Origin of the sequence: Streptomyces sp. NPDC050164 (assembly GCF_044459945.1) — a bacterium.
In the GTDB taxonomy this organism is placed as follows: domain Bacteria; phylum Actinomycetota; class Actinomycetes; order Streptomycetales; family Streptomycetaceae; genus Streptomyces; species Streptomyces coeruleorubidus_A.
Map to the genome: position 1 here is coordinate 1 of NZ_JBITJK010000008.1, position 56,672 is coordinate 56,672.

Sequence of the window (56,672 nt, forward strand, 5' to 3'; positions counted from 1 at the left end):
TCCTCCGCCTTGCAGAGGCACGCACCAGACCCCGCTCGCCGGCACCGAGCAGAACAGTCGCTTCCCTGCGACCTGATCCAAACGACAGACCCTAGACCCGCCGCAGCCGCAGGGCGAAGAAGGCGAGTCCGAGGCCGAGGCCGATCAGGACCAGGCCGCTGCCCAGCGGCAGGATGCGCAGGACCGGCCCGACGGGGCGTTCGGCGCGCGCGGCGGCGGCCTCCCGCTCGGGCTGCTCCGTCGGCGCGGAGGGCTCGGGGGCGGCTTCCCGGGGTTCCTCGGGTACGGCGGTGACCTCACCGGCGCCCCGCTCCCGCTCGGCGTCCTCGGGCCGCCCCGGCCGCTCACGACCCTCCCCGGCCCGGCTCCCGGCCCGCGAGGGCTTGCCCGGGGCGGAGGGGGCGGAGGGCGCGGCGAGGGCACGGCCCCCGGGGCCGTCGTCGTATGCCAGGACGTCGTACGCGAGGACGGAGCCGTACGACTGCACGGAGCCGTACGACCGGACGGACTGGACAGCTCCGTACGAGACGCCGGCCCCGTACGGTGAGACGACCGCACCCGCCCCCAGGGCGACCACCAGTCCCGTCGCCCGCAGTGCGCGTTGCCATGGAGTCACGTTGGTGACCCCCTCCCGCCGTGCCCGGTGGGGCAATTCCGGCAAGTTCGGTCAGATAGAGGCAATCAGCCTCACACCGCCCTACTCGTCCGGCACTCCGGGTTCGGCCGACAGGCGGAATCGCTGCCATGAGCCGGATTCACCCTTTGGTGAGCAACCCGAGGCCTGACCCGCACGTCTCCTCCAACACGGTGGATCAGTCTCCCGTGGGGGCACCACAGAGGGGAGGTGCAGGCGTGCGAGAGAATGGCGACATGGAGATGCCGAGGAACGAAAGGTCGCCGGAGAACCCGCAGATCCTGGTCGTGGGCCAGGACGGCATGGCGCTCAGCGGCGGCGGCGGAGACGAGGACTCCCGCGAGACTCCGATCACGGAACAGGTGGAGCAGCCCGCGAAGGTCATGCGCATCGGCAGCATGATCAAGCAGCTTCTGGAAGAAGTGCGCGTGGCTCCCCTGGACGAGGCCAGCCGGGTCCGGCTCAAGGAGATCCACGCCAGCTCGGTGAAGGAGCTGGAGGACGGTCTGGCGCCCGAGCTGGTCGAGGAGCTGGAGCGGCTCTCCCTGCCCTTCACGGACGAGGCGACCCCGAGCGACGCGGAGCTGCGCATCGCGCAGGCCCAGCTGGTCGGCTGGCTGGAGGGCCTCTTCCACGGGATCCAGACCACGCTGTTCGCCCAGCAGATGGCGGCCCGCGCCCAGCTGGAGCAGATGCGCCGCGCCCTCCCGCCGGGCGTCGGCCATGACGGCCTCGACGAGCAGCACCCGGGCGGCCGTTCGGGCGGGCCGTATCTATAACGCGTCCGCACCTGTCACGCGTCCGCGTACCGGCCATGTGAAGGGCCCGGCAGCCGAAGCTGCCGGGCCCTTCCGCGTGGGCGGGTCAGGCCGGCGGGTTGCCGGTGGAGACGTTGAGCTCGATCTCGGGCATGTCCGTCGGGTCCACGTCGGTACCGGCGGACGGGAACTGGTTCATGACCGCGCCGTCGCCGTAGGTGTTCTCGTCAATGAAGTCGATCGACTTTTCCCAGCCGGCCGACTGGAGGCAGGCCTTGACCGAGTCGATGTTCTTGAACTTGAAGTTGGGCATCCGGATCTTCTCGGGGTCGTTGTACGACTCCTGCGGCTCCGTGCACTCCTCGGTGTCGATCGTCTTCGACGTGTCCGGCCCGCGGTAGCCCGGCCTCTTGGACGCCGAGGCCGACGCACTCGCGCTGCTGCCCCCGCCGCCCTGGTCGTCCTGGCTGCCGCCGTTCATCAGCAGGGCCGCGACCAGGCCGCCGACCGCGACGACGGACACCACGATCGAGCCGATGATCACCGGCTTGTTGCTCCTGCCGCCGCCCGAGGAGCCCGGCGCGGTCTGCGGCGTGAGGTTGTACGGCGGCGGGGTCGACGGACCCGGCTGCGGGGAGTACGCGGCGGTGGCCGGCGTCTGGTAGCCGCCCTGCTGCGGGTAGCCGTACGCCGGTGACGGCGCCGCCGGGGCGGGCGTGCCGTACGGGTTCGGGGGCGGGGCCGGCTGGTACGGCGTCTGGACCTGGCCCGAGGGCGCCGGAGCCGCCTGGTCGACCGGCGGGAACACGGCCGAGCCGACGCCCGCGCCGCTCGGGGTGTGCGCGCCCGGGACGATGCTCGGCGGGGCGGGCTGGAAGGACGCCGCCACGCGCAGGCACTCGTCGCGCATGGCCTCGGAGCTCGGGAAGCGCTCGTTCGGGTTCTTCTTCAACGCGCGGGCGATCAGCGCGTCCACGGCCGGGGGCAGCGCCCGGTTGACCGAGGACGGAACCGGCGGCTCCTCCTGCACGTGCGCGTACGCGATGGCCAGCGGCGAGTCCGCGTCGAACGGAAGCCGCCCGGTGACCAGTTGGAACAGCATGATGCCGACCGAGTACAGGTCGGAGCGGGCGTCCACACCGCGGCCGAGGGCCTGTTCCGGCGAGAGGTACTGCGGGGTGCCGACGACCATGCCGGTCTGTGTCATCGACGTCACACCGGACTGCATGGCGCGGGCGATGCCGAAGTCCATGACCTTGACCACGCCGCGCTTGGTCATCATCACGTTGCCCGGCTTGATGTCGCGGTGGACCAGCCCCATCTCGTGGCTGATCTCCAGCGCGGCGAGCACGTCCGCGGTGATCTTCAGGGCCTTGTCGGCGGGCATCGCGCCCTGCTGCCGCACGTCCTCGTCGAGCACGGAGCCGAGCGGGCGGCCCTCGACGTACTCCATGACGATGTACGGCGTCGTCATGCCGTCGAGGGTGTCCTCGCCGGTGTCGAAGACCGAGACGATGTTGGTGTGCGTGAGCTTGGCCACGGCCTGGGCCTCGCGGCGGAACCGCTCGCGGAAGGCCTGTTCCCGACCGAGATCGGTGTGAAGTGTCTTGATCGCGACCTGTCGGTCGAGCACGCTGTCGTACGCGAGGTGCACCGAGGCCATGCCGCCCTGGCCGAGCAGATCACGCAGCTGATAGCGGCCATTGGCGAGCGCCTGCCCGGTGTACTGGCCGTGTGCGCCGTCCTGGCTCATGTTCCGTTTCCCCCGTAGCCCTTGAGGCGCCGCCGACTGCCGCTGATCCGTCACTGATCCGCGGTGCTCCGCGTTGATCCAAACCGTCATTCCCGGCCAAGTCTGCCCCAGGGCACCGACACGTCAAGCTCGGTGCCCGTTCCGTGACCGTACGCGAAGGAAGCGTCGCGGAAGCGTTACAGGGGCCGTACGACCGGTGCACAGAATTTGCACGACAGTACGGAGTGAAGGTTTCATGGCGCGTCCGTCCCGTGCCGGTCCTGGCACCCGTCTCGGACCGGCGGCTTGCGCGGAGGCTGTAGCGTGGCCGACGGAGACCGTAACAACACCGCGCGCACCGCGGGCAGAAACGACGGCGAGGACTGATGGCACAGCAGCAGCGCGCTCAGGGCCCGTCCGACCCCGAGGCGACTGGCGGCGGCATGTCGGACGCGCCGGAGTCCTGGGGTAACGGCGGGCTGGTCGGGGACGGCCGGTACCGGCTGACCCACAGACTCGGCCGGGGCGGCATGGCCGAGGTGTTCGCTGCCGAGGACGTCCGCCTCGGGCGCACCGTAGCCGTCAAGCTGCTCCGCTCCGACCTCGCCGAGGACCCGGTGTCCAAGGCGCGCTTCACGCGCGAGGCCCAGTCGGTCGCCGGCCTCAACCACCACGCGATCGTCGCCGTGTACGACTCCGGCGAGGACGTCGTCGGCGGTCACTCCGTGCCCTACATCGTCATGGAGCTGGTCGAGGGCCGCACGATCCGCGACCTGCTGCTGAACGCCGAGGCGCCGGGCCCCGAGCAGGCCCTGATCATCGTCTCGGGCGTCCTGGAGGCGCTCGCCTATTCGCACCAGCACGGCATCGTGCACCGCGACATCAAGCCGGCCAACGTCATCATCACGCACAACGGCGCCGTGAAGGTGATGGACTTCGGCATCGCCCGAGCCCTGCACGGCGCGCAGTCCACGATGACGCAGACCGGCATGGTCATGGGCACCCCCCAGTACCTGTCGCCCGAGCAGGCGCTCGGCAAGGCCGTCGACCACCGCTCCGACCTGTACGCCACGGGCTGCCTGCTCTACGAACTCCTCTCGCTGCGCCCGCCGTTCACCGGCGAGACCCCGCTGTCGGTGGTCTACCAGCACGTCCAGGACATCCCGACGCCTCCCTCCGAGGCCTCCGACGCCTGCCCGCCCGAGCTCGACGGCCTGGTCATGCGCTCCCTCGCCAAGGAGCCGGACGACCGTTTCCAGACAGCCGAGGAGATGCGCGGGCTGGTCCAGTACGCGCTCCAGATGCTCTACGACCAGGGCGGCCACACCGGCACCTGGAACACCGGCCCGGTCGACATGCACGAGGGCCGGCACACCCCGTCGGGCGGCTTCGCCCACACGGCCGTGATGGGCCACCCCGGGGACGCCTCCGGCACCGCGCAGATCCCGTCGCCGATCCTGCCCGCGGGCTACGGCGGCGGGGACGACGGCGGCTTCGAGGGCCACGGCAACAAGGGCGGCGGCCGCGGCAAGCTGTGGATCCTCGCCGTGCTCGCGGTGATCGCCGTCGCGGCGGGTGTCGCCCTGGCGCTGCAGAGCGGCGGCGACGGCACGAAGGCGCCCGGCACCACGCAGTCGCCGACCACCTCGCAGACGGCCGAGAAGAAGACGCCCAGCGAGACGCCGAGCGACGAGGTGACCGACGAGCCGACCGACACGTCCACGGACGACGGCAGCGGCACGAGCTCCGGCGGCGGCGGGTACACACCGTCGTACACGCCGTCCTACACGCCGTCGCAGAGCGCTCCCGAGACGCCCACCGGCCAGCCGACGGGCCAGCCGACCACCCAGGAGCCGACCGACGAGCCCACGGACCCGGAGCCCTCGGACCCGCAGACGCCGCCGGACAACACGGGCGGTACCGACACGGGCGGCGCGACCGGTGTCGTCGGAGGCGCGGGCGGCGAGGGCGGCTGACCCGAGGCCGGCCCCCTGACCGCACGGCCGGAACAAAACGGATGATCCACGCGCGCGTGGGGCCCGAAACGGGCCCCACGCGCGCGTGCCGTTTCGCCGCGCCGGAAAGTGGACTCTTCCCGTGACCTGGGTCACCGGGTTAACGTGCGGTTGCTCCGGCCTCCTGCAAGGCTGTGACCAGGGCTCCTTCCACACCTTTCCGATTTACTTGGATATCCAAGCAAAATCGCAGGTCAGAGAGGGTTTCACAGAAATGTGATGCACTGGGTAACGTGCCTTTTGCAGGGCGCTCGCCGGGGCACCTGTCACGCCTGATCCCGGTCGAGTGGCACCCACCCCGTGCCCGGTGGTCGGAACAGGTGAGCCGCACTGGCCTACCGGCAACCCCGGGGGCCGGACCGACGGAGGAGCACACGTGACCGTGGAGAGCACTGCCGCGCGCACACCGCGACGCAGCGCCGGAAGCAAGGCCGGCACCACCGGCACCAAGCGCACCACCCGCACGACCGCCAAGAAGGACGCCGGCGCGAAGGGCACCGAGCCCCAGCTCGTGCAGCTGCTGACGCCCGAAGGCAAGCGCGTGAAGAACGCCGAGTACGACAAGTACGTCGCCGGTGTCACCCCGGAAGAGCTCCGCGGCCTGTACCGCGACATGGTGCTCACCCGCCGCTTCGACGCCGAGGCGACCTCCCTGCAGCGCCAGGGCGAGCTGGGCCTGTGGGCCTCGCTGCTCGGCCAGGAGGCCGCCCAGATCGGCTCCGGCCGGGCCCTGCGCGACGACGACTACGTCTTCCCCACCTACCGCGAGCACGGTGTCGCCTGGTGCCGCGGCGTGAATCCGACCAACCTGCTCGGCATGTTCCGCGGTGTGAACAACGGCGGCTGGGACCCGAGCGGCAACAACTTCCAGCTCTACACGATCGTCATCGGCTCCCAGACGCTGCACGCCACCGGCTACGCCATGGGCATCGCCAAGGACGGCGCGGACAGCGCGGTGATCGCCTACTTCGGGGACGGCGCCTCCAGCCAGGGCGACGTGGCCGAATCGTTCACCTTCTCCGCGGTCTACAACGCCCCCGTCGTGTTCTTCTGCCAGAACAACCAGTGGGCCATCTCCGAGCCGACCGAGAAGCAGTCCCGCGTCCCGATCTACCAGCGCGCGCAGGGCTTCGGCTTCCCGGGCGTCCGGGTGGACGGCAACGACGTGCTCGGCTGCCTCGCGGTCACCCGGTGGGCCCTGGAGCGGGCCCGCTCCGGCGAGGGCCCGACCCTCGTCGAGGCGTTCACCTACCGCATGGGCGCCCACACCACCTCCGACGACCCGACCCGCTACCGGGGCGACGAGGAGCGCCAGGCCTGGGAGGCCAAGGACCCGATCCTGCGCCTTCGCCGCTATCTGGAGGCATCGAACCACGCGGACGAGGGATTCTTCGCGGAACTGGAGGCCGAGTCCGAGGCGTTGGGCAAACGAGTGCGCGAGGCGGTCCGTGCCATGCCGGACCCGGACCACTTCGCCATCTTCGAGAACGTCTACGCGGACGGACACGCGCTCGTCGACGAGGAGCGCGCCCAGTTCGCCGCGTACCAGGCGTCGTTCGCCGACGAGGGGGGCAACTGACATGGCCGACAAGATGGCTCTGGCCAAGGCGATCAACGAGTCGCTGCGCCGCGCCCTGGACTCCGACCCCAAGGTCCTGATCATGGGCGAGGACGTCGGCAAGCTCGGCGGTGTCTTCCGCGTGACGGACGGCCTTCAGAAGGACTTCGGCGAGAACCGCGTCATCGACACCCCGCTGGCCGAGTCGGGCATCGTGGGCACGGCGATCGGCCTGGCCCTGCGCGGCTACCGCCCGGTCGTGGAGATCCAGTTCGACGGCTTCGTCTTCCCGGCCTACGACCAGATCGTCACGCAGCTCGCCAAGATGCACGCCCGCTCGCTGGGCAAGGTCAAGCTCCCGGTCGTCGTGCGCATCCCCTACGGCGGCGGCATCGGCGCGGTGGAGCACCACTCGGAGTCCCCCGAGTCGCTGTTCGCGCACGTGGCGGGCCTGAAGGTCGTCAGCCCCTCGAACGCGTCGGACGCGTACTGGATGATGCAGCAGGCCATCCAGAGCGACGACCCGGTGATCTTCTTCGAGCCCAAGCGCCGCTACTGGGACAAGGGCGAGGTCAACACGGAGGCGATCCCGGGCCCGCTGCACAAGGCCCAGGTGGTCCGCGAGGGCACCGACCTGACCCTCGCCGCCTACGGCCCGATGGTGAAGCTCTGCCAGGAGGTCGCCGACGCGGCCGCCGAGGAGGGCAGGAACCTGGAGGTCCTCGACCTGCGCTCAGTCTCGCCGATCGACTTCGACTCGATCCAGGCGTCGGTGGAGAAGACGCGCCGCCTGGTCGTCGTCCACGAGGCACCGGTGTTCTTCGGCTCGGGCGCCGAGATCGCCGCGCGGATCACGGAGCGCTGCTTCTACCACCTGGAGGCCCCGGTGCTCCGGGTCGGCGGCTACCACGCGCCGTACCCGCCGGCCCGCCTGGAGGAGGAGTACCTGCCGAACCTGGACCGGGTGCTGGATGCCGTCGACCGCTCGCTGGCGTACTGAGGAGAGGGTCGTGACGACGATGACGGAAGCGTCCGTACGTGAGTTCAAGATGCCCGATGTGGGCGAGGGACTCACCGAGGCGGAGATCCTCAAGTGGTTCGTCCAGCCCGGCGACACGGTCACGGACGGCCAGGTGGTGTGCGAGGTCGAGACGGCGAAGGCGGCCGTCGAGCTGCCCATCCCGTACGACGGCGTGGTCCGGGAGCTGCACTTCCCCGAGGGCACCACGGTCGACGTGGGCACGGCGATCATCGCCGTGGACGTGAGCGGGGGGACCGCGCCCGCGCCCGCCGCCGAGCAGCCCGCGGCGCCCCGGACGGCGGACGAGCCGAAGGCGGAGGGCTCCGGCCGCCAGCCGGTGCTCGTCGGCTACGGGGTGGCGACGTCCTCCACCCGCCGCCGCCCCCGCAAGGGCCCGGAGGTCCCGGTCCAGCAGGCCTCGACAGCGATCCAGACGGAGCTGAACGGCCACGGGGCGGCGCCCTCGGCCGCCCCCGCCGTCAAGGAACGCCCCCTCGCCAAGCCCCCGGTCCGCAAGCTGGCCAAGGACCTGGGCGTCGATCTGACGTCGGTCGTCCCGACCGGCCCGGACGGCATCATCACCCGCGAGGACGTGCACGCGGCGGTGGCCCGGCCTGAGGCACCGCAGCCGGAGGCCCCCGTGGCCGCCGCCCCGGCACCCGCGCCGGCAGCGGTGTCGTACGACAGCACCCGCGAGACCCGCATCCCGGTCAAGGGCGTCCGCAAGGCGACGGCGGCGGCGATGGTCGGCTCGGCGTTCACCGCGCCGCATGTCACCGAGTTCGTCACCGTCGACGTGACACGCACGATGAAGCTGGTCGAGGAGCTGAAGGAGGACAAGGAGTTCGCGGGCCTGCGCGTGAACCCCCTCCTGCTGATCGCCAAGGCGCTGCTCGTCGCGATCAAGCGGCACCCGGACATCAACGCGTCCTGGGACGAGGCCGCCCAGGAGATCGTGGTCAAGCACTACGTGAACCTGGGCATCGCGGCCGCGACCCCGCGTGGCCTGATCGTGCCGAACATCAAGGACGCCCACGCCAAGACGCTGCCGCAGCTGGCCGAGTCGCTGGGCGAGCTGGTGTCGACGGCCAGGGACGGCAAGACGTCCCCGGCGGCCATGCAGGGCGGCACGGTGACGATCACCAACGTCGGTGTCTTCGGCGTCGACACGGGCACGCCGATCCTCAACCCCGGCGAGTCCGCGATCCTCGCGGTCGGTGCGATCAAGCTCCAGCCGTGGGTCCACAAGGGCAAGGTGAAGCCCCGTCAGGTCACCACCCTGGCCCTGTCGTTCGACCACCGGCTGGTCGACGGCGAGCTGGGCTCGAAGGTCCTGGCGGACGTGGCGGCGATCCTGGAGCAGCCGAAGCGTCTGATCACCTGGGCGTGAACCGACAGCGGCGGCCCCCTGCCCACGGGCGGGGGGCCGCCGCGGCGTATTGGGGGCCAGGGGGCTGTGCATCATGGCCCCCACCGACAATTCCACTCCTACCTGGCCGCCGCCGTTCCGGGCGTTCCAGACCTTCGTCGCGCTCTCGGCCACGGGCTACAGCGCCTCTACGAGCGCCACGTCCCTGCCGGAGAAGGCCATCCAGCGGGCGGGTTGCAGGTCATCGCCAGCCCGGCCTGCGCTGTTTCCCGATCTACCTCTGATCTTGCGCAGTGCGCCACCCTTCGGGGTGGTGGTGAAGCGCGTATCAAGACTGTTCTGACCTGCACCGTAGGCACGGGTCTGTTCTGGAACCCAAGCCGGAGCCCCACCGGGGCGGGGAAGTCGGCATCGACGTGGGCGTCACAGTCCCTCTCGCCCTCTCGGACGGAACGACGTACGAGCACGGCGCGTGGCTGACCGAGATGGAGGCGGCCAAGCTCCGGCGCCTGGAACAGCGTGCCGCCCAGCGCAAGGCACACCGCAAGCCCGGCGAGCACACCAGCCGTCGCCTGCACCGCACCTATGACCAGATCGCCCAGCTCCGAGCGAAAGCCAAGCGACGAGCCACCGACTGGCAGCACCAGACGACCACCACCATCGCCCGCACCTATGGCACGGTCGTGGTCGAAGCACTCACCATCACGAACATGGTCAAGTCGGCTCGGGGCACCGTCGAAGAGCCGGGTAGGAACGTCGCGCAGAAAACCGGGCTGAACCGGTCCATCGCCGCCGAGGCGTGGGGCCGCACGGTCACGATGCTGACGTACAAGACCGCCCGGTACGGCGGCACCCTGGTCAAGGTCCCTGCCCCTGGCACCTCCCAGCGCTGCTCAGCCTGCGGCGTCACCACTGCGGGCAGCCGGGAGTCTCAGGCCGTGTTCGTATGTAAGAACCCGGACTGCGGCTGGTCGGGCAATGCCGACCACAACGCGGCCCGGAACATCCTGCACCTGTATCGGATCGGCCTCGTGGCCTTCTGGAAGAGCAGTCGTCAGGCGCGCTCGCCGCGTCAAGCCTCCCACCGTAAGGTAGGGCGGAATCTCCCCCGTTCAAGGAGGGAGAGAGCTTCAACAGACCGTCAACAGCGACGCATTCCTCGGACTTCGACTACGTCGCCGGGCGGCGCAAGGCGGCCCGGGCGCTTGAGCACCGCCAGCGGACCGCTGCCTGACGAGCGAAAGGGGGGCTCACCGCCGACGGCGGTGAGCCCCCCTTTGGTGGTGCCTGTGGTGTCTGTCCTACTTGCTGAAGCCGTAGTTCAGCAGCTTCGTCGCGTCCGACTTCCGGGTGGGCCCGTCGGTCGAGGCGAGGACCGTGCCGATGACGGTCTTGCCGTTCCGCGTGGCGGCGAAGACCAGGCAGTACCCGGCCTCCGGGCCGGAGCCGGTCTTCACACCGATCGCGCCCGAGTAGCTCGCGAGCAGCGGGTTGGTGTTCTCCCACGGGGCCATCGTCCGCGTGCCGCCGGACTTCGTGGTCGTCTTCGCCGTGTACTTCTTCGTCTTGACGACCGTGCGGAACGTGGAGTTCTTCATGGCCGTGCTGGCGATCTTCGTCAGGTCACGCGGCGTGGAGTAGTTGGCGCCCTTGCCGATGCCGTCGAACGAGTCGAAGTGGGTGTTCTTCAGACCCAGGTCCTTGGCGGTGGTGTTCATCTTGCCGATGAACGACTTCACGCGCGCCGCCCGCGTCGAGCCCGAGCCGAACTTGTCGGCGAGCGCGTACGCCGCGTCGCAGCCGGACGGCAGCATCAGCCCGTACAGCAGCTGGCGGACGGTGACCTTGTCGCCGACGATCAGCTTGGCGTTCGACGCCCAGTTGTTGTCGACGATGTAGTCGCTGTACGCCTTCTGGATCGTGACCTTACTGTCCAGGTTGAGCTTCGGCTGCTTCAGCACCACCAGGGCCGTCATGATCTTGGTGGTCGAGCCGGTGGAGCGGCGGGTGTCGGCCGCCTTGGTGTAGAGCGACTTGCCGGTCGCGTTGTTCATCACGTAGCCGCCCTTGGCGGCGATCGTGGGCGCCGTGGCGGCCTGCGCGGGCGCAGCGGTGAGGGCTCCGGTCGCGAGCATGACGCCGGTAGTCACGGCGGCGGCCGCAGTTCTGCGGAGACGGGTGCCCTTAATGCCGGTTATCAAGTGAAGTACCCCGATTGCGTTGAATGCCCCATCGGTGCGGCCGAGTTGAGGACGAGGGGAAAGGGGCCGCACGTGTCTGACTTGTAACTAGCACACGTGGTTGGGCTGTTGACGAGGCGGCCCCCTCTTTGCCACAGATGTGTGACATTCGAGTCCGCATACTGGACGAATGCATCCATGCGTACCTGTTGTATCTATGCTGTCGGCATGACCCTGGCCGTGAAGCAACCTCCCGCCGCCGACCGCGTCTACACCCACGTCAAGCAGGGCGTCCTGGAGCGCCGTTACGAGGGCGGGACCCTCCTCACCGAGGGCGAGCTGGCCGAGGCCGTCGGGGTCTCGCGCACGCCGGTGCGCGAGGCGCTGCTCCGGCTGGAGGCCGAGGGGCTGATCCGGCTCTACCCGAAGAAGGGCGCCCTCGTCCTGCCCGTCTCCGCCCAGGAGATCGCCGACGTCGTCGAGACGCGGCTGCTCGTCGAGGAGCACGCGGCGCGCAAGGCCGTGCCCGCGCCCGCCGGGCTCATCGAGCGCCTGGAGGAGCTGCTGGCCCGGCAGAAGAAGCAGGCCGCCGCCGGAGACCTCGCGGGGGCCGCCGTCACCGACCGCTGCTTCCACGCCGAGATCGTCCGCAGCGGCGGCAACGAGATCCTCTCCCGGCTCTACGACCAGTTGCGCGACCGCCAACTGCGGATGGGCGTCGCCGTCATGCACTCCCACCCCGACCGGATCGCCAAGACCCTCGTAGAGCACGAGGAGATCCTCGACGCGCTGCGCGCCGGGGACGCCGAGGCGGCCGTCGGGCTGGTCCACCGGCACGTCGGCTGGTTCTCGCACCTGGCCCGGGGGGAGGTCCGATGAGCGCCACCGCGCTGCCGGGCGATCCGCCGGGTGGCCGGCGCGCGCTGGCCGTCTGGGGCATCGGCGTCTCGGTCTACTTCGTCGCGGTCATCTTCCGTACGTCCCTGGGCGTGGCCGGCCTCGACGCCGCCGACCGCTTCCACGTCAACGCCTCCGCGCTCTCCACCTTCTCCATCCTCCAACTGCTGGTCTACGCGGGCATGCAGATACCCGTCGGCCTGCTCGTCGACCGGCTCGGCACCAAGAAGGTCCTGGCCCTCGGGGCGGTGCTGTTCACGGCCGGGCAGCTGGGCTTCGCGTTCTCCCCGTCGTACGGCACGGCGCTCGCCTCCCGGGCGCTGCTCGGCTGCGGTGACGCGCTGACGTTCATCAGCGTGCTGCGGCTCGGCGCCCGGTGGTTCCCGGCCCGGCGCGGGCCGCTCGTCGCCCAGTTCGCGGGGCTGGTGGGCATGGCGGGCAACCTCGTCTCCACGCTCGTCCTGGCCCGGCTGCTGCACGGGGTCGGCTGGACGGCGGCCTTCGCGGGCAGCGCGGCCGCCGGGGCCGTGGTGTTCGTCCTGGTGCTGCTGTTCCTGAAGGACCGCCCGGAGGGCCACGAGCCGGAGCCGCTCCCGCACCAGGGCGCGGCCTACGTGCGGCGGCAGATCGCAGCCGCCTGGCGGGAGCCGGGGACGCGGCTCGGACTGTGGGTGCACTTCACGACCCAGTTCCCGGCGATGGTGTTCCTGCTGCTGTGGGGCCTGCCGTTCCTCGTCGAGGCACAGGGACTGTCCCGGGCCACGGCCGGCGAGCTCCTCACGCTGGTCGTGCTCTCGAACATGGTCGTCGGCCTGGTCTACGGGCAGATCGTCGCCCGGCACCACGGGGCGCGGCTGCCGCTCGCGCTCGGCACGGTCGGGACGACGGCGGCCCTGTGGGCCGCGACGCTGGCCTACCCCGGACCGCACGCCCCGATGTGGCTGCTGATCGTGCTGTGCACGGTCCTCGGGGCATGCGGGCCCGCGTCGATGCTCGGCTTCGACTTCGCCCGCCCGGCGAACCCGCCCGAGCGGCAGGGCACGGCCTCCGGCATCACCAACATGGGCGGCTTCGTGGCCTCCATGACCACGCTGCTCGCCGTCGGGGTGCTGCTGGACGCCACCGGCGACGACTACACCGTGGCCTTCTCGGTGGTGTTCGTGCTCCAGGCGCTCGGAGTCGCGCAGATCCTGCGGCTGCGCAAGCAGGCGGCCCGGCGGGAGCGGGAACGGCTGGTGGCGAGCCGGGTGGAGACGGTGCACGTGCCGGCGTAGGTCAACGGGCCGACACCGGTACGAGGGTGAGGTACGCCAGGCCGAGGACGCCGCGGTAGGTGAGCCAGGCGGCTCGGTGGCGGTCGGCGCGCTGCCGGGTCTCCTCCGCCAGGGGGTGGTCGGGGTGCTCGGCGAGCCACACCTCGGTGTCCGCGAGGTACGCCGACTCGAACTCCTCCCATTCGTCGAGGCTCGCGGTCTCCGTCCACTCCGGCCTGAACCCCGCCTCGATCGCCAGGTCTACGAGGGTGGCGAGGTCGGGGTGGTCGGTGGCTTTCGCGTCCGGCCACATGCGGGCCAGCTCGGCGTCGGTCGGGGTGCGGTGCCAGAAGCCTTCGCCGAGGAGGACGCGGCCGCCGTCGGAGACGAGCCCGCGCAGTTCGCCGAGCGCTTGCGGCAGTCGGCTGCCGAGGGCCTGGCTCGCGCCGACGCACAGGACGAGGTCGGCGGGGCCGTGGGGGGTTCCGGTGGCGGACTCTTCGAGGAAACGGACCCGGGCCGTGAGGCCGCGTGCATCGGCGGCTTGTCGACCGCGGGCCAGGTCCTCGGCGTTGAGGTCGATGCCGGTGCCGGTTGCCTTCGGGGTGGCGGCCAGGATGCGGAGCATCAGCTCGCCCCAGCCGCAGCCGATGTCCAGGACGGTTGTGGGGGCGTGACGGGTCAAGCGTGTGACCAGCCGGTCTGCGCGTGGTTCGGAGAGCGGGCCGTGGAAGGTGAGGCGGGTGTGGCGGGCTGGGGTTGTCATGATCAGGGACGCTACGGGGGCCGGCGGGCGGACGGCATGGGGTTTTCGCCGCACTGTCCGTCGGTGCTGGGGGCGGGCGGGTGCGCGACCCGGCGGAGCGGGGTGCCTCCCCCGAGCTCTCGGCTTCGCTCGAGCAAGGGGGTACCCCCATCGCCCACCCGTGCCGCCCCAAGCGGCACGACTGCCCGCAGCTGGGTTGCTACTGCGTCACCGTGAAGTTCCTCAGGATCGCCGCCGTCAGTTCCGGATCGCCCTCCGTCTTCAGGCGGTCGGAGACCGATTCCGGCGTCACGCGGCCGCAGGCCAGGCGTACGTACGTCTCCCAGTCGAGGGTGAGCGTGGCGGCGGGGCCGAGGGCGGGGGCCGTTTCGAGGGTGCCGCGGCCCTGGATGTCGACGCGGATCGTGCGCAGGAACTCGACGGGGCCGTGGACGTCGAAGACGACGGCCGAGCTGCGCGGTGCCTGCGCGTCCTCGGCGACCACGCGCGGGAGTTCGCCGAGCAGCACGTCACGGGCGACGTGCGCGCCGGGGGAGTCGAGGTTGCCGGGCCGGCCGAGGGCCGTGCGCAGGTCCTGCTCGTGCACCCACACGTCGAAGGCGTGCCGGCGCATGGACTCCTCGAGGGTCAGCTCCGTGCCGAGCGGGCCGCGCACCTTCGTGCCCGGGTCGCGCGAGTCGTTGCGCAGCTGGCGGTTGCGGCGGATGATCACGTACTCCAGCTCGGAGGTCATCTCCGGGGCCGTGTGGTGACGGCGGACGTCGACCTGCATCTCCATGTAGCGCTGGTGGTCGTTCGTCACGTGGAAGAGGTCGCGCGGCAGCGTGTGGATGGGGCGCGGATCGCCCAGCATCTCGCAGTCCAGGCCGATGACATGGGAGACCACGTCCCGCACCGACCACCCGGGGCACGGCGTCCGCCGGTTCCACTCGGCCTCCGCGAGCGACTGGAGCAGCTCGGATATCGCTTCGATGGAGTGGGTCCAGGCGTCGGCGTAGGGCTGGAGGGTGGGATGCAGACTCACGGAACGGGACCCCTCGGCGGTCGGTGCACGGGCAGGTGGTGGCGGCGTTGCCAGTGGGAGGTGGCGGCTGTCGGCGGGTGTCTTGGCAGCTAAGTTACGCTGCTGTGAGGCACCCCGGCAGTCCTTTCGTGTGACGATCGTAGGCCCGCGGGGAAGCCCTTGTGGACGGGTCGAATGCCAGGACGGTGGTAGTGTGCGCGCCTCTGTGATCCAGATCGCCGTAAACGAGGGCGAATCGGTCGAATCGCGCCGCCTGCGGGTGGCCTCGATGGTCCGGGACCAGGCCGGGGCCGATCTCGTCGTCCTGCCGGAGCTGTGGACCACGGGCGCCTTCGCCTACGAGGAGTTCGGGCAGGAGGCCGAGCCGCTCGAAGGGCCGACGTACGAGGCGATGGCGAAGGCCGCGAGCGACGCCGGTGTCTGGCTGCACGCGGGCTCGATCCCGGAGCGGGATCCTGAGGGGCCGCTCTACAACACCTCCCTCGTCTTCTCCCCTGCCGGTGACCTCGCCGCCGTCTATCGCAAGATCCACCGCTTCGGCTTCGACAAGGGCGAGGCCGTACTCATGGGCGCGGGTGCCGAGCTGGTGACGGTCCGTCTGCCGATGACCACCCTGGGCCTCGCCACCTGTTACGACCTCCGTTTCCCCGAGCTCTTCCGCGGTCTCGTCGACGCCGGTGCCGAGACGCTCGTGGTCCCGGCGGGCTGGCCGGAGCGCCGCCGGTCCCACTGGACGCTGCTGGCTCAGGCGCGGGCGGTCGAGAACCAGTCGTTCGTCGTCGGGTGTGGAACGGCCGGGACGCACGCCGGAGTTCCCCAGGCCGGTCACTCGATCGTGGTCGACCCCTGGGGCGAGGTGCTGGCCGAGGCGGGCGCCGACGAGGAGGTGCTGACGGTGGAGTTCGACCCGGGGAAGGTCGCGAGGACGCGGGAGCAGTTCCCGGCGCTGAAGGACCGGGTGCTGGGGCTCCAGCCTCCTCGACGGCAGCCTTAGGGGGTGTGCCGGCCCAGGGCCGTCACTCCTCCCGCTCCTTCTCCGCCAGGTGGATCACACACACCGCCACCGCGATCAGCAGCGCCGGATCCGCGTCCTCGCGGACGACCTCCACGCCGTAGGTGTCCCGTACGGTCAGCCACCGCCGGGAGATGACCGCCAGCAGTTCCCCGTCGTACTCGACGGCGAACTCCCGGTCGAGGATCTTGCCGCTGACGTCCAGCTCGTTGCCGTCGGCCAGGGACACCCGGTAGTGGTTGCGCAGCAGGGACAGCCGTTTGCGGCGGATCGTCGCCAGCGGCTGGCCGCCCCGCTGGAGCACCATCGTGTCGCGCAGGGCGAGCATCTTCTGGTGGATGTCGACGAGGACGCGCCCCTGGGTGTCCTTCAGCTCCCAGGTGTCCCGAAGGCGCAGTGCCTTGCCGTCGACGAGGAACACCTTGGTGCCGCGGTCGTCCTCGATCCAGTAGTCGTCGCCGAAGCCGAGGAGCCGGTCGTACACGAGGAATCTCATGACACCAGGGCTTCCCCGGCGCCCGCTCCGAAACGCCGTCGATAGGCCGACGGGCTGAGCCCGGTCACCCGCCGCAGCCGGTTCCGCAGGTTGGCGGCCGTACCGAGCCCGCTGCGGGCCGCCACCACGTCCAGCCGTTCCTCGCCCCGCTCGATCAGCCGGCAGGCCAGCGCCACCCGCTCCCCGGTCAGCCACGCCAGCGGCGTCGTGCCGAGCTGGGCGCGGAAGCGCCGGTGGAGCGTGGCCGGGCTGACACGCGCGCGTGCGGCCAGGTCCGCCACCGTCAGCGGCTCGCCCAGCCGCTCCTGCGCCCAGGACAGCAGGGGTGCCAGGGACTCGTCCCGCACGTCCGGCACCGGCCGCTCCACGAACTGCCGCTGCCCGCCGTCCCGGTGCGAGGCGAACACCAGCCGCCGGGAGACGTGGTTGGCGATCTCGGCACCGTGGTCCCGGCGCCAGATGTGCAGGCCGAGATCAAGCGCTGCCGCACTGCCCGCCGCCGTGAGGAGGTCGCCTTCGTCCACGAACAGCACGTCCGGCTCCAGCAACACCTTCGGGTGCAGCCGGCGAAAGGAGTCCGCCCAGCGCCAGTGGGTCGCCGCCCGCCGCCCGTCCAGCAGTCCGGCCTCGGCGAGCGCGAAGGTGCCGGTGCAGAAGCTCACGACCCGGGCGCCACGCGCGTGTGCGTGCCGGATGGCGTCGAGCACGGCAGGGGCGCGCGGTACGACGTTGTCCGGCCGGCCGGGCACGACCAGCGTGTCCGCCCGGTCCACGGCGTCCAGGCCCAAGGCGCCCGTGAGCGTGAAGAAGCCGTGGTTCATCCGGATCTCCGGCGCGGGCGTGCACAGCGTCACCTCGTACAACGGCCCCGGCAGCCCCAGCTCGGGCCGTGGCAGTCCGAACAGTTCTGTGGCCACCCCCACCTCGAAGGGGTTGGTGCCCTCGTCGACGATCACGGCGACCTGGTGCGGGCGATGCGGATGGTGCGAGGATCCTTGCGGCATATGCGATTTCTAGCACTCGTGCGAGACGCACGGCACCCGTGAAGATCCCCTCATGACCCAGGAACCCGTCTCCCTCGCCCACGCCCTGGCCTCCTTCTCCGAGCAGTGGAGCCCGCGCATCGTCACCGCCGTCAACGACTACGACGTCCGCGTCGCGAAGGTCGAGGGCGAGCACGTCTGGCACGTCCACGAGCACACCGACGAGTTCTTCCTCGTCCTCGACGGCGAACTCCACATCGGCCTGCGCGAGCCGGCCGGCGAGCGCACGGTCGTCCTGCCCAGGGGCTCGGTCTTCACGGTCCCGCGCGGCACCGAACACAAGCCCTACGCCCCCGTCCCGACCGCGATCCTCGTGTTCGAACCCACCGGCACCCTCACGGTCGGCGACCGCCACGACGACGTGCCCGAGCACGTCGACGCCACGACCGGCCACGCGCTGGACCGGCTGTCAGTGCCGGATGACACCCTGGACGCATGAACCACTCCGCACCCCGACGGGCCCGCGTCCGCGCCCCCGAGCTGACCGGCAAGGGCGGCTGGCTGAACACGGGCGGGCAGCAGTACACCCTCGCCGACCTGCGAGGACGCATCGTCATCCTCGACTTCTGGACGTTCTGCTGCATCAACTGCCTGCATGTCCTGGACGAGCTGCGCGGGCTGGAGGAGAAGCACCGGGACACGGTCGTGGTGATCGGGGTGCACTCGCCGAAGTTCGTGCACGAGGCCGAGCACCAGGCGGTGGTGGACGCCGTCGAGCGCTACGGCGTGGAGCACCCGGTGCTCGACGATCCGGAGCTGGCCACGTGGAGGCAGTACGCCGTGCGGGCCTGGCCGACGCTCGTCGTGATCGACCCCGAGGGGTACGTCGTCGCGCAGCACGCCGGTGAGGGGCATGCGCACGCCATCGAGCGGCTGGTCGGGGAACTGGAGGCCGAGCACGAGGCCAAGGGGACGCTGCGGCGAGGGGACGGTCCGTACGTGCCGCCGGAGCCGGAGCCGACCGTGCTGCGGTTCCCGGGCAAGGCGCTGCTGCTGCCGTCCGGGAACTTCCTGGTGAGCGACACCACCCGGCATCAGCTGGTGGAACTCGCCGAGGACGGCGAGAGCGTGGTGCGGAGGATCGGTTCCGGCACGCGCGGGTTCGCCGACGGACCGACGGACACGGCCAGCTTCAACGAGCCGCAGGGGCTCGCCCTGCTGGACGACGGGTCGGTGGTCGTCGCCGACACCGTCAATCACGCCCTGCGGCGGCTGCGCCTCACCACGGGCGAGGTCACCACCCTCGCCGGCACGGGTCGGCAGTGGTGGCAGGGCTCACCCACCTCGGGCCCGGCCCGCGAGGTCGACCTCTCCTCCCCCTGGGACGTCGCCCTCTGGCAGGGCAAGGTCTGGATCGCCATGGCCGGCGTCCACCAGCTGTGGGCGTACGACCCGGCCGAGGCCACGGTCGCGGTCGCCGCCGGGACGACGAACGAGGGGCTGGTGGACGGCCCGGGGGCCGAGGCCTGGTTCGCGCAGCCCTCGGGCCTCGCCGCCACTCCCGACCGTCTCTGGCTCGCCGACTCCGAGACGTCCGCCCTGCGCTGGGTGGACCCGCCCGGCTCCGTCCACACCGCCGTCGGCACCGGCCTGTTCGACTTCGGCCACCGCGACGGCGCGGCCGAACAGGCTCTGCTCCAGCACCCGCTGGGCGTCACCGCGCTGCCGGACGGGTCCGTCGCCGTCGCCGACACCTACAACCACGCCCTGCGGCGCTACGACCCCGCGACCGGCGAGGTCACCACCCTGGCCACGGACCTGCGCGAGCCCAGCGACGCGGTGCTCGTCGGCGACGACATCGTGGTCGTGGAGTCGGCCCGCCACCGGCTGACCAGGCTGCGGCTGCCGGAGGAGGCGGTGCAGGTGCCTGAGGTCGCCCACCGCACCCAGCGGGCGGCCACCGAAGTCGCCCCCGGGCGGCTCCGGTTGGACGTGATCTTCCAGGCCCCGGCGGGCCAGAAGCTGGACACCCGCTACGGCCCCTCCACGCGTCTGCTGGTCTCCTCCGCCCCGCCGGAGCTGCTGCGCAGTGGCGAGGGCGCGGGGACGGACCTCTCCCGCGCCCTCGAACTCGACCCGTCCGTGACGGAGGGCGTACTGCACGTCTCCGCGATGGCCGCGTCCTGCGACGACGACCCCGACAACGAGTACCCGGCCTGCCACGTCCACCAGCAGGACTGGGGCGTGCCGGTCCGTCTCACCGGGTCGGGGACGGACCGGCTGCCCCTGGTCCTCGCCGGGATGGACACCTGATCCGGGCGGGGGTCACACCCCGTAGCCGTCCCTGTAGCCGTCGCGGGGGGGGTGGGCCCCCCCCCCCCGCGGGGGGGGGGGGCCCCCCCCCCCCCCCCCCGGGGGGGGGGGGGGGGGGGGGGGGGGGGCCGGGGGGGGGGGGGGGGCGCGGGGGGGCGGGGGGGGGGGGGGGGGGGGGCGGGGGGGGGGGGGGGGGGCCCCCGCGGGGGGGGGCGGGGCCCCCCCCCCCCCCCCCCCCCGGCGCCTGGCGATGCTGCTGAACGTCGTGACGCCGATCAGTCCGACGATCAGCAGGATGATGCCGACCAGGTCGAGGTTGACCGGGTCACAGGCTGGTGGACCGGCGTTCCCCGTGCTGCGCGAAGACGACCATGCTTGTGAGCCACAGGGCCGCGGCCGTCACCGCGGCGCCCATATCCGCGTTCGCTGCCAGCAGCCAGGACCACAGCCAGGAGACCTGCGGCTCGATGCCCAACGTCAGGGTCACCACTGCGAGCAGCAACGGGACGCACCAGGCGAGGGAGCTCCCGATGACGCGTACGGCCAGCAGGGCCAGGCCACACAGGGCGAGGACGTTCCGTGCGACGGCCGCGCCTCCCCGGTCGTCCAGGATGTCGGTCGGCAGCAGGGCCCAGGCAGCCAGCGCGGCCCCGAGGGAGGCCAGCCCGGTGTGGGCCAGCCTGGCGCGACGGATCACCGGTCCGCCAAGACCGTCCCAGGGCTGCATCGAACCGTGAGCGGTGGCCGAGAGGATCACCGCGCAGACCGCGGGGAGCAGGATCAGGGTGACAGGTGTGTTCTGGTCCGAGGAGTAACCGACCTTCACCAGCGCGCCGTTGAGGACAAGGGCGGTGAGGGCGACGGCCGCCAGGAGCAGGACGGAGACGGCCAGCCGGCGACTGCGGCAGTACAGCAGAGGCCCGCAGGCCCCACGGACACCGCCGCCTTCGCGCGGGCTCACCGGAAGTCCTCGCCCGAGAGCGTGCACGTCCGGAACGCGCCCCAGTGGTCGCTCAGCCAGGTGCTGCCCTGTCCGCTGGACCACTTGTTGATCGTCTGCTGTGCCGTGCGTAGTTCGGTGGTCGGCGCGGGGAGTCCGGCCACGGCTGAGGCGTCCGCGCGGCCGTGCGCCAGCCACTGCTGCACGAGTTCGGTCAGGGCTGCGATCCGCGGGTTGTCCTGTGTCAGGTTGCAGGCCTTGAAGTCCGTCAAGGAGCTGATCAGCTCCTCTCGCGCTTCCTCGACCCGGCCGGGACGCAGATCGTCGAGGTACAACGGCGCGGTGCCCGGAGCAGAGGTGCCGCTGCGCTCCTGCTGGACGAGCCGGGTCAGACGCTTCGGGGTGTGCGCCAGCCGAGCGGCCGTGTCCGTGAAGGTGTCCCGCAACTCGGGCAGCGCACTCTCGAACGCCGGGTGCACACAGATCGCCAGGCCGTGGGAGGTGGTGCACACCGTCGACAACCGCGCGGACTCGGCTGTGCTGAGGGTGGGCTGGTGGAAGCGTCCGTGCAGAGGGCTGAGCACCCCGACACCGGTGACCGCCAGGACCAGTGAGGCCACCGCGACCCCGATGATCGCCCGCCGCGACAACAGGCGGGCGAGGCACACACCGGCGCCGGCCACCGCCACCCCGGCGAGCCAGACGGCCTGGCCCGCATAGAGGCCGTCCTGCGGCAGATCGTACGGCGTGACAAGTTCGTCCAGGAAGGGGAAGAGAAGGTAACCGGTGTGCCCGACCAGGTCGTAGTGCACCACGTAGACGGCGAAGGGCACCACGGCAGCGAGGGGTGCGGTGAAGCGACTGGGCCACAGTCGGCCGACAGAGTATCCGAGCACCGTCCAGGCCACGACGGCACACCAACCCGCGAGCCACCCGCTGATCCCGATCTCACCTGCGGGTGCTTCGAACAGCACCCTGACCACGACCGCCACGGCGACGGAGCCGTACGCCAGGGACGCCCAGGCCACCAGGGCGAGCAGCTGGGCACCAGGCAGCCACCACGCGGGAACCGAACTCATCCCGGTCAGGTAGGAGAGTCCGCGCTGTTGCTCCCGGCCCCCCGCGAGTGCCGCGAGTCCGGCCATTCCACAGCTGCTCAGGACACCGGAGAGCACCACGGAGTGGACGACGTTGGGCCAGAAACCCACGCCCGGAGTGAGGTTGCCGAAGGCGTTCCACACACTGACGAAGATCAGGACCAGGACGGCCCAGAGGTGCCAGCGGGTACGCGTCTCCAGTGCGGCACCCCTCAGGATGCCGGTCCGCAAACCGCTCATCGCGCACCGCCCTGGGCCTCGGAGCCGTGGCCCCGGCGGCCGACGACCGTGTGGTAGCCCCGCTCCAGCTCCGTGTCCCCCTCCTCGGACGACGCCCCGGCCGCTGCCAGTTGGCGCACGGTGCCCTGGAAGACGATGTCCCCGTCTTCGAGGACCAGCACGTCGTCGCACATCGCGGACACGTCGTCAGTGAGGTGGGTGCTCAGAAGCACGGGCGTGGTGTCGGCGAGGCCGCGCACCATCTTGCGGAAGTCCGAACGCTGACGCGGGTCCAGACCGACGGTGGGTTCGTCGAGTACGAGGAAGTCGGGACGGTGGACCATCGCCGCTGCGATCCCCGCCCGTTGCCGCATGCCACCGGACAGCTTCTCCATGCGTACCGAGGCACTGTCCGTCAGCCCCACAGCGGCGACGGCCTCGCGCACGGCCTGTGCGCCGGACACACCCTTCATCCCCTTGGTCCACGCCACGTAGGAGACGAAGTCCTCAACGCTGAACGACGCGACGTATCCGAAATTCTGCGGCAAATATCCAATGCGCTGCCGCGCTCGCTCCCGGGCCTTCTTGTCGCTGTAATCCTCGCCAAAAACCTGAATACCGCCACCGGCGGGGGGCAGGAGCGTGACGACCGTTTCCAGCAGAGTCGTCTTTCCCGCGCCATTCGGCCCGAGAAGGGCGGTCACGCCGCTGTCCAGCGAAAAAGTAACACCCCGCAGAACCGTACGCTTTCCGCGTCGCTGCACCATTCCATCGGCTATAACCGTTGCCACGCCCCAGCCCTTCCTACGTTCTCAAAGTTCTCAGGCGTCAGCAGGCCCTGACGTCGCGGGGAGACGTGTCGTGGTAGGTGCCGCCCTTCCAGTACCCCCGCGCGTAGTAGCCGCGCTTGTTGCCGTTGTCGCAGCTGGACACTCCGACCGTCCAGTCCTTGCGCGTGTCCGTCATCGCGTTCTTCGCCGTGAGCGGGTCAGGAAGAAGGTTCTTGTCCCACTTGATCTCAGTGGTCAGCGTGCTCGACTTGGCAGAATTGCAAGACGCCTTGGACTGCCCCCACAGGGTGCTCCCGGTGACGACATTGAACTTGACGGACGGCTCAGCACATCCGCTCGGCGCCGCCATCGCCGGAATGGCGGTCACCAACCCGCCAAGGAGCGCGGCGCCAGCACATGCCGCGACTATGCCACTCTTCCGGCCAAATCTCTTCATTTGTACCCCCTGATGTGATTTTCGCTGAATGCAAAGCCGCGTCCGACTTTTACGCGGAGTAGGGAAAATATCACGAGGGCAGCAGGGTGATCAAGCGAGATTACCTCGCCGTAATTTCAGAACTGGGGTGGTTGGGCGCGGCCATATCGCTCTTCTTGGTGAATTTCACGACAGAGACGGAAAGGCGAGTAGTGCTGCAATAGCGGCTTTGTGCTGCTTTAGCGCAACTCGCGTCAGTTTCCTCTCTCCTATAGGCGCGCTGTTTTCTTCTGCGTCACCGGACGCGAATCCGTTACACGACACTCGGAGCGTGTCGACTCGCCCATGTTGCCCCTCGGGGGGTGTTCTCTGCGCGACCGGATCAAGCCATGAAACGGCTCCAACACCTGGCGTCGGTCCAGGGCCTCGGTGAACACGTCGGTGAAGGGCCAGTGCGCTGCGAGGCGGCATTCCGTCTGCCCCGGCCCCGAACTGCGCCTCACCCGCCGCTCAGCGCGCCGAGCACATCGACGGTGAGACGGTGCCAGGGCGCCGCAGATCGTCTACGCGGAGGGCTCTTCGAATCCCTCTGGTGAACGCCGCCGGCTCTCACCTGCCCGAACCGCGGTTCCGGGCGGCCTCCGATCTCGCCGTCCGTCCGGTAGGACAAGGACGGCCGGGGACTGCGCTTGTGGACGTCCTCACCGAGGGTCATCGGGGGGAGCACGCCCCGGACATCCCGTAGGTGCTCGCCCGAACGGACGGCGAGATGGGCGGGGCGCCCCCGGACCCGTAACCGCCGCTAGACCCCATACCCGTCGCTGTAGCCGTCGCGGCGGTGGTGGTGGGCCGCCGGGTCCTCGACGACCTGCGTCGTGGGTGGCACCACCACGCGCCGGCGCCTGGCGATGCTGCTGAACGTCGTGACGCCGATCAGCCCGACGATCATCAGGATGATGCCGACCAGGTCGAGGTTGACCCCCTGCATGTCCCAGTCGGTCGCGAACGTGAGGATGGCTCCCACGGCGATGAGGATGATGCATCCGCCGAGGCCCATGAGTGTCGCCTCCCTGTACACGGTCCGGTCGTTCCGGTCCGCACACCGGGTACCCCCGAGGGGAACGCCCATGCGGTGAAGGCCCGTTCTATCCCTCCAGGAACGCCGTCAACGCGTTCGCGAGCAGGAACGGGTCGTCGGCTCCGCACAGTTCGCGCGCGCTGTGCATCGACAGGATGGCCACGCCGATGTCGACGGTCCTGATGCCGTGCCGGGCGGCGGTGATCGGGCCGATCGTGGTGCCGCAGGGCATGGAGTTGTTGGAGACGAAGGACTGGAAGGGCACGTCGGCCGCCTCGCAGGCCGCCGTGAACTCCGCGCGTCCCGAACCGTCCGTGGCGTAGCGGTTGTTGACGTTGACCTTGAGGATCGGGCCGCCGTTGACGCGCGGGTGGTGCGTCGGGTCGTGCCGCTCCGCGTAGTTGGGGTGCACGGCGTGGCCGGTGTCGGAGGAGAGGCAGACCGTGCCGGCGAAGGCGCGGGCCCGGTCCTCGTAGGAGCCGCCGCGGGCGAACACCGAGCGCTCCAGCACGTTGCCGAGCAGCGGTCCGTCCGCGCCCGTGTCCGACTGGGAGCCGTTCTCCTCGTGGTCGAAGGCGGCCAGGACCGGGATGGACGCCGGCTTGGACGCGCCGGAGGCCACAGCGGCGAGGGCCGCCGTGCCGGCGTGCACGGACAGCAGGTTGTCCATGCGCGGGCCGGCCAGCAGTTCGCGGTCGCGGCCCAGGTAGGCGGGCGGTTCCACGGAGTGCGTCATCAGGTCCCAGCCGGTGACCTCGCCCGCGGGGATGCCGGCCGTCTCTTCCAGGAAGGCGATCAGGTCGCCGTCGCGCACGTCGTTGCCCAGGCCCCAGACCGGCTGCATGTGCCGCTGCTTGTCGAGCTTGAGGCCATCCGCCGTCACCGAGCGGTCCAGGTGGATGGCGAGCTGCGGGACGCGCAGCAGCGGCCGGTCGACGTTGACCAGGCGCGTCGAGCCGTCGCGCAGGGTCAGCCGGCCCGCGAGGCCCAGGTCGCGGTCCAGCCAGGAATTGAGCAGCGGGCCGCCGTAGATCTCCACGGCCACCTGGCGCCAGCCGTGCGCCCCGCTGTCGGGGCGTGGCTTGACACGCAGGTTGGGGGAGTCGGTGTGGGCGCCGACGATCCGGAACGGCGTGTGCGGGGCGGTGCCCTCGGGGACGTACCAGGCGACGATGGCGCCGCCGCGCAGCACGTACTTGCCGCCGCTCGTCCCCTCCCAGGCGTCCGTCTCCGCGACCTGCCGAAAGCCTGCCTTCTCCAGCCGCTCGGCTGCGCTCGCCACGGCGTGGTACGGCGTCGGGCTGGCCGAGAGGAAGGTCATGAGGTCGTCGGTGTGGCCGCGGTCGAAGCGGGCTGGTTCGGTCATGCATTCACCTTAACGACGGACGAGGGCCTGTTCCCGTAGGACGGGAACAGGCCCTCGAACAGTGGACGGGAGGGGACTAGAACGCGGCCTCGTCCAGCTCCATCAGGTCCAGCTCGACGCCCTCGGCGACCTTGCGGGCCAGGGTGACGCCCGGCAGGACGTTGGCGGCGAAGAACTTGGCCGCGGCGATCTTGCCGGTGTAGAAGGCCTTGTCCTTGGCGGAGGCGGTCTCCAGCTTCTCGGCGGCGATCGCGGCGCCCTTGAGCAGCAGGTAGCCGACGACGACGTCACCGGAGGCCATCAGCAGGCGGGTGGTGTTCAGCCCGACCTTGTAGATGTTCTTGACGTCCTGCTCGGTGGCCGCGAGGTCGGTGAGCATCAGGCCGACGATGGCCTCCAGCTCGACCGCGGCCTTGGCGAGGTGCTCGCGGGCACCGGCCAGCTCCTCGCCGCCCGTGCCGAGGGCCAGGAACTTCTTGATGTCCTCGGCGAGGGAGTTCAGCGCGGCGCCCTGGTTGCGGACGATCTTCCGGAAGAAGAAGTCCTGTCCCTGGATGGCCGTGGTGCCCTCGTAGAGGGTGTCGATCTTGGAGTCCCGGATGTACTGCTCGATCGGGTACTCCTGCAGGAAGCCGGAGCCGCCGAAGGTCTGCAGCGACTGGGCGAGCTGCTCGTAGCCCTTCTCGGAGCCGTAGCCCTTGACGATGGGCAGCAGCAGGTCGTTCAGCGCGTGCTCGGTGGCGGCGTCCTCGCCGGCGGCCTCCTTGATCTGGATCGCGTCCTGGATCGAGGCGGTGTACATCACCAGGGCGCGCATGCCCTCCGCGTACGCCTTCTGCGTCATCAGCGAGCGGCGCACGTCGGGGTGGTGGGTGACGGTGACCTTGGGCGCGGTCTTGTCCATGAAGTTCGCCAGGTCCGGGCCCTGGACGCGCTCCTTGGCGTACTCCAGCGCGTTCAGGTAGCCCGTGGACAGCGTGGAGATCGCCTTCGTGCCGACCATCATGCGGGCGAACTCGATGATGCGGAACATCTGGCGGATGCCGTCGTGCTTGTCGCCGATCAGCCAGCCCTTGGCGGGGTGCTGGTCGCCGAACGTCATCTCGCAGGTGTTGGAGGCCTTCAGGCCCATCTTGTGCTCGACGTTCGTGGCGTAGACGCCGTTGCGCTCGCCCAGCTCGCCGGTCTCGAAGTCGAAGAGGTACTTCGGGACGAGGAAGAGGGACAGGCCCTTGGTGCCGGGGCCGGCGCCCTCGGGACGCGCGAGCACGTAGTGGAGGATGTTCTCCGACATGTCGTGCTCACCGGAGGTGATGAAGCGCTTCACGCCCTCGATGTGCCAGGAGCCGTCCTCCTGCTGCACGGCCTTGGTGCGGCCGGCGCCCACGTCGGAGCCCGCGTCGGGCTCGGTGAGCACCATCGTGGAGCCCCACTGCTTCTCCGTGGCGATCTTGGCTATGTGCTTCTGGACCTCGTTGCCCTCCTCGAAGAGGATGCCGGCGAAGGCCGGGCCCGAGGAGTACATCCACACGGCCGGGTTGGCGCCCAGGATCAGCTCGGCGTAGGCCCAGATCAGGGAGCGGGGCGAGGTGGTGCCGCCGATCTCCTCGGGCAGGCCGAGGCGCCAGTACTCGGAGTCCATGAAGGCCTGGTAGCTCTTCTTGAAGGACGCCGGGACCGGCGCGGTGTTGGTCTCCGGGTCGAAGACCGGCGGGTTGCGGTCGGCGTCGATGAAGGACTCGGCCAGCTCGTTCTCCGAGAGGCGGGTCAACTCCTCCAGGATGCTCTTCGCGGTCTCGACGTCCATCTCCTCGAACGGACCGGTGCCGTACACCTTGTCGCGCCCGAGTACTTCGAAGAGGTTGAACTCGATGTCACGGAGATTCGACTTGTAGTGCCCCATGGCGACGGCTCCCGGCTCCCTAGAGAGATCGGCGAGGCACTGGATCCTCGCGCTAGTTCACGTACCAACAAGTAGCTACGATGATGCTACCCGCGAGTAATAAGACGCAACCCCATCCGGTCATCTGTGACAGGTCACACCGGAACGGTCAAGGCCGCGGTGTAGCCGTCCTGCGCACTGCCCGTCAGCGTCGCCAGCTGCCGGTCGTGGCCGTCGCTGAAGATGCCGTCGTCCTCCAGGGACATGCTGCTCAGGTTCCGCACGCTGTCGCCGTAGCCGTCCGTGGCGTACACCGCGTCGCAGACGTCCTTCGGGAAGGCGAGCTGCGAGGTGTTGGTGATCGACGTGGCGGCGGTGGCGTCGGCCAGGCCGCCGTAGACCTCGAAGTGGATGTGCGGCCAGCGTCCCGGGTAGCAGCCGGGGAAGATGCTCGTGAACGTGACCTGGCCCTTCTCGTCCGTCTCCTGGACGCCCCGCAGGTAGTTCTCCTCGGTGACGCCGTCGGAGTACAGGGAGTAGGCGCCGTCCCGGTCGCAGTGCCACACGTAGACGGCGGCGCCCTGCTTCGGGGTACCGCAGCCGGAGGCCGCGTCCACCACGGTCAGCGTGATCGTCAGGGGCACGCCCTCGGCGGTGCCGCCCGCGGAGTCGCCGAAGCTCCGTGTGATGTCGCTGCGGACGACCCCGCTCTCCTTCAGGACGTTCACGCCGTTGGAGCCGTCGCCGGGGAAGGGGCCGGCCGTCTCCTCGGGGATCTCCGCGCACCCGGCGGACGAGGAGGAAGGGGAGGAAGAGGAGGGGGACGCCGTGGTCTTCTCCTCCGTCGTGCAGCCCACCAGCGGGACCAGGCTCGCGCCCGCCATCAGCCGGATCATCCGGCGGCGGGCGAGGACGGGCAGGTCGTAGGAGAGGCCTCCGTCGTGCTCGTGCGGGCCCTCGTCATGGCGTCCGTTCATGGTCCGACGCTACGAGCGGCGGGTGCCGCGATCCACAGAGCCGGTGCTGTCAAGTCGCTGTCGGTTTGCCGGGCCCGCCGTACCGGCCCGCCCGACCGGCCGCTCTCGGTACTCTTGCGCTCATGTACGGCTACGACCAGACAGCGGGCCCGCAAGGGCAGTACGCCCCTCCGCAGCAGCCGATGTCCGGCGGATACGGACAGCAGCCGCCGCTGTACCCCGAGCCGTCCCCGCCCTCCCTGACGGACGCGGTGCGCGCGTTCACCACCGGGCAGATGGCCGCCGAGGACTTCCAGCAGGTCTTCGCGACGTCGAAGGTCTACTGCCCGCGCGGCGACAACCCCGGTTTCCTCGCCCTGCACAACACCCAGCAGCCGGTGATCCCGATGTTCAGCACGCTCAAGGAGCTGCGCCGGTACGCGGGCAAGGAATCCAAGTACTTCGTGATCACCGGCGCCGAGGTCCTGGACCTGCTGCCGACCGGCTACGGCTTCGTGCTGGACATGGAGGGCGAGCACCGCATGGTGTTCGACGCGAAGGCCGTCGAGCAGATGGTCGAGTTCGCGATGCGCCGGATGTATGGCTAGACGCCATTGCTTTCCGGACGGCTGAACTTCCCGGGTCACGTCTCCAAGCGCAGCGCCAGGCCGTCCAGGACGACGTCCAGGCCGTACGCGAACTTGTCGTCGCGGAGCCGGGCGGGGTCGGCGGCCTGGGCGGCGGTCGTGGCTTCGGCGGCCGCCAGGTGGTCGTAGCCGGCGGAGACCTGCCGTGCCGTGGGCAGCAGACGGGCGACGAACTCCGACTCGGTCTCCCCGGAGCGGGCGACCGTGGTGAGCCAGGCGGCCTCCGTGGTGGACATGCCGATGACGTACGAGAAGGCGGCGTCGATCGCACGGCTCGGCTCGGGGAACCCCGCCGCGGTGAACAGGGCCGCGAGACGCTCGGAGAAGGTCATGTAGTTGGGCCCGAGGTAGGCGAGCCCGGCCTGGCCCAGGACCAGGGTCAGCCAGGGGTGCCGTAGGGCCGTCGTACGGAAGGACCCCGCGGCCTCGGTCACCGCCGCGCGCCAGTCGGGGCTGTCGGCCGGCGGGACGTCGATCTCGGCGGCGACCTCGTCCACCGCGAGCTCCATCAGCTCGTCCTTCGTGGCGACGTGCCGGTACAGCGAGGTCGCGCCGGCGTTCAGACGGGCGCCGAGCTTGCGCATGCTGAGCGCCTCGATGCCGTCCGCGTCGAGCATGGCGATCGCCTCGCGGACGATCGCCTCCCGGCTGAGCGCCGGCTGGTCGGCGCGGCGCTGCTCGCGGGCCCACACGGACGGGATCGGGTTCTTGTCCGTCGTCTTGCTCCGGCTCATCGGCTCCTCCTGCTGGACTTCCGCGTCCTCGTGCGAACAGCGTGCGCAGTCAGCGTACAGAACCCAAGCCTTGCGCACACCGTTCGGCTGTGCGTACAGTGTTCGCATCGAAGGAACGGTGTTCGCAGGAGGGGACTGGAATGGACGCTCGCAATCCACGCCGCTGGTGGATCCTGATCGTGCTGTGCCTGAGCACGCTCGTGCTGGTTGTGGACAACATGGCGCTCACGGTCGCGGTGCCCGCGCTGACCGCGGACATCGGGGCGAGCGCCCAGGACACGCAGTGGATCCTCGACTCCTACATCCTGGTCTTCGTCGGGCTGCTGCTGACCTCGGGAAGCCTGGGAGACCGCTTCGGGCGCCGGAAGGTGATGCTGATCGGCCTGCTGCTGTTCGGGGCGGCCTCACTGGGGGCGGTGTTCTGTTCCACCCCGGGCGAGCTGATAGCGGTGCGGATCGCGATGGGTGTCGGCGGGGCGTTGATCATGCCCTCGACGCTGTCGATCCTGATCACCGTCTTCGACGAGGACGAGCGGCCCAAGGCGATGGCGGCGTGGGGTTCGGTGTCGATGCTGGGGCTGGTCGGCAGCCCGGTCCTCGGCGGTGTGCTGATCGACCACTTCGCCTGGCAGGCGATCTTCCTGATCAACGTGCCGATCGTCGCGCTGGCGCTGCTGGCCGGGGTGCTGCTGATGCAGGAGTCGAAGGCGCCCTGGCAGAAGCCGGATCCGCTGGGCGCGGTGCTGTCGGCGGTGGGCATGACGGCCCTGGTGTGGTGGATCATCGAGATCCCGCAGCACGGCGCGTTCGGCGGCCGTTCGCTCCTCGTCCTCGCCGTCGCGGTGGTCGCCCTGATCGGCTTCGTGATCTGGGAGAACGTCACCCGCTCGCCGATGGTCCCGCTGGTCCTCTTCAGGCACCGCAACTTCAGCGGGGGTTCGCTCTCCCTGGCGCTCGTCCAGATCGGCAACGCCGGCCTGCTGCTGGTCCTGACCCAGTACCTCCAGTTCGTCCTCGGCTACTCGGCCGTCAAGGCGGGCCTGGCCTTCCTGCCGCTGGCCGTGGCCGCGCTGGCCGGCAACGCGGCCGGAGCGCAGCTCGCGGTGAAGGTGGGCAACCGGTTCGTCATCCTCGCCGGGATGCTGCTGATGGCCGCCTCCTTCGGGCTGCTGACCACGCTCAGCGCCGACAGCGGCTTCACGGTCCCGGCCGTGGCGCTGGGGATCCTGGGCCTCGGTGCCGGCCTGGCGATGCCGGCCGCGGTGGCCGCGCTGATGGGCACCATCCCGGAGGAGAAGGCGGGCGTCGGCTCCGCCCTCAACGACACCATCCAGCAGTCCGGCACCGCCCTCGGCATCGCCATCCTCGGCTCGCTGCTCTCCGGTGGTTACGCGGAGCAGATGCCGGCCGGCGCTCCCGAGCAGGCCAGGGAGTCCATCGGCGGGGCGCTGGCCGTCGCCGGGGGCGACACGGGCCTGGTGCGGGCGGCCCGCGAGGCCTTCACGGCCTCGATGTCGACGACCTTCGCGATCAGCGCGGTCGGTGTCCTGGCCGCGGCGGTCGTCGCCACGCTGGTGATGCGGGACCGCAAGCCCGAGGCCGCCACGGCCGGGAGCGAGGAGCCCGAGCTGGTCGCCTGACGCGGACGTACGAAGGTCGGCACCCCGATCGCGGGGGTGCCGGCCTTTCGCCGTGCCGGTGTCCCGTGGTTCGCTGCGCCGTCGCCCGGGAATGCCCTCCCGGTTTTCTCTGTTTGAGGTGGCAGAAAGTTCAACGCTCAACTAAAGTGGGCGTACACGAGGAGGAACCGACATGCCTGCTGTGACCGCTGAGAACCCGTTGACGTTGCCCCGCGTGACCGCGCCGACCGACGCCGTGGCACGTCCCGTACTCGCCGTCACGACCGCTCCGAGCGGTTTCGAGGGCGAGGGCTTCCCGGTGCGCCGGGCGTTCGCGGGGATCAACTACCGCCACCTCGACCCGTTCATCATGATGGACCAGATGGGTGAGGTGGAGTACGCGCCGGGCGAGCCCAAGGGCACTCCCTGGCACCCGCACCGCGGCTTCGAGACCGTCACGTACATCATCGACGGGATCTTCGACCACCAGGACTCCAACGGCGGCGGCGGCACCATCACCAACGGGGACACCCAGTGGATGACCGCGGGCTCGGGACTGCTGCACATCGAGGCGCCACCGGAGCATCTGGTCATGTCGGGCGGGCTCTTCCACGGCCTCCAGCTGTGGGTGAACCTCCCGGCCAAGGACAAGATGATGGCCCCGCGCTACCAGGACATCCGCGGCGGCTCGGTCCAGTTGCTCAGCACCCCGGACGGCGGCGCGCTGCTGCGTGTCATCGCCGGTGAGCTGGACGGGCACCAGGGCCCCGGCATCACGCACACGCCGATCACGATGATCCACGCGACGCTGGCGCCGGGTGCGGAGCTGACCCTGCCGTGGCGCGAGGACTTCAACGGGCTGGCGTACGTCCTGGCCGGGCGCGGCAGCGTCGGCGCCGAGCGCCGGCCGGTCCACATGGGTCAGACCGCCGTCTTCGGCGCCGGATCCTCGCTGACCGTCCGCGCGGACGAGAAGCAGGACTCCCACACGCCGGATCTGGAGGTCGTCCTGCTCGGCGGGCAGCCGATCCGTGAGCCCATGGCCCACTACGGCCCGTTCGTGATGAACACCAAGGAAGAACTCATGCAGGCCTTCGAGGACTTCCAGAAGGGCCGGCTCGGGACGGTCCCGGCGGTGCACGGAATGACCGCGAGCGGACCGCAGGACTGACACCGGCCTTGGCTCTCGCGATGCGACAGCCCCGTCTGCAGCGCAGACGGGGCTGACGTGTGGGTTGTGGATCAGGGCAACGGCTGATTGCCGGCCGCTTCGGTCGCGTAGGGGCTCTTGTGCGGCGGCAGAGGCCTGCGACGGGGCTTCGCCGTTGTCGGGCTACGGCTTGAACGGTTGTACGGGGGCGGCCAGTTGCCGGGAAGAGCCATTCACAGAGGGCTGAAGAGTGCACGCGCGACAAGGCCGAAGACGGCGCCGTCCCCGCCCTTGTCACCGGGAGCACCTGGTGACGCTCCCGTCGCAGCAGCCAACACGGAGCGTCTGCGCGGCGGTTGAGGAATTGCCCTAGGAACAATGGACGTTGCCGACGATGAGCCATCTTGAGTTGAACGACGAACCTTATGGTTGAACCGTGAAATTCATTCCATCGTCGGCGACTTGCCACCTTCCTCTGAGCAGCAGAAACTGTAAATGATGACGTAGAGCCCACCGATAGTCCGACTCTGCGCCGCCCCTACCGAGCACGAACTGAACCAAGGGGCTGAGCCGGTGGAGAACAAACTGCAAATCCTCCTCACCGAAGAGGACGCGGAAGCCGAACGTGTCGCGGAGCTGACCGGCTACCTGCGCGAGGAACTGCTCGATCTCGACGTGGACGACGTCACGGCGCTCACCTGCGGGGAGGCCCCTCCCGGAGCGCGGGCCGTGGACGTCACTGCGATCGGTGCCCTCCTGGTGTCCCTGGGCAGCTCGGCAACCGCCCTGAGCCAGGTGCTGACCGTGATCCGGTCGTGGATGGGCCGGCGCCATGACACACACCCGTCCTTGCACCTGCGGCTGGGCGACGACGTCTTGGAGGTGTCCGAGGCGACCGACGATCAGGTCGCGGAGGCGTTCAATATCTTCCTCCAGCGCCATTCCACGGCTGGAGCCGAGCCATGACGGAATCCAGACACGCGCTGATCATCGCCAACGAACGGTACGCCGACCAGGGGCTCAAGAAGCTCAAGGCCCCTGCCCAGGACGCCGCGGCCCTCGAGAGGGTGCTGCGCGACCCGCAGATCGGCGACTTCGAGGTGGAGGTCGTGCACAACGCATCGGCCGACCTCATGCGCAGGCGCATCCAGGGCTTCTTCAACGACCGCAGCCGCGCCGACACGCTCCTGCTGCACTTCTCCTGCCACGGCCTCAAGAGCGAGTCCGGCGAGCTGTACTTCGCCGCGAGCGACACCGAGCCCCCGCTGCTGGCCGCCACGGCTGTCGCCTCCCAGTTCGTCCGCGGCTGCATGTCCGGCACCCGGGCGGGCCGCACCGTCTTGTTCCTCGACTGCTGCTACGGCGGCGCCTTCTCCCGGGGCTCGTCGTCTGTGCGCGCTTCCGGAGAGGTCAACGTCCTCGAGTCGTTCGCGAAGGACGAGCCGGTCAGCGGGCGGGGCTGGGCCGTCATCACCGCGTCCGACTCCATGGAGTACGCCTTCGAGGGCGACCATCTCGCCGAGAACTCCGCTCCGCGGCCTTCGGTGTTCACGCACGCAGTGGTCGAGGGCCTGGAGACCGGCGAGGCCGACCTCGACGTGGACGGGAAAGTCTCCCTCGACGACCTGTATGAGTATGTCTACAGGCACGTACGGGAGCAGAACCCCCATCAGACGCCGAAAAAGGCGGCGGAGCTGCACGGGGAGCTGCATCTGGCGCACAGTCGGCGTGGCCGCATCAAGATCGTCGCCATTCCCTCGCCGCCCTCCCTGCAGGCGGCCATGAACAGCGACGACGTCCTTACACGGCAGGGCGCCGTGATGGAGTTGCGCAGACGACTGCGGCACACGGAGCTGCCCGTGGCGGAAGGAGCGCGTCAGCACTTGGAGGAGGTCGCGCGCAACGACATCCAGCAGATCGCCGATCTGGCGTCCGACGTCTTGAGCGAGATCCGCCTGACACCGTCCCCTGACCACCTGGACTTCGGCCTGATACCGAAGGGATCGACCCCCCGGAAGCGGTCCGTGACCATGCACGGCCCACTGCTCGCCCGTCACTGCGTGGCCCAGCCCACACAGTCGTGGCTGCGGGTCGATCCGACCGGGAGCGGTCTGGAGGTCCACGTCGACACGGCCGCCGAGGGGCACCTGTCCGGTGACATCGTGCTGAAGGGTGTGGCCGACGAGTCAGTGATCCACGTCGAGGCGGTGGTAGGCCCGGCACACGAGCCCGGAGGCGGGCCATCGGACGGCTCCACGAGGACGACGCATGGCTCGGACGGCAAGCGGGACACGGCGATCGTAGAGCCCCCGCGCATCCCGCCCCCACCCAAGACGCCGCCCCCGACCACTGCACACCAGACGCGAACGGACCAGTCGTCCACGTCCCGACGCGCTCCCGCCCTTGCCGGTGTCGCCCTCGCCCTCGCCGTCACGGCGGTCGTCACGCTCGTACTGGCCCTCCAGGCGGCGGTGGTGGCCGTCATGGAACGGGGCGACGATGGGGTGTACGGCAACGTCGAGGACAACGTCAGCGAGCACGGAGCTCTCACACCGCTCACCGTGTGTCTGATCGCCGGTGCGGTGGCGCTGGTCGTCGGCGCGTTCGCCCGGCACGATCTGGGAGCACGGCGGGAGCAGTACACGAGACAGGCGGCGAGCGGTACGCACACACTGACCTCGATCGCGAAGGGGCTGGCGATCCCGGCGCTGATTCTCGCCGTCCTCGCGGGCATCACCTACCTGGTGGGCAGCCCTCATTGGTGACCACCTCAGCAGCCGGGTGACCTGAACCGGTGACCGGGCCGGCGGCGCTGACGCCCCGTCACCCGAGCGGGCCTTTCCGGCGGGACGGCCCGCCCCGGGCATGGTCGGGTGGAGGCGTGCAGGACACCGACCCGACCGCTTCCGGCCCCAGGCCGCTCCTCCCGGACCCCCTCCGGCGTCTCGCCGCCTGGTGCGCGCTCCTCCTGCTCGTGTCCGGAGTCGTCTACGTCGGGATCCGGCTGTGCGACGAGTTCCGGACCGCCGTCGTGCCCGTGCTGCTCGCGCTGCTCGGGACGGCCCTGCTCGGGCCCCTGCACCGGCGGCTGGTGAGGGCAGGGGTGCAGCGGTCGGTCGCGGCCGGGCTCACCTGTGTCGCGGTGGTCGCCGTGGTCGGCGGGACCGTGTACATCGTGGTCGCCGCACTCATCGACACGGGCGACGAGATCGTCGCCTCGCTCAAGCAGGCCGCGCGGGGCATCTCCGAGCACTTCGGGGCGGCCGGGACCTCGCTGGAGGACCTGGCCTCCAACGCCCGGGAGCTCCTCGGCAAGTTCGGCGGCTCGGCTGCCTCCGGTGTGATCAGCGGGGTCAGCGTGGTCGGCGAGACCATCGCCATGGCCGTGCTCGCGCTGCTGCTCGTCTTCTTCTTCCTGCGCGACTCCGACAAGGCCGCCGGGACGCTGCGGGCCCTGTCGCCGAGTGGCTCGGCCGACACCCTGGAGGCCATGGCGCGGCGGGCCTTCCAGGCCGTCGAGGGCTTCATGCGCGGCACCACCTTCATCGCCCTCATCGACGCGCTGTGCATCACCGTCGGACTGCTCGTCCTCGACGTGCCCGGGGCGGCCGGGCTGGGGGCGCTGGTCTTCGTCGGCGCCTACATCCCCTACCTCGGCGCCTTCATCTCGGGAGCCGTGGCCGTGCTGGTCGCGCTCGCCGACCGGGGGTTCGTCATCGCGCTGTGGGTGCTCGGGGTGGTGCTCGCGGTGCAGGTGCTGGAGGGGCACGTGCTCCAGCCGGTGATCCAGAGCCGGACCGTGCAGATGCACCCGGCGGTGGTGATGGTGGCGATCACGGCCGGGGCGTCGGTGGCCGGTGTCCTCGGGATGCTGCTCGCCGTGCCGCTCACCGCCGCCGCCTTCGGCGTCCTCCAGGAGCTCCGCACCCGCTACGAGAGCCAGGAGCCGTCGGCGTCCGGGGAGTCGTGACCCGCTACGGCTGCCACGACCCGTCGCCCGAGCCGTCCACGGACTCGTAGAGCTCGAACCAGATGCTCTTGCCCTCGCCGCGCGGGTCCACCCCCCAGGCGTGCGCGAGCAGCTCCATCAGCACCAGGCCACGCCCGGAGGACGCCAGCTCCCCGGGGCTGCGCTTGTGCGGCAGGTCGTCGCCGGCGTCGGTGACCTCGATCCGCAGCCGCCGCTCACCCACTCCGCCGGTGATCTCGGCGACCAGCAGCGCGTCGGAGTCGGTGTGCACGAGGACGTTCGTCAGCATCTCGGACAGCAGCAGCACCGCCGAGTCGACCTGGTCGGGGGAGGACCAGTCGTGCAGCAGCTCGCGCAGTTGCTGCCGGGCCACCGCGACCCGCTCGGGCTCGGCCTGCGCGACCGTCAGCACCGTGCGCCGCACGGGGGCCCGCACGAGCACGGTGTCGCCGCAGCCGCAGCCCTCGCCCTCCCGGCACAGCAGAAGCAGCGCGATGTCGTCCTCGCGACGGTCGGCCAGCGAGCCGGTGGTGTGGTGCGACGACGGCCCGTGCACGGCCTGCACCAGGGTGTCGGCGAGTTCCTCCAGATCGCCCTTGTGGTCCTCCAGGATCGCGCGCAGCCGCCGCCAGCCGGAGTCCAGGTCGTGGCCGCCGGTCTCGATCAGGCCGTCCGTGCAGATCAGCATGGTCTCGCCGGGCTCCAGGGCGAGCCGGGTCGTGGGGTAGTCGGCGTCCGGGTCGATGCCCAGCGGCAGCCCGCCCGACGTGGGCCGCGTCAGCACCGTGCCGTCGGCCATCCGGATCGCCGGGTCCGGATGCCCGGCCCGGGCGATGTCCAGCACGCCGGTCGCCGGATCGACCTCGACGTACACACAGGTCGCGAAGCGCGGGTCGGCTGGGTCCTCGTCGCTGATGCCGTGCAGGAAGCGGGAGGCGCGGGAGAGGACGGCGTCGGGGCGGTGGCCCTCCGAGGCATACGCGCGCAGGGCGATGCGGAGCTGGCCCATCAGGCCCGCCGCCCGCACGTCATGGCCCTGGACGTCACCGATGACCAGCGCGAACCGTCCGCTGGGCAGCGGAATCACGTCGTACCAGTCACCGCCGACCTGGAGGCCGCCGCCGGTGGGGACGTAGCGGGCGGCGACGCTCATGCCCGGGATGCGCTGCGGGCCGAGCCTCGGCAGCATCGTGCGCTGGAGCCCGTCGGTCAGCGCCCGCTCGCTCTCGGCCACGCCCGCCCGGGTCAGCGCCTGTGCCAGCATCCGCGCCACGGTGGCCAGCACGGACCGCTCGTCCGGTGTGAAGGCGACCGGGTAGGCGAAGGCCGCCATCCACGCGCCCATCGTGCGGCCGGCCACGGTCAGCGGCAGGAACGCCCAGGACCTCCGGCCGAAGCGCTCGGCGAGCGGCCAGGTCAGCGGGTAGCGGGCCTTGTACTGCTCGGGGGTGGACAGGTACACCGCCCGGCCGGTCCGCACGACCTCGGCGGCCGGGTAGTCCGTGTCCAGCGGCATGTCGGAGAACGGGCTGTCGTCGCCCTGCTGCTGCCCGTGGTGCCCGATGATCGTCAGCCGGTCGCCCTCCACGCCGAACATCGCAAGCCCGTCCGGCGAGAAGCCGGGCATCGACAGATTGGCCGTGACCCGCAGGACCTCCTGCGTGGAGCGCGCCTCGGCCAGCGCCCGGCCCGCATCGAGCAGGAACGCCTCCCGGGAGCGCCGCCAGTCGCCGGTGACCGCGCTGCGCCCGGCCGGGGTGCCCGGCGTGGGCTCGGTGACCTCCTGGAGGGTGCCGATCAGCCGGTACGCCTTGCGGGCCCGGTCGAAGGACGGCTTGGAGCGGCTGCGGACGATCCGGACGATGCGGCCCTGCTCGTCCATGATCCGGATCCGTACCTCCGCGAGGGTGCCCTCGGCGACGGCGAGCTGGATCACACCGGTGATCTCGTTCCAGTCGACCGGGTGCAGCCGGGCCCGGGCCTGGGCCTCCGTAAGGCTGACCTGTTCGGCGGGCAGCCCGAGCAACCGTGCCGCCTCGGCGTCGACCGTGACCAGCCCGGTGGCGGTGTCCCAGTGCCATAGGCCGGTCGCGAGGGCTGCGAGAGCCTCCCCCACGGCGGGCAGGGGCTCGCCAGTGCGCATTGACCTACTTTAAGAAGAGGCGATCGAACACTGCCACGCGAAGACGGAAGTGTGCTCGATCGTTAACTGAGGAGAGCCGATCTTCGCCTGGCCGGTACGCTGGGGACCAGTTTCACGTGAAACACAGACCCCGATCAGCGAAGACTGGATGAACGACGATGCATCGGTACAGGTCCCACACCTGCGGCGAGCTCCGCGCCTCTGACGTCGGCACCGACGTCCGGCTGAGTGGCTGGCTGCACAATCGGCGCGACCTGGGCGGCATCCTCTTCATCGATCTGCGCGACCACTACGGCATCACGCAGCTCGTGGCCCGTCCCGGCACCCCCGCCTACGAGGCCCTCGACAAGCTCTCCAAGGAGTCGACCGTCCGCGTCGACGGCAAGGTCGTCTCCCGCGGCGCCGAGAACATCAACCCCGAGCTGCCGACCGGTGAGGTCGAGGTCGAGGTCGGCGAGGTCGAGCTGCTCGGCGCGGCCGCCCCGCTGCCGTTCACGATCAACACCGAGGACGGGGTCAACGAGGAGCGGCGCCTGGAGTACCGCTTCCTGGACCTGCGCCGCGAGCGCATGCACCGCAACATCATGCTGCGCACGGCGGTCATCTCGGCGATCCGGCACAAGATGACGGCCCTCGGCTTCAACGAGATGGCGACGCCGATCCTGTCCGCGACCTCCCCCGAGGGCGCCCGCGACTTCGTCGTCCCGTCCCGCCTGCACCCGGGCAAGTTCTACGCCCTTCCCCAGGCGCCCCAGCAGTTCAAGCAGCTGCTGATGATCTCCGGCTTCGACCGCTACTTCCAGATCGCGCCCTGCTTCCGTGACGAGGACGCGCGCGCCGACCGCTCGCCGGGCGAGTTCTACCAGCTCGACATCGAGATGAGCTTCGTCGAGCAGGAGGACGTCTTCCAGCCCGTCGAGAAGCTGATGACCGAGCTGTTCGAGGAGTTCGGCGGCGGCCGCCACGTCACCTCGCCGTTCCCGCGGATCCCGTTCCGCGAGGCGATGCTGAAGTACGGCTCCGACAAGCCCGACCTGCGCGCCCAGCTCGAACTCGTCGACATCACCGACATCTTCGAGGGCTCGGAGTTCAAGGCCTTCGCCGGCAAGCACGTCCGCGCCCTGCCGGTGCCGGACGTCTCCGCGCAGCCCCGCAAGTTCTTCGACCAGCTCGGCGACTACGCCGTCTCGCAGGGCGCCAAGGGCCTGGCCTGGGTCCGGGTCGCCGAGGACGGCTCGCTGTCCGGCCCGATCGCGAAGTTCCTCACCGAGGAGAACGTCGCCGAGCTGACCAAGCGCCTGTCGCTGGCGGCCGGCCACGCGGTGTTCTTCGGGGCGGGCGAGTTCGACGAGGTCTCCAAGATCATGGGCGCCGTGCGGGTGGAAGCCGCCAAGCGTGCCGGGCACTTCGAGGAGAACGTCTTCCGCTTCTGCTGGATCGTCGACTTCCCGATGTACGAGAAGGACGAGGAGACCGGCGCGATCGACTTCTCGCACAACCCCTTCTCCATGCCGCAGGGCGGCCTGGAGGCCTTGGAGACCCAGGACCCGCTGGACATCCTCGGCTGGCAGTACGACATCGTCTGCAACGGCGTCGAGCTGTCCTCCGGCGCGATCCGGAACCACGAGCCCGAGATCATGCTCAAGGCCTTCGAGATCGCCGGGTACGACCGCGAGACCGTCGAGGAGAAGTTCGCAGGCATGCTGCGCGCCTTCCGCTTCGGCGCCCCGCCGCACGGCGGTATCGCCCCGGGCGTCGACCGCATCGTCATGCTGCTCGCCGACGAGCCGAACATCCGCGAGACCATCGCCTTCCCGCTCAACGGCAACGCCCAGGATCTGATGATGGGCGCGCCGACGGAGCTGGAGGAGGCGCGGCTGAAGGAGCTGCACCTGTCGGTGCGCAAGCCGCAGCCGAAGTAGGCCTTTTGGAGAAGTCATAGGTGACTGTGGGTGGCTCGGAACCGTCGTCGGTTCCGAGCCACTTTTGCATCCAGGTGCGTCGGCTTCCCGTCCGCGTTCACATACATGTACATCTGCTCAACCCGTTGACCCGGAACGTGGGCCTCCATAAAGTCCCTTCGACAACGCGTACGTGACTGCTGTTCATGTATGTGCACATCGAGGGAGACAACGATGTCAGACACCGCGACAGACATACCCGAGGCAGAGCAGCGTGCGGTCGGCAAATTCCTGCGCCGCATGCTGCCGATCCTGGTCCTGATGCTGCTGGTCAACCAGATGGACCGGACGAACGTGGGCTTCGTCCAGAACGAACTGCGGGCCGATGTCGGCGTGAGCGCCACCGCCTACGGGCTCGGCGCGGGCCTGTTCTTCATCGGGTACGCCCTGTTCGAGGTGCCGAGCAACATGCTCCTGGAGCGGTTGGGGGCCCGGGTCTGGCTGACCCGGATCATGATCACCTGGGGTGCGGTGATCGTGGCGATGTGCTTCATCCACAACGTGTGGATGTTCTACGCCCTGCGCTTCCTGCTCGGTGTCGCGGAGGCCGGCTTCTTCCCCGGTGTGCTCCTCTACTTCACCCAGTGGCTGCCGGACTCCAGTCGGGGCCGGGCCAGTGCGATCTTCCTGGGCGGCTCGGCGACGGCGTACATCGTCACCGGCCCGATCACCGGCGCCCTGCTGGAGCTGCACGGCGCGGGCGGTATCGCGGGCTGGCGGTGGATGTTCGCCCTGGAGGGTGCCTTCTCGATCCTGGTCGGCTTCATCGCCGGGTTCTTCCTCGTCTCCCGGATCCAGGACGCGAAGTGGCTGACGCGGGAGGAGAAGGACGCGCTGAGCGAGGCGGTGGCGCGGGACAAGGAGGCGCGTGACCGGGCGCCGTCGGTATCGCGGATGAAGCTGATCTTCCATCCCCAGGTCGCCGTTCTGACCGCGGTCTTCTTCGCGATGGCGCTGACCGGCTACGCGATCACGTTCTGGCTGCCGAGTCTGGTGGAGGAGATCGGCGGACTGTCCCCCTTCCAGATCGGCCTGCTGTCGGCGATCCCCTGGATCTGCGCGGTCATCGCGATGTACACGATGAGCCACTTCACCGACCGGGCCCCGGACCGTCGCCCCTACCTGGCGATCGCCCTGGTCCTGTCCGCGATCGGCACGTTCCTCGCCACGCTCGGGTCCCCCTGGTTCGGCCTCGCCGCCCTCACGCTCGCCGCGGTCGGCGGCAAGTGCGCGGCCACGCTGTTCTGGCCGATGGCCCAGTCGGGCCTCGACCTGAAGATCGCCGCGCCGGGTCTTGCCCTGGTCAACTCCATCGGAAACCTGGGCGGGTTCGTGTCGCCGACGCTGTTCGGATATCTGAAGGACACGACGGGCAGCACGAACGGGGGGCTGTACACGCTGTCGGCGGCGTCGATCCTGGCGGTTTTGGGGGTGGCGTTCGTGCGACACACGAGCCGGGGGCCCAAGGCGGGCTCCGGCGATCGAACGGCGGTTGGGGGTGCGACGGCTGTGCGCTGAGCGCGGAGGACTCTGGCTCACTCGGGCCGTGACGTGAACAGGTCCTTGGCGTCCGTGACGGCGAGGGCGAGGTCCAACCAATCGGTGAGGGCTTTGAGGTCACTGCGGGTGGTCAGAAAGCCGTCGATTTCGTCGGGGACGGAGACGCCGCGCTGCTCCAGGACGCGCAGGATCGCGGTGGCACAGCCCTCGGCGTAACCCTTGGCCCAGCCCTTCGCATGCTCGTCGGTCCAGCCGCCCAGCCTGGCGCGGTTCTCGGTCAGCTCATCGAGGGACAGGGAGCCGCGTTGGCTGAGCTCTCTGAGGAAGACGCTGAGACCGTGTACGGACTTGATCGGGTGTACTCCCAGGCGCGTCTCCAGCACGGTGACCTGGATTGCCTTCACGAGGTCCGCCTCGGTCTCCGGGTCCATGGGCGATGCCTAGGGCGACAAAGAACGGCGTGTTCAGGGCTTGGGCGGCGGTCACCCCTTCGGGCCCTGATCAGGTTCGTCCTGAGAGAGCGAGGCAGCCTCGCTCCGGCAGGCGCCGTGCCCGGGATGCGTTTCGGCCTACCGCGCACGGCGCGCTCATCGAGCCACGAACTGGGTCAGGATCGCCTGGACCTCGTAGATGTCGACGCCCTTGGTGAAGGTCTTCTCGATGGGGGTCGGGGTGCCGGAGATCCAGATCTTGAGTTCGGCGTCGAGGTCGAAGGTGCCGGCCGTTTCCACCGCGAAGTGGGTGATGCTGCGGTAGGGGACGGAGTGGTACTCCACCTTCTTGCCGGTGATGCCCTGCTTGTCGATCAGGATCAGGCGGCGGTCGGTGAAGAGGATGGTGTCGCGGATGAGGAGGAACGCGGCGTGGACCTGTTCGCCGTGGCCGAGGAGGCGGGCGTAGTCCTGCTGGGCCGATGCCGGGTCGACGGTGTGCGCGTTGCCGAACAGTGCCATGGGAGCCCCCGGGTGTGTGGCGGCGGCCGGGTGGCCGCCCTCACGCGATCTTCGCAAAGCACGGGGCCCGGGAGAAGGTTCTCGTTCTCCCGGGCCCCGTGCTGTAGCGAGCGTGTTACGCCCGTTACGCGGTCTGTTACGCCGTCGGATTCTCCTCCAGGCGCGGGAAGAGGACCGCGCCCTTGGTGACCGTCGTGCCGACGGGGAGCCTGCCCCACTCGCCGGCCTCGCCGATCTTCTGGTCCGCGAGGGCGCCGAGGGAGGCCGTCGCGCCGAGCGAGTCCCAGAGCTTCTGGGAGGTCTCCGGCATGACCGGGTTGAGGAGGACCGCCACCGCGCGGAGGGACTCCGCGGCCGTGTAGAGGATCGTCGCCAGGCGGGCCTTGCCCTCGTCCGACGTGTCCTTGGCGACCTTCCACGGCTCCTGCTCCGTGATGTAGCCGTTGACCTGCTTGACGAAGTCGAAGATCGCCAGGATGCCGCCCTGGAAGTCCAGGTCCTCGCCGATGCGGCGGTCCGCCTCCGTGACCGCCTTCGCCAGGCCCTCGTGGATCGCCTGCTCCGCCTCGCCGGCCGCCGTGGCCTCGGGCAGCGTGCCGCCGAAGTACTTGCCGACCATCGCCGCGACGCGGGACGCCAGGTTGCCGTAGTCGTTCGCCAGCTCGCTGGTGTAGCGGGCGGAGAAGTCCTCCCAGGAGAAGGATCCGTCCTGGCCGAAGGCGATCGCGCGCAGGAAGTACCAGCGGTAGGCGTCCACGCCGAAGTGCGAGGTCAGGTCCTGCGGCTTGATGCCGGTCAGGTTCGACTTCGACATCTTCTCGCCGCCGACCATCAGCCAGCCGTTGGCCGCGATCTTCCCGGGCAGCGGGAGGCCCTGCGCCATCAGCATCGCCGGCCAGATCACCGCGTGGAAGCGGAGGATGTCCTTGCCGACCAGGTGGACGTCGGCCGGGAAGGTCTCCTCGAACTTGGCCTGGTTCTCGTTGTATCCGACCGCCGTGGCGTAGTTCAGCAGGGCGTCGACCCAGACGTAGATCACGTGCTTGTCGTCCCACGGGATCGGGATGCCCCAGTCGAACGTCGAGCGCGAGATGGAGAGGTCCTGCAGGCCCTGCCGTACGAAGTTCACGACCTCGTTGCGCGCGGACTCGGGCTGGATGAAGCCGGGGTTCGCCTCGTAGTGGGCGAGGAGCTTCTCGCCGTACTCGCTCAGCTTGAAGAAGTAGTTCTCCTCGCTGAGGATCTCGACCGGCTTCTTGTGAATCGGGCAGAGCTTCTGGCCCGCGTACTCGCCCTCGCCGTCGAGCAGCTCGCCGGGCAGCTTGTACTCCTCGCAGCCGACGCAGTACGGGCCCTCGTAGCCGCCCTTGTAGATCTCGCCCTTGTCGTACAGGTCCTGGACGAACTCCTGGACGCGGTCCGTGTGCCGCTTCTGCGTGGTGCGGATGAAGTCGTCGTTCGCGATCTCCAGGTGTTCCCAGAGAGGCTTCCACGCTTCGGTGACGAGCTTGTCGGCCCACGCCTGGGGGGTGACCCCGTTGGCTTCGGCCGTGCGCATGATCTTTTGACCGTGCTCGTCCGTGCCGGTGAGGTACCACACCTTCTCGCCGCGCTGGCGGTGCCAGCGGGTGAGCACGTCGCCTGCGACGGTCGTGTAGGCGTGGCCCAGGTGAGGAGCGTCGTTGACGTAGTAAATGGGGGTCGAGACGTAGTACGCCTTCGCCCCCTGCTTCTCGGATCCAGTGGCCGCCATGGTCGAAATCCTACTGGTCCGCTGAAGATCGACTCACACGCGTTTCGGGGGGTGGACGTGGACAGGGGCTCTGTCCACGTCCCCCCGGGGGGTTCTGCGGGCGGGGCGGGTGCTACGGGCGCCAGTTCGCCAGTACGCCCTCGTAGAGCTCCTTGTCCGTGAGCTCTCGGGGGGTTTCGCCGGCGAGGAAGTGGGAGGTGTTGGGGGTCTTGAGCTTGCGGAGGTAGTCGAAGGCCTTGTTCTCCGGGGCGCCGAAGGCGACGAAGGAGAAGAAGACGGCGGGGTGGGTCTTGGCGGCCTCGGTGAGGGACTGGGTGGCGGGGGTCTTGGCGTCGGGGGCGCCGTCCGTCTGGAAGACCACCAGGGCCGGGGTGTCGGGAGTCGCTTCCTTGCCGTGGTGGGCGAGGACCGCTTCGACGGCTGCGTGGTAGCTGGTGCGGCCCATGCGGCCGAGGCCGGCGTGCAGGTCGTCGATCTTGTTCTCGTGGTCGGTGAGGGTGATTTCGCCGGTGCCGTCGAGTTCGGTGGAGAAGAAGAAGACCGGGACGGTGGCCTCGGGGTCGAGGTGGGCGGCGAGGGCGAGGGTTTGTTCGGCGAGGGCCTGGGCGGAGCCGTCCTTGTAGTACGGGCGCATGGAGGCGGAGCGGTCGAGGACGAGGTAGACCTTGGCTCGGGTGCCGGTGAGGTTGTGCTTCTTGAGGGTGGTGGTGGCGGCCTTGTAGGCGGTGGTGAGGGTGGCTGCGTGGGTTTTGATGCGGGTGAGGGGGACGGCGGGGGTGGAGTCCGGCTCGGCCTCGCCTTCGGCTTCGGCCGTGTCGTCGTTCCCACCCGCACCGCCCGTGCTGGTTTCGTTGGCGGGTGCGGGTGGCCCCTGTGGGGCGGATTCGCCGTCGGTGGCCGCGGGGGTGTCCATGGCCTTGACCGTCGGCTCCGCCTCGGGCGTCGCGTCTGACTCGGTCGTCGGCTCGGCCTCGCCTGCGGCTTCGGCCGTGTCGTCGTTCCCACCCGCACCGCCCGTGCTGGTTTCGTTGTCGGGTGCGGGTGGCCCCTGTGGGGCGGATTCGCCGTCGGTGGCCGCGGGGGCGTCCACGGCCTTGGCCTTCGGCTCCGCCTCGGGCTCGGGTTCCGGCTTCGTGTCGGTGGCCGACGGGGGCGGCGGTGCGTCGGCCTCGGCCTCGGCCGTGGGCTCGGCCTGGGCCTTGTCCTCCGGCTTCTTCGGTGCTGCGGGCGCCGGGGGCGACGACGACTCGTGCTCCTCGGGTTCCTGGGCATCGGCGACGGCCGGCTTCTCCGCAGGGGTCGCCTCCGTCGGCTCCTTCACCGCCGGCTTGGCCTCCGCCTCAGCATCGGCCTCCGGCGCCACCGCCGCCGGCTTCTCCGCGACCGCCGGTTCCTCCGGGACGACCGGCTGCTCCGCGACCGCCGGCTTCTCCTCAGTCTCGGGCTGCTCGGCGACCGCCGGCTTCTCCTCCGCCCCCCGCTTCTCCACAGCCCCCGGCTGCTCCGCAACCGACGGCTCCCCCTCCGCCGACCGCGCAGGCTTCGGCACCGTCACATTGTCGAAGATCAAGGACACGAGGTCGTGTTCGTTGCGGGGGTCCGGGACGTCGGCTGTCGGGCCGGGGGTCGGTTCCGGGGAGGGGGACGGGACCTTCGGGTCCGCCGCGGCGGGCGTGGGGGTCCCGGACGCCGGTGATTCCTGGGGAGGCGTGTCCGCCGGGGTCGTCGTGGTCTGCGCCGCACCCTCCGCCTCGGCGGTCCGTGACTTGCGTGACCGTCCGAACGCGTTCCGCAAGAGAGTGAGAATGCCCATGTGCGCGCAACCCTTCGCGTGAGTTGAAGCCCGTCAATCCCTGGCCAGGACGGACACGTAAGGTTAGCGGCCCTCCTGGGTGATCTTGGGCAGGGTCGGGGATGAGAGGCTCACCCTGTCAAGGGGGGCATCCGGCCTGCGGAGGTGTCGCCGTGCTGAATCGTCGTAACTGCCGTAAGGCTGCCGCAGGTTCACTCGCTGTTCACCCTGGCGCCCGGCTGCCGCACATATGTGCCCCTACGGTCACGCTGACACCATGGGCATCCAAGGAGAGAGCAAAGTGCGAAAGCTGCTGCCGCTGATCGGAACGCCGTCCGGTTCACACCCTGGCGGCCGGTCCGCCATGACCTGTCGTTACCGGTGTGGTGACGCCTGCTTCCACGAGGTGCCCAACACCAGCTCCAACGAGTACGTCGGTGATGTGATCGCCGGTGCGCTCAGCCGCCGGTCGATGATGCGGGCCGCGGCTGTCGTGACCGTGGCTGCCGCGGGCGCGGGGGCCGTGGGTGTCGCGCAGGCTCCGCAGGCCGGCGCCGTCCCGGCGGACGCCGCACCGGCCGGCACCGACACCGAGGCCGCTCGGCGTAAACACAAGGGTGCGCGCGGGCTGCGCTTCGCGGCCGTCGCGCCCAACACCGCCGACGCCGTGACCGTGCCGGAGGGGTACCGGCAGAACGTCGTCATCCGCTGGGGCGAGCCCATCCTGCGCGGTGCGCCCGCCTTCGACCCGGAGAAGCAGACCGCCAAGGCGCAGGCCGGGCAGTTCGGGTACAACTGCGACTTCCTCGCGCTCCTTCCGCTGCCGGGCGAGCGCGGCCGGCAGCTGCTCGTCGCCAACCATGAGTACACCGATGAGGTGCTCATGTTCCGGGGGTACGACTCCGCCAACCCCACCCGTGAGCAGGCTGAGATCGCCTGGGCCGCGCACGGGCTGTCCGCCGTCGTCGTGGAGGGAGACCGGAAGACCGGGAAGCTCACCGCCGTTCCGCGGCATCAGCTGAACCGGCGCGTCACCGCCACCACCGAGTTCCGGCTCACCGGGCCCGCCGCCGGGTCGGACCTGCTGAAGACCTCCGCCGACCCGACCGGCACGAAGGTCCTCGGCACCCTCAACAACTGCGCGGGCGGCACCACGCCCTGGGGGACCACCCTCCACGGCGAGGAGAACTTCAACCAGTACTTCGCCAACAGCAGCAGGGCGACGGACAAGCGGTACGGCATCGGGACCGGCGCCAGCGAGCGCAAGTGGGAACGCTTCGACAAGCGGTTCGACGTCGCCCAGGAGCCGAACGAGGTGCACCGCTTCGGGTACGTCGTCGAGCTCGACCCGTACGACCCGACCTCGACGCCTCGCAAGCACACCGCGCTCGGCCGTTTCAAGCACGAGGGCGCGACCATCCGCCTGACCGCCGACGGCCGCCCGGTCGCCTACTCCGGCGACGACGAGCGCTTCGACTACTTCTACAAGTTCGTCAGCAGCAAGCGGATGAGGAAGGGCACCTCCCGTGCCGTCCGCGAGCACAACCTCTCCCTCCTCGACGAGGGCACGCTGTACGTCGCCAAGCTCACCGGTGACTCCCCCGCCATCGAGATCGACGGCACGGGCAAGCTGCCGAACGACGGTGAGTTCGACGGGAGCGGCGAGTGGATTCCGCTGGCCACCGCGACCGCCGAGGGCGCCGTCTCGCACGTGGACGGGATGAGCGCCGACGAGGTGTTCGTCTTCACGCGGCTCGCCGGTGACAAGGTGGGGGCCACCAAGATGGACCGGCCCGAGGACATCGAGCCCAATCCGGTCACCGGCAAGGTGTACGTCGCCCTGACCAACAACAGCAACCGTGGTGTCGGCGCCAACGCCAAGGCGGACGAGGCCAATCCGCGCAACGCCAACAAGCACGGGCACGTCCTGGAGCTCACCGAGCGCTGGAACCGGCCCGAGAGCACCAGGTTCGCCTGGTCGCTGTTCCTCGTCGCCGGTGACCCGGACGACCCGGCGACCTACTTCGCCGGGTTCCCGAAGGACGGCGTCAGTCCGATCTCCTGCCCGGACAACGTCGCCTTCGACCCCTACGGCAACCTGTGGATCTCCACCGACGGCGCCCAGCTCGGCTCCCACGACGGCCTGTTCGGCGTGGCGACCCGGGGTGAGCGGCGTGGTGAGCTGAAGCAGTTCCTGACCGTGCCGAAGGGCGCCGAGACCTGCGGTCCGATCATCCAGGACCGGCGCGTCCTGGTCGCCGTGCAGCACCCGGGCGAGATCGACGGCGCGTCCGTGGAGAAGCCCGCCAGCACCTGGCCCGACGGGCCCGGGACGTACGTCCGGCCGGCCGTCGTGGCCGTGTGGCGTGCCGACGGCTGCGACATCGGCGTCTGACCGGAGAGCGACTCAGGAGAGTGACTCATGGGGGGCGCCTGTCCGGCGTCCCCCTTCCCCTCTCACCGACCTGAGTGCAGCGTCAGGTCCGTCACCACCGCCCGGTGATCCGTGTCGGCCACGTCCAGGATGTGCGTGCGGCCGGCCGCGAAGTCCTTCGACACCAGGACGTGGTCGATCTGCGTGCCGAACGTCGGGGCCGTCACGGCCGGCCAGGTGGCCGTGCGGTCGGCGTCGTCCAGGCGGGCGGCGTCGCTCAGGCCGGTGTCGAGGATGCGGCGGAAGGCGGCGTGGTCCTGGGAGGCGTTGAAGTCGCCGGCCAGGACCAGGGGGGTGCCGGGGTCGGCGGTGGCCGCGTCGCGCAGGGCGTCCAGCTCCGTGCGCCAGAGGTCCAGCTGGCCGGGCAGCGGGGGCATGGGGTGGGCGAGCTGGAGTCGTACGGGATGCCCGTCGACGTCGGCGATCGCCCCGGGCATGCCCATGGTGCCGGGGACGCCGTCGGTGGGGCGCAGCGGGAAGCGGCTGAGGATGACGGAGCCCTCGGAGCCGCCGCCCTCGACGGCCCGGCGGTGCGGGTAGTCCTGGGAGAGGTCGTCCTTCAGCCGCGCGTCACACTCGTATTCGCATTCCTGTACGAAGACGATGTCCGGTTTCTCGCGGCGGACGGCGGCGACCAGGGACCCGGTGCCCTGCCCGAACTCGACGTTCGAGGTCAACACGCGCACGTCGGCGACCGGGCGGCCGACGGGGTCGCCCACCTTGCCGTACGGCTCGATGAACCAGGCCAGCAGGCCGAGCAGGACCACTCCCCAGACCGCCCCGAGCCACCACCGGGACAGCAGGGTGAGCAGCAGCGCCAGGCCGGTGGGGGCGAGCAGCCAGGGGAGGAAGGCGAGGACCTGCGGGACGGGCGTGATGCCGTCGCTGTCGGCGGTCCGGAAGCCGATCACCGCACTGACCGCGGCGAACAGCAGGGCGGCGCACCAGGCGCCGAACCGCCGTCCGGGCGGACGGTGTTCCGGCCCGTCGGTGGCGGTCCACTCGGCAGCGGCGGTGTCCAAGGCCCGGCCTTCCGTTCGCGGGGGTGGGATGCCCGAATCCTCCCTCAAAGACGGGGTGGGGCGGCGGAAGGTTGCTGCCGACCGGCGCCCTGGGGCCGGGCATCGACGCGGGCCAGGAATTCTCCCAGTGCCCTGTCGAACTCCTCGGGGCGTTCGAGGTTCGGCATGTGGGCCGTGCCCTCGATCACGTGCAGGACCGAGTCCGGGAGGGCAGCGTGCATGGCCCGGGCGTCGGAGACCGGGGTGTAGGTGTCGTCGGCTCCCACGACGACCAGGGCCGGGACGGACACGCGGGTCAGCAGGGCGGCGTAGTCGGGGCGCCGGGCGCGGGCGCGCAGGGCCGCGGCGGCGCCCTCGGGGGAGGTGGCCGTCATCATGCGGTGGACGTGCGCCTTGACCTCGGCGGGGGCGTACGGGGCGACCATCCGCTCCAGGACCTCGTCGGCGTAGCCGCGCATGCCCTCGCGCAGGAGACGATCCGCCATGGCGTCACGGGTGCGGACGCCCTCCGGGGTCTCCGCCGCCGGGAAGGTGTCCGCGAGGACCAGGCCCCGGACGCGGCCGGGGAACAGGCGGTAGCAGTCCATCGCGATCTGGCCGCCCATGGACAGCCCGGCGAGGACGAAGGACTCCACCTCCAGCTCGTCGAGCAGGGCCTCGATGTCCCGGGCGAACTGCGAGAAGTCCGTGACGGCCGGGGTGGTCGGGGAGGCGCCGTAGCCGCGCAGGTCGGGGGCGATGACGCGGCGGGCCGCCGAGAACGTGCCGAGCTGCGGGGCCCACATCGTGCGGTCGAAGGGGTGGCCGTGGACGAGAACCAGAGGGACGAGGGGGACATGGGGCTGCCGTGGGGTTACGGGGCCTTTGTCCTCGTATGCGAGGAAGGGTGCCATGTGGTGACCCTAGGCCGCCCCAACTACTCAGTGCAATAAGATCTTTGCTCTCGGTGCAATCCAAGGGGGAGACCGATGGGTGACTACCGCCGTATCGCCGACAGGATCGCCGACGACATCGCCAGCGGGCGGCTGAAGCCCGGCCAACGGCTGCCGCCGCAGCGGGCGTTCGCCCGGCGCCGGGGCATCGCCTCGTCGACGGCAGGGCGGGTGTACGGCGAACTCGTACGGCGCGGGCTGGTCGTCGGCGAGGTCGGGCGCGGCACCTTCGTACGGGCCACCCCGGACGGGCCGACGGGGCGGGCGCTCGCCGAGCCCGGCCCGGCCGACGCCCCGGTCAACCTGGAGCTCAACTACCCCAGCGCGCCAGGACAGCCGGAGCTCCTCGCCCCCGTTCTCGCGCCGCTGCTGCGTCCCGACGTGCTGGCCGAGGCGCTGCTGCCGGCCGCCGCCACAGGAACCGAGCCCGCCCGGGAGGCCGCGGCCACTCTCCTCGCCACCCCGGGCTGGCGCCCCGCCCCGGACCGGCTGCTGTTCACCGGCAACGCACGGCAGGCCATCGCCGCCGCGCTGGCCTCCCTGGTCCGGCCGGGCGGCCGGGTCGGCGTGGAGCAGCTGACGTATCCGCTGGTCAAGCAGATCGCGGCGCGGCTGGGCATCACCCTGGTGCCGCTTGCCGGTGACGCGGCAGGGCTGCTCCCGGAGGCCGTCGCCGCCGCGCACCGTACGGCGCCGCTGTCCGCCCTGTACGTGCAGCCGACGCTGCACAACCCGACGTCACTGACGACGACTCGCCCTCGACTGCTGCAACTCGCCCGGCTGGTCCACGACCTGAACCTGCCGGTGGTGGAGGACCGCATCTGGTCCTTCCTGCACGAGCCGGGCGATCCGCTCGCCGCTCACGCCCCCGCCCTCACCCACGTCGTCGACGGTCTCTCCAAGCGGGTCGCGCCGGGCCTCACCGTCGGTTTCCTCGTCGTGCCGCCGCACCGGGCCGGGGCCGTGGCCGATGCCGTGCGGTCGGGCGGGTGGAGTGCGGGGCGGTTCGCGCTGGAGGCGGCCGTGCGGTGGGCCGGGGAGGGGACCGTGGCGCGGCTGGTGGCGGCCAAGCGGGCGGACGCGGCGCGCAGGCAGCGGATCCTCGCCGAGGAGCTCGCGGGCTTCGCCGTACGGTCCGATCCGCGCGCCTACTTCGCCTGGTGGGAGCTGCCCGCCCCCTGGCGCGCGGACACCTTCACGGCCGCCGCCGCCGCGCACGGCATCGCCGTCACGCCCGGCCCCGCCTTCGCCGTCGCCCCCGGACACACGCCCGACGCCGTCAGGCTCGGGCTCGCGTCGGCTCCGGAGGCGGATCTGCGGCGGGCGCTGCGGACGCTCGCGCACGTCGCCGCGAGGCGAGCCGGGGACCGTAGCGGCCCGTGAGCCACGAGCCGAGCGCCACCGTCAGGCCGAGGGCGAACAGCAGCCAGGACACCGTCACCAGGGTGCCCGTCAGGGCGTCGTAGACCGCGCCGGCGGCCGGGCGGTGGAGCGTGTCGGGCAGGTCGGCGAGGGTGAGGTGGCGGCCGATCGCGACGGCCAGGACGAGCAGGGCGCCGCCCAGCGCCGTGCCGAGGCCGAGCGCGGTGACCGCGCGGCGGCGGCACGCGGCGAGGGCGATCCCGGCCACGGCGCACACGGCGGCGGCGAGCGGCAGCCAGAAGGCGGCGGTGTCCAGCACGTGGTACCCCCTGCGCAGTCGGTCCGCGTCGTCGGCCGGGAGCACCGGGACCCGGGCGTGCGGGACCGGGATGCGGTGGGCGAACGGCACGTGGTCGTCGGTGAGTTGGCGTTTGACCCGGGCGACGACCGGCGCGAGGTCGACGGTGACCTCGGTGGCGCGGGTGCCGTCGTCGCGCAGGGCGCGCAGCACGGCGACGTGGACGGCGTGGTTCGCCGCGTCCCAGCCCGTGCGGAACGCTTCGGTCCGGGTGAACGAGCGCACCGCGTCGTGCACGAAGGGCCCGACCGTGCCGCGCAGCGGACCGGTGTCGAGCTCGTGCCCGGCCTCCCGCATGATGCCGTCCCCGACGGCGTCCGCGACCGCGCGCTGCACGTCCGGGTCGGCGGCGAGCGGCGCCATCGTACGGACGTAGCGGCCGGTGTCGGTCAGCCCGTGCGCCGCCCAGGAGGCGAGCGTCCCGAACGGCACGAGCAGGCACGCGAGGGCCAGCAGAACGGCCGACAGGGCGTTCCGCGGTCGTAGGGGCGCCTGCTCGGGTACGGGCGCCCGGTCGCGCTCTGACACGCTTCCAGGCAAGGCGCCAGGGGCCCGGCCCGCGAGCGGCGTGACTGCATTCGGCCCTGCGTGCCAAGCCGAACGTGGCGCACGGGTACGTCGTCAGTCGACGCGTCGGCCGGCGGCGTCCTCGTGTGTGTAGTAGCGGTAGAACAGCGTCACGAGGACGCCCGCCCCGACCACCAGCCCCAGCCCGGTGGACCGCAGTACGGACTCGCCGGTCTGGCTGCAGAGGAAGCCGATCGCGCAGCCGGTGAAGGCGAACCAGAGCAGGGCGTGCGGTTCGCGCCGCAGCCGTGGGGCGACTTCCCGCACGGCGGCGTACAACACGGCGAACACGAGCGCGGTGAGGAAGCCGAACAGCAGGTTCCAGCCCGTGATGGGCCCGGCGTCGCGCCGGTTGGCCGCGGCCCAGTAGCCGTAGACGAGCCCGAGGACGACGGGTACCGCGAGTTTCGCCATCGCGTGGGTGCGCGGGCTGAAGACATCGGGTGTACGGCGTCGCGTGGTCACCTTGCGTGAGGCGGGTGCCGCATGAGCCATGAGAGCTCTCCTCTCTCTCCCTGCCCCTGCCTACCAGCGCACACCGGCGCGGACCCGCTGGCAAGTCGGCGGGGCGCGGATGGGCCGGGCCGCGGGCACACGGCGGCGCCGGGCCGGGCGGACGGTGGCCTCCCTCAAGTTTTTGGCTTCGCTTGAGGAGGGGGGATCCGGGGATCCCCACCGCCACGGCCGTCCTGCTCGGCTTCCCCGAGGACGACCGGGAGGCGGTGGACGCCGTCGTCTCTTCGGGCCCGGGCCGCCGCCGGCGGCCCGGGCCGGGGGTACGCGGCCTGCCGCTCGGCTTCGGGGATCTCGCGCCCGGCCCGCCCGCGGGACCGCGGGTGCGGGTGGCCGCCGACGAGACCATGCTGGTGTGGAGGCCCGGGACGGCACACCGGGGCGTCCCACCGGCTCGCCGAGGAGCTGACCGGGCCGTCACCGACGACCCCCGCACCGCCGAACCGGACCGCCTGGCCGCCTTCTACGGAACGGCACGCCGCGGCACGGCAGCAGGCACCCGGCCGACGACACCACCGTCTTCGCCGTGCGCCGCCGGACCGTCCCCGAAGAGGGGGGCGAAGCACCCGAAGGCGGACGTTTGCGGTCCTGAGGCCCACCTTTGCAGCCGCAGCGGTTACGGTGCTGCGGTACGTGATCGACAGGGGGAGGGACGAGATGCCCGGAACCGTGCTTCTGCTGGCGGCCTCGCCGGTGGGCAAGGGGCGCCTGGTGGACGCCGCGTCCGTGCTCCCCGTCCTGGCCGCCGTCCCACCCGGCGTGCTGGCCGGCACGGACACCGCGAACGTCGTAGAACTCGCCGACCCGCTGGAGCCGCAGGCCGTCCTCACCCGGCTGCGCGCCGCCGCTGTGGCCCCCGGCCCGCTCACCGTGTACGTCACCGGACAGCTCCAGCTCGACCGCCGCCAGCGCCTGCCCCATCTGGCGCTGGCCCGCACCACCGCGTCCACCGCCCGCTACACGGCCTTCCCCTGGCACTGGTTCCGGGACGAACTGCGGCTCAGGCCGGCCGGCGCGACGACCCTCCTGCTCGACCTGCACGCGGACGCCGAGACCTGGGAGCTGCTGCGCGGCACCCCGCTGGACTCGGGCCGCGGCAACGCCGTGCACGGCCGCATCGCGCCCCCGCCGTCCAGACGCACGGTCGCGGCACCGGCGTACATGAAGGCCGTCGCGACGATCCTGCGCAGCGGGTTCCGGCCGCCGCTGGAGCAGTTGCACCAGCAGGCGCTGGCCCGGATCGCGCCGGAGAGCGCGGGCACGGATCTCGTGCTGAGCACGCCGGGCCCCTCGGCCGGTGATCCGCACGCCGCCATCACCGCCGCCGTCCAGAACGGCCGCCACGCCGACGCCGACGCGCTCGCCGCCCGGCACGAGCAGGCCGCCGTCGTCGCGCAGGGGCCGGCCTCCGAGGAGGCCCTGCACTGGGCCGAGGTCCGGGCCGACCTGGCGATGTTCGCCGGGGACGCGGGCCGCAGCTGCCACACCTGGCTGACGGTGGCCACCGTCCGCCTCAACGCCGGGCAGGCGCCGGACGCGCCCGCCGTCGAGGCCGCCGTGGACCGGGCCCACCACCAGTGGGGCCAGATCCGCGACACCGCACGCGCCCGTGAACTGGGCGCGGCGCTCGCCGAGTTGCGTGGGCGGGTCCCCGGGCGGCGCGAGGGGGCGCTCGATCATGTGCAGCGGCAGTTGCGGCAGTTGCAGACCCAGCCCTGACGAAGCGTTGAGGAAAGTTCTGCCCGGCTGATTCTCCTCCCGGTGATGTTCACATTTCCTCCATTGCTTACGTGTGTCCCGGTGGGTAGCGTCTATTTCGCACTGACCATGCAATTCGACAAACTCGAAAACGGGGATGGACTTCGTGAGCATACGAAGTAAGGGAATTTCTGCTGTCATCACCTTCGCCATGACCGGCGCGCTGTGTGGTGTCGGAGCGCAGGCGGCACAGGCGGCACCGGCCCAGCCGGAACTCCGCGCCGGCGCGGACGAGATCTGCGCGGTCCTGGGGATCGGCAGTGGCGCGGCGGGCCTCACCAAGGCGCTGGCCAAGGGCGCTTCCTGGGTGGGCATCGGCGCCAGCGTCGGGTGCTACGCGTACACGAAGGCGAAGGAGGCCACGCCTGCGCAGAAGCGGGCCGCCATGATCGCTTCCTACAAGAAGTACCAGGCCATGAGCGACATCAAGAAGCTCGATGCGCTCGGCTACTACTGCCGTAAGAAGGACAGCGGCGGCGGTGGCGGCACGGATGTCGCCCCCGCCACCCCGACCGTGAAGGCGGGGTACCGCGACATCAGGATGAAGGGCGTGACATACAAGTGCACGGCTACCGGGGACTGACCGGCCGTCGCGGCCCGGGCTATGGAGAACGCCTGCTGTTCTCCATAGCGCTGGTCGTGGTGAGCCTGTTGTGGATCACGCAGGACATGGCCGCGTGGGCGACGGCGACCTGTGCGGTTGGCGCCGCCGGTGGAGCGGTCGGGGTTTGTTATTTCGGCTGGCATTA

47 protein-coding genes and 2 pseudogenes are annotated in these 56,672 nt (G+C 70.6%); 23 read left to right on the forward strand and 26 right to left on the reverse strand.

Annotation, left to right across the window (positions count from 1 at the left end; translation table 11 throughout):
- Positions 1–91: 91 nt before the first annotated feature.
- Positions 92–616, reverse strand: coding sequence for a hypothetical protein (locus tag ACIBNA_RS14260; RefSeq protein ID WP_399165507.1), 525 nt, complete (start codon positions 614–616; stop codon positions 92–94).
- Positions 617–870: 254 nt separating this feature from the next.
- Between ACIBNA_RS14260 and ACIBNA_RS14265 the strand changes: the two genes are divergently transcribed.
- Complete coding sequence (locus ACIBNA_RS14265; protein WP_399165508.1) at positions 871–1,413, forward strand: bacterial proteasome activator family protein; 543 nt, start codon at positions 871–873, stop codon at positions 1,411–1,413.
- An 85-nt stretch (positions 1,414–1,498) separates the two neighbouring features.
- Here ACIBNA_RS14265 and ACIBNA_RS14270 read toward each other — a convergent pair whose 3' ends face one another.
- A complete protein-coding gene (locus tag ACIBNA_RS14270; RefSeq protein ID WP_399165509.1) occupies positions 1,499–3,145 on the reverse strand; it encodes a protein kinase in 1,647 nt (548 codons plus the stop codon).
- A 365-nt stretch (positions 3,146–3,510) separates the two neighbouring features.
- Between ACIBNA_RS14270 and ACIBNA_RS14275 the strand changes: the two genes are divergently transcribed.
- The 5 genes and pseudogenes from ACIBNA_RS14275 to ACIBNA_RS14295 form a co-directional block, all read left to right on the forward strand.
- Positions 3,511–5,100, forward strand: coding sequence for a protein kinase (locus ACIBNA_RS14275; protein ID WP_399165510.1), 1,590 nt, complete (start codon positions 3,511–3,513; stop codon positions 5,098–5,100).
- A gap of 415 nt (positions 5,101–5,515) precedes the next feature.
- Positions 5,516–6,718 (forward strand): pyruvate dehydrogenase (acetyl-transferring) E1 component subunit alpha, encoded by a 1,203-nt coding sequence (gene pdhA, locus ACIBNA_RS14280; RefSeq protein WP_399165511.1) that lies wholly within the window; start codon positions 5,516–5,518, stop codon positions 6,716–6,718.
- A gap of 1 nt (position 6,719) precedes the next feature.
- Positions 6,720–7,697 carry an alpha-ketoacid dehydrogenase subunit beta gene (locus tag ACIBNA_RS14285; protein ID WP_399165512.1) on the forward strand — a complete coding sequence of 326 codons (978 nt, stop codon included), beginning with the start codon at positions 6,720–6,722 and terminating at the stop codon, positions 7,695–7,697.
- Between the two features lie 10 nt (positions 7,698–7,707).
- Entirely contained in the window at positions 7,708–9,108 is a 1,401-nt protein-coding gene (locus ACIBNA_RS14290; RefSeq protein WP_399165513.1) for a dihydrolipoamide acetyltransferase family protein, read from the forward strand.
- Positions 9,109–9,455: 347 nt separating this feature from the next.
- Positions 9,456–10,182, forward strand: a pseudogene (locus tag ACIBNA_RS14295) (RNA-guided endonuclease InsQ/TnpB family protein); the annotation flags it as partial.
- A 206-nt stretch (positions 10,183–10,388) separates the two neighbouring features.
- Here ACIBNA_RS14295 and ACIBNA_RS14300 read toward each other — a convergent pair.
- Positions 10,389–11,288 carry a D-alanyl-D-alanine carboxypeptidase family protein gene (locus ACIBNA_RS14300; protein WP_399165514.1) on the reverse strand — a complete coding sequence of 300 codons (900 nt, stop codon included), beginning with the start codon at positions 11,286–11,288 and terminating at the stop codon, positions 10,389–10,391.
- Between the two features lie 207 nt (positions 11,289–11,495).
- On the opposite strand from ACIBNA_RS14300, the gene ACIBNA_RS14305 reads away from it, so the two are divergent.
- On the forward strand, positions 11,496–12,146 hold the full coding sequence (locus ACIBNA_RS14305; protein WP_399165515.1) for a GntR family transcriptional regulator: 651 nt from the start codon (positions 11,496–11,498) through the stop codon (positions 12,144–12,146).
- The gene (locus ACIBNA_RS14310; protein ID WP_399165516.1) at positions 12,143–13,438 is read left to right on the forward strand and encodes a nitrate/nitrite transporter; all 1,296 of its coding nucleotides are present in this window, start codon (positions 12,143–12,145) and stop codon (positions 13,436–13,438) included. Before ACIBNA_RS14305 ends, ACIBNA_RS14310 begins: the two co-directional genes overlap by 4 nt.
- Before the next feature lies 1 nt (position 13,439).
- Here ACIBNA_RS14310 and ACIBNA_RS14315 read toward each other — a convergent pair whose 3' ends face one another.
- Both ACIBNA_RS14315 and ACIBNA_RS14320 read right to left on the reverse strand, forming a co-directional pair.
- Positions 13,440–14,183: an SAM-dependent methyltransferase gene (locus tag ACIBNA_RS14315; protein WP_399165517.1), complete on the reverse strand. Its 744-nt coding sequence runs from the start codon at positions 14,181–14,183 to the stop codon at positions 13,440–13,442.
- Between the two features lie 199 nt (positions 14,184–14,382).
- Positions 14,383–15,207 carry a maleylpyruvate isomerase family mycothiol-dependent enzyme gene (locus tag ACIBNA_RS14320; RefSeq protein ID WP_399165518.1) on the reverse strand — a complete coding sequence of 275 codons (825 nt, stop codon included), beginning with the start codon at positions 15,205–15,207 and terminating at the stop codon, positions 14,383–14,385.
- 193 nt (positions 15,208–15,400) lie between these two features.
- Here ACIBNA_RS14320 and ACIBNA_RS14325 point away from each other — a divergent pair, with 193 nt between their 5' ends.
- Complete coding sequence (locus ACIBNA_RS14325) at positions 15,401–16,201, forward strand: carbon-nitrogen family hydrolase (protein ID WP_399165519.1); 801 nt, start codon at positions 15,401–15,403, stop codon at positions 16,199–16,201.
- A gap of 22 nt (positions 16,202–16,223) precedes the next feature.
- Here the strand turns inward: ACIBNA_RS14325 and ACIBNA_RS14330 are convergent, their stop codons facing one another.
- Entirely contained in the window at positions 16,224–16,715 is a 492-nt protein-coding gene (locus tag ACIBNA_RS14330) for an LURP-one-related/scramblase family protein (RefSeq protein WP_399165520.1), read from the reverse strand.
- Entirely contained in the window at positions 16,712–17,719 is a 1,008-nt protein-coding gene (locus ACIBNA_RS14335; protein ID WP_399165521.1) for a GlxA family transcriptional regulator, read from the reverse strand. Before ACIBNA_RS14335 ends, ACIBNA_RS14330 begins: the two co-directional genes overlap by 4 nt.
- Before the next feature lie 52 nt (positions 17,720–17,771).
- Here ACIBNA_RS14335 and ACIBNA_RS14340 point away from each other — a divergent pair, with 52 nt between their 5' ends.
- Together ACIBNA_RS14340 and ACIBNA_RS14345 are read left to right on the forward strand one after the other, a co-directional pair.
- Positions 17,772–18,197, forward strand: coding sequence for a cupin domain-containing protein (locus tag ACIBNA_RS14340; RefSeq protein WP_399165522.1), 426 nt, complete (start codon positions 17,772–17,774; stop codon positions 18,195–18,197).
- Positions 18,194–20,011 carry a redoxin domain-containing protein gene (locus tag ACIBNA_RS14345; protein WP_399165523.1) on the forward strand — a complete coding sequence of 606 codons (1,818 nt, stop codon included), beginning with the start codon at positions 18,194–18,196 and terminating at the stop codon, positions 20,009–20,011. Before ACIBNA_RS14340 ends, ACIBNA_RS14345 begins: the two co-directional genes overlap by 4 nt.
- 12 nt (positions 20,012–20,023) lie before the next feature.
- On the opposite strand, the pseudogene ACIBNA_RS14350 reads toward ACIBNA_RS14345, so the two are convergent.
- The 9 genes and pseudogenes from ACIBNA_RS14350 to ACIBNA_RS14390 all read right to left on the reverse strand — a co-directional run.
- Positions 20,024–20,332: pseudogene (locus ACIBNA_RS14350) on the reverse strand (hypothetical protein); the annotation flags it as partial.
- A gap of 4 nt (positions 20,333–20,336) precedes the next feature.
- On the reverse strand, positions 20,337–20,972 hold the full coding sequence (locus tag ACIBNA_RS14355) for a hypothetical protein (RefSeq protein ID WP_399165524.1): 636 nt from the start codon (positions 20,970–20,972) through the stop codon (positions 20,337–20,339).
- Positions 20,969–22,288 (reverse strand): hypothetical protein, encoded by a 1,320-nt coding sequence (locus ACIBNA_RS14360; protein WP_399165525.1) that lies wholly within the window; start codon positions 22,286–22,288, stop codon positions 20,969–20,971. The genes ACIBNA_RS14355 and ACIBNA_RS14360 overlap by 4 nt, the downstream gene beginning before the upstream one ends.
- Positions 22,285–23,034 (reverse strand): ABC transporter ATP-binding protein, encoded by a 750-nt coding sequence (locus ACIBNA_RS14365; RefSeq protein WP_399165526.1) that lies wholly within the window; start codon positions 23,032–23,034, stop codon positions 22,285–22,287. The genes ACIBNA_RS14360 and ACIBNA_RS14365 overlap by 4 nt, the downstream gene beginning before the upstream one ends.
- 61 nt (positions 23,035–23,095) lie before the next feature.
- Positions 23,096–23,425 carry a hypothetical protein gene (locus ACIBNA_RS14370; RefSeq protein WP_399165527.1) on the reverse strand — a complete coding sequence of 110 codons (330 nt, stop codon included), beginning with the start codon at positions 23,423–23,425 and terminating at the stop codon, positions 23,096–23,098.
- An 850-nt stretch (positions 23,426–24,275) separates the two neighbouring features.
- Complete coding sequence (locus tag ACIBNA_RS14375; RefSeq protein WP_031137490.1) at positions 24,276–24,530, reverse strand: DUF6458 family protein; 255 nt, start codon at positions 24,528–24,530, stop codon at positions 24,276–24,278.
- Between the two features lie 88 nt (positions 24,531–24,618).
- On the reverse strand, positions 24,619–25,917 hold the full coding sequence (locus tag ACIBNA_RS14380; protein ID WP_399165528.1) for a M18 family aminopeptidase: 1,299 nt from the start codon (positions 25,915–25,917) through the stop codon (positions 24,619–24,621).
- A 76-nt stretch (positions 25,918–25,993) separates the two neighbouring features.
- Positions 25,994–27,820 (reverse strand): acyl-CoA dehydrogenase, encoded by a 1,827-nt coding sequence (locus ACIBNA_RS14385; RefSeq protein WP_399165529.1) that lies wholly within the window; start codon positions 27,818–27,820, stop codon positions 25,994–25,996.
- Between the two features lie 134 nt (positions 27,821–27,954).
- Entirely contained in the window at positions 27,955–28,776 is an 822-nt protein-coding gene (locus ACIBNA_RS14390) for an intradiol ring-cleavage dioxygenase (RefSeq protein WP_399165530.1), read from the reverse strand.
- 122 nt (positions 28,777–28,898) lie between these two features.
- On the opposite strand from ACIBNA_RS14390, the gene ACIBNA_RS14395 reads away from it, so the two are divergent.
- Positions 28,899–29,363 (forward strand): SseB family protein, encoded by a 465-nt coding sequence (locus tag ACIBNA_RS14395; RefSeq protein WP_030846788.1) that lies wholly within the window; start codon positions 28,899–28,901, stop codon positions 29,361–29,363.
- 35 nt (positions 29,364–29,398) lie between these two features.
- Here ACIBNA_RS14395 and ACIBNA_RS14400 read toward each other — a convergent pair whose 3' ends face one another.
- Positions 29,399–30,136: a TetR/AcrR family transcriptional regulator C-terminal domain-containing protein gene (locus ACIBNA_RS14400; RefSeq protein ID WP_399165531.1), complete on the reverse strand. Its 738-nt coding sequence runs from the start codon at positions 30,134–30,136 to the stop codon at positions 29,399–29,401.
- Between the two features lie 140 nt (positions 30,137–30,276).
- Between ACIBNA_RS14400 and ACIBNA_RS14405 the strand changes: the two genes are divergently transcribed.
- The 5 genes from ACIBNA_RS14405 to ACIBNA_RS14425 all read left to right on the forward strand — a co-directional run bounded on the left by ACIBNA_RS14405 (position 30,277) and on the right by ACIBNA_RS14425 (position 36,875).
- Complete coding sequence (locus ACIBNA_RS14405) at positions 30,277–31,776, forward strand: MFS transporter (RefSeq protein ID WP_399165532.1); 1,500 nt, start codon at positions 30,277–30,279, stop codon at positions 31,774–31,776.
- A gap of 172 nt (positions 31,777–31,948) precedes the next feature.
- Positions 31,949–32,926 (forward strand): pirin family protein, encoded by a 978-nt coding sequence (locus tag ACIBNA_RS14410; protein ID WP_274817694.1) that lies wholly within the window; start codon positions 31,949–31,951, stop codon positions 32,924–32,926.
- 552 nt (positions 32,927–33,478) lie between these two features.
- Positions 33,479–33,871, forward strand: coding sequence for a hypothetical protein (locus ACIBNA_RS14415; protein ID WP_399165533.1), 393 nt, complete (start codon positions 33,479–33,481; stop codon positions 33,869–33,871).
- The gene (locus tag ACIBNA_RS14420; protein ID WP_399165534.1) at positions 33,868–35,670 is read left to right on the forward strand and encodes a caspase domain-containing protein; all 1,803 of its coding nucleotides are present in this window, start codon (positions 33,868–33,870) and stop codon (positions 35,668–35,670) included. Before ACIBNA_RS14415 ends, ACIBNA_RS14420 begins: the two co-directional genes overlap by 4 nt.
- 116 nt (positions 35,671–35,786) lie before the next feature.
- Entirely contained in the window at positions 35,787–36,875 is a 1,089-nt protein-coding gene (locus ACIBNA_RS14425; protein ID WP_399165535.1) for an AI-2E family transporter, read from the forward strand.
- 4 nt (positions 36,876–36,879) lie between these two features.
- Here ACIBNA_RS14425 and ACIBNA_RS14430 read toward each other — a convergent pair whose 3' ends face one another.
- Positions 36,880–39,018, reverse strand: a complete 2,139-nt coding sequence (locus ACIBNA_RS14430; RefSeq protein WP_399165536.1) for a SpoIIE family protein phosphatase — start codon at positions 39,016–39,018, stop codon at positions 36,880–36,882.
- Positions 39,019–39,176: 158 nt separating this feature from the next.
- Here ACIBNA_RS14430 and aspS point away from each other — a divergent pair, with 158 nt between their 5' ends.
- Positions 39,177–40,940, forward strand: a complete 1,764-nt coding sequence (aspS, locus tag ACIBNA_RS14435; RefSeq protein ID WP_399165537.1) for an aspartate--tRNA ligase — start codon at positions 39,177–39,179, stop codon at positions 40,938–40,940.
- 213 nt (positions 40,941–41,153) lie between these two features.
- On the forward strand, positions 41,154–42,497 hold the full coding sequence (locus tag ACIBNA_RS14440; RefSeq protein ID WP_399165538.1) for an MFS transporter: 1,344 nt from the start codon (positions 41,154–41,156) through the stop codon (positions 42,495–42,497).
- 17 nt (positions 42,498–42,514) lie between these two features.
- Here ACIBNA_RS14440 and ACIBNA_RS14445 read toward each other — a convergent pair whose 3' ends face one another.
- From ACIBNA_RS14445 to ACIBNA_RS14460, 4 genes are all read right to left on the reverse strand, one after another.
- Positions 42,515–42,910: a hypothetical protein gene (locus ACIBNA_RS14445; RefSeq protein ID WP_399165539.1), complete on the reverse strand. Its 396-nt coding sequence runs from the start codon at positions 42,908–42,910 to the stop codon at positions 42,515–42,517.
- 156 nt (positions 42,911–43,066) lie between these two features.
- Positions 43,067–43,432 carry a PH domain-containing protein gene (locus tag ACIBNA_RS14450; RefSeq protein ID WP_059417055.1) on the reverse strand — a complete coding sequence of 122 codons (366 nt, stop codon included), beginning with the start codon at positions 43,430–43,432 and terminating at the stop codon, positions 43,067–43,069.
- 136 nt (positions 43,433–43,568) lie between these two features.
- The gene (gene metG / locus ACIBNA_RS14455; protein WP_399165540.1) at positions 43,569–45,185 is read right to left on the reverse strand and encodes a methionine--tRNA ligase; all 1,617 of its coding nucleotides are present in this window, start codon (positions 45,183–45,185) and stop codon (positions 43,569–43,571) included.
- Between the two features lie 112 nt (positions 45,186–45,297).
- On the reverse strand, positions 45,298–46,998 hold the full coding sequence (locus ACIBNA_RS14460; protein WP_399165541.1) for a VWA domain-containing protein: 1,701 nt from the start codon (positions 46,996–46,998) through the stop codon (positions 45,298–45,300).
- Between the two features lie 280 nt (positions 46,999–47,278).
- Here ACIBNA_RS14460 and ACIBNA_RS14465 point away from each other — a divergent pair, with 280 nt between their 5' ends.
- Positions 47,279–49,372: a PhoX family protein gene (locus ACIBNA_RS14465; RefSeq protein ID WP_399165542.1), complete on the forward strand. Its 2,094-nt coding sequence runs from the start codon at positions 47,279–47,281 to the stop codon at positions 49,370–49,372.
- A 62-nt stretch (positions 49,373–49,434) separates the two neighbouring features.
- On the opposite strand, the gene ACIBNA_RS14470 is transcribed toward ACIBNA_RS14465, so the two are convergent.
- Together ACIBNA_RS14470 and ACIBNA_RS14475 are read right to left on the reverse strand one after the other, a co-directional pair.
- Positions 49,435–50,433, reverse strand: a complete 999-nt coding sequence (locus ACIBNA_RS14470; protein WP_399165543.1) for an endonuclease/exonuclease/phosphatase family protein — start codon at positions 50,431–50,433, stop codon at positions 49,435–49,437.
- Between the two features lie 44 nt (positions 50,434–50,477).
- Positions 50,478–51,326, reverse strand: a complete 849-nt coding sequence (locus ACIBNA_RS14475; RefSeq protein WP_399165544.1) for an alpha/beta fold hydrolase — start codon at positions 51,324–51,326, stop codon at positions 50,478–50,480.
- Between the two features lie 75 nt (positions 51,327–51,401).
- On the opposite strand from ACIBNA_RS14475, the gene ACIBNA_RS14480 reads away from it, so the two are divergent.
- The gene (locus tag ACIBNA_RS14480; RefSeq protein WP_399165545.1) at positions 51,402–52,748 is read left to right on the forward strand and encodes a PLP-dependent aminotransferase family protein; all 1,347 of its coding nucleotides are present in this window, start codon (positions 51,402–51,404) and stop codon (positions 52,746–52,748) included.
- Here the strand turns inward: ACIBNA_RS14480 and ACIBNA_RS14485 are convergent.
- Complete coding sequence (locus ACIBNA_RS14485; protein WP_399165546.1) at positions 52,645–53,613, reverse strand: hypothetical protein; 969 nt, start codon at positions 53,611–53,613, stop codon at positions 52,645–52,647. The two genes, ACIBNA_RS14480 and ACIBNA_RS14485, sit on opposite strands and share 104 nt — an antisense overlap.
- A 93-nt stretch (positions 53,614–53,706) precedes the next feature.
- Positions 53,707–54,147, reverse strand: a complete 441-nt coding sequence (locus tag ACIBNA_RS14490; RefSeq protein ID WP_399165547.1) for a hypothetical protein — start codon at positions 54,145–54,147, stop codon at positions 53,707–53,709.
- Positions 54,148–54,822: 675 nt separating this feature from the next.
- Between ACIBNA_RS14490 and ACIBNA_RS14495 the strand changes: the two genes are divergently transcribed.
- Positions 54,823–55,884 carry a hypothetical protein gene (locus tag ACIBNA_RS14495; RefSeq protein ID WP_399165548.1) on the forward strand — a complete coding sequence of 354 codons (1,062 nt, stop codon included), beginning with the start codon at positions 54,823–54,825 and terminating at the stop codon, positions 55,882–55,884.
- A gap of 136 nt (positions 55,885–56,020) precedes the next feature.
- Complete coding sequence (locus ACIBNA_RS14500) at positions 56,021–56,506, forward strand: hypothetical protein (RefSeq protein ID WP_399165549.1); 486 nt, start codon at positions 56,021–56,023, stop codon at positions 56,504–56,506.
- Positions 56,507–56,672: the final 166 nt, after the last annotated feature.

Coding starts and splice junctions, on each gene's coding strand:
- ACIBNA_RS14460 (WP_399165541.1), bottom strand. CDS start 46,998: ATGGGCATTCTCACTCTCTTGCGGAACGCGTTCGGACGGTCACGCAAG.
- ACIBNA_RS14305 (WP_399165515.1), top strand. CDS start 11,496: ATGACCCTGGCCGTGAAGCAACCTCCCGCCGCCGACCGCGTCTACACC.
- ACIBNA_RS14390 (WP_399165530.1), bottom strand. CDS start 28,776: ATGAACGGACGCCATGACGAGGGCCCGCACGAGCACGACGGAGGCCTC.
- ACIBNA_RS14480 (WP_399165545.1), top strand. CDS start 51,402: ATGGGTGACTACCGCCGTATCGCCGACAGGATCGCCGACGACATCGCC.
- ACIBNA_RS14490 (WP_399165547.1), bottom strand. CDS start 54,147: ATGGCTCATGCGGCACCCGCCTCACGCAAGGTGACCACGCGACGCCGT.
- ACIBNA_RS14335 (WP_399165521.1), bottom strand. CDS start 17,719: ATGCCGCAAGGATCCTCGCACCATCCGCATCGCCCGCACCAGGTCGCC.
- ACIBNA_RS14405 (WP_399165532.1), top strand. CDS start 30,277: ATGGACGCTCGCAATCCACGCCGCTGGTGGATCCTGATCGTGCTGTGC.
- ACIBNA_RS14430 (WP_399165536.1), bottom strand. CDS start 39,018: ATGCGCACTGGCGAGCCCCTGCCCGCCGTGGGGGAGGCTCTCGCAGCC.
- metG (WP_399165540.1), bottom strand. CDS start 45,185: ATGGCGGCCACTGGATCCGAGAAGCAGGGGGCGAAGGCGTACTACGTC.
- ACIBNA_RS14410 (WP_274817694.1), top strand. CDS start 31,949: ATGCCTGCTGTGACCGCTGAGAACCCGTTGACGTTGCCCCGCGTGACC.
- ACIBNA_RS14440 (WP_399165538.1), top strand. CDS start 41,154: ATGTCAGACACCGCGACAGACATACCCGAGGCAGAGCAGCGTGCGGTC.
- ACIBNA_RS14400 (WP_399165531.1), bottom strand. CDS start 30,136: ATGAGCCGGAGCAAGACGACGGACAAGAACCCGATCCCGTCCGTGTGG.
- ACIBNA_RS14345 (WP_399165523.1), top strand. CDS start 18,194: ATGAACCACTCCGCACCCCGACGGGCCCGCGTCCGCGCCCCCGAGCTG.
- ACIBNA_RS14475 (WP_399165544.1), bottom strand. CDS start 51,326: ATGGCACCCTTCCTCGCATACGAGGACAAAGGCCCCGTAACCCCACGG.
- ACIBNA_RS14495 (WP_399165548.1), top strand. CDS start 54,823: ATGCCCGGAACCGTGCTTCTGCTGGCGGCCTCGCCGGTGGGCAAGGGG.
- ACIBNA_RS14270 (WP_399165509.1), bottom strand. CDS start 3,145: ATGAGCCAGGACGGCGCACACGGCCAGTACACCGGGCAGGCGCTCGCC.
- ACIBNA_RS14360 (WP_399165525.1), bottom strand. CDS start 22,288: ATGAGCGGTTTGCGGACCGGCATCCTGAGGGGTGCCGCACTGGAGACG.
- ACIBNA_RS14395 (WP_030846788.1), top strand. CDS start 28,899: ATGTACGGCTACGACCAGACAGCGGGCCCGCAAGGGCAGTACGCCCCT.
- ACIBNA_RS14315 (WP_399165517.1), bottom strand. CDS start 14,183: ATGACAACCCCAGCCCGCCACACCCGCCTCACCTTCCACGGCCCGCTC.
- ACIBNA_RS14365 (WP_399165526.1), bottom strand. CDS start 23,034: ATGGTGCAGCGACGCGGAAAGCGTACGGTTCTGCGGGGTGTTACTTTT.
- aspS (WP_399165537.1), top strand. CDS start 39,177: ATGCATCGGTACAGGTCCCACACCTGCGGCGAGCTCCGCGCCTCTGAC.
- ACIBNA_RS14500 (WP_399165549.1), top strand. CDS start 56,021: ATGGACTTCGTGAGCATACGAAGTAAGGGAATTTCTGCTGTCATCACC.
- ACIBNA_RS14275 (WP_399165510.1), top strand. CDS start 3,511: ATGGCACAGCAGCAGCGCGCTCAGGGCCCGTCCGACCCCGAGGCGACT.
- ACIBNA_RS14340 (WP_399165522.1), top strand. CDS start 17,772: ATGACCCAGGAACCCGTCTCCCTCGCCCACGCCCTGGCCTCCTTCTCC.
- ACIBNA_RS14375 (WP_031137490.1), bottom strand. CDS start 24,530: ATGGGCCTCGGCGGATGCATCATCCTCATCGCCGTGGGAGCCATCCTC.
- ACIBNA_RS14385 (WP_399165529.1), bottom strand. CDS start 27,820: ATGGGGCACTACAAGTCGAATCTCCGTGACATCGAGTTCAACCTCTTC.
- ACIBNA_RS14310 (WP_399165516.1), top strand. CDS start 12,143: ATGAGCGCCACCGCGCTGCCGGGCGATCCGCCGGGTGGCCGGCGCGCG.
- ACIBNA_RS14265 (WP_399165508.1), top strand. CDS start 871: ATGGAGATGCCGAGGAACGAAAGGTCGCCGGAGAACCCGCAGATCCTG.
- ACIBNA_RS14380 (WP_399165528.1), bottom strand. CDS start 25,917: ATGACCGAACCAGCCCGCTTCGACCGCGGCCACACCGACGACCTCATG.
- ACIBNA_RS14285 (WP_399165512.1), top strand. CDS start 6,720: ATGGCCGACAAGATGGCTCTGGCCAAGGCGATCAACGAGTCGCTGCGC.
- ACIBNA_RS14420 (WP_399165534.1), top strand. CDS start 33,868: ATGACGGAATCCAGACACGCGCTGATCATCGCCAACGAACGGTACGCC.
- ACIBNA_RS14330 (WP_399165520.1), bottom strand. CDS start 16,715: ATGAGATTCCTCGTGTACGACCGGCTCCTCGGCTTCGGCGACGACTAC.
- ACIBNA_RS14450 (WP_059417055.1), bottom strand. CDS start 43,432: ATGGCACTGTTCGGCAACGCGCACACCGTCGACCCGGCATCGGCCCAG.
- ACIBNA_RS14445 (WP_399165539.1), bottom strand. CDS start 42,910: ATGGACCCGGAGACCGAGGCGGACCTCGTGAAGGCAATCCAGGTCACC.